Here is a 54884-nt window from a genome sequence, read left to right on the forward strand (position 1 = left end):
TCCGAACTCGGAAGTGAAACGCACCCGCGCCGATGGTAGTGTGGCATTGCCCATGCGAGAGTAGGTCATCGCCAGGGTCTTTATCCCGCAAACCCCCGACAGCTCACGCTGCCGGGGGTTTGTCTTTGGGGGATTTGGAAAGTAGTTCGACGTGCTCTGGAGAAGTGATCACGCGCGGCGGCCATCTCCTCCCAAAGCTAATCGCTGAATGTCCAAGCTAATCACGCTGCGGTCGCACCCACCTCGCTGCGGCGACGCGCCTACATACCTAGCTATAACCGCATGGCCGATAGGCCGGGTCGTTATCGGCACCGCGGGCGTAATGGCGCAAACACGTCCTCGGCCGTGACAAGCTAGCCAACGCTAGGCACCTCGGGATTGCGGTGCCGGGGCTGGAATAGACCGGCTTTGGCTTTTGCCCACTGGAGTACAAGGCGGCACGTAGTGCCGCTGACGCCGCTGCATGGCGACATACTGCCGTGGGCTAGAAGCTACCGTTGACCGCCACTACGACGTGGTGCGCGGCGTCCAAGGCCGCAGTAGCCGATTAGTGGCAGGCGTCCGCATCGCGGACGCATCCACCGTTGGTCGCGCAGTAGATGTAGCCGGCGGCGCATTCGTCGCTCGAGCGGGCGGAGGTTCGGCATAGGCCGCTGACCGGCTCGCAGCCAAAGCCGTTCTTTGCGCAGTCGTTGCTGGCGCCTGCCGTGTTGCGGCTGACGGTCGGGCTTTCGCAGTACGCCTGAACGAGGCTGCCGCCTGGACGCGTCATCTGGTTCAGACGCTCGGTTAGGGTCGCGACCTGACCCTTGAGTTCCTTGTTCTTGTCGACTTCGCGCTGATAGAGAGACTGATAGTCCAGCTGCAGCTGTCCGGCCTTCGATGGCACAACGGCCGCCGGCACCGACACGCGAGGCGGCGTCTGCGCGTGGGCGATCGACGCAGCCATCAGGCCGAGGATCAGGATTCGGGCAAATTTCATTGGGCGTGCCTCCATGCAAAGGTCGATAGACCGGAGCATAACCACGTCCTGCAGTTGCTCGACGCTGGCCCGACCGGCGGAGGTCAGAACACGCGCGGTGTCTCGCCGCCTACGATCACGATATCGGCTGCCCGCCTGGCGAAGAGTCCGACGCTGACGACCCCCGGCATCTGGTTGATCGCGGTTTCCATCGCAACCGGATCGGTAATGCGCAGGCCTTGGATGTCGAGGATCCAGTTGCCGTTGTCGGTGACCACGCCCTCACGCCAGACGGGCTGGCCACCGGTTGCCGCGACGATCTCCCGGGCGACCAGGCTGCGCGCCATCGGGATGACTTCCACCGGCAGCGGGAACCGGCCCAGAACGTCGACCTGCTTGCTCGGGTCGATGATGCAGACGAAACGCTGGCTGGCCTGCGCGATGATCTTTTCGCGCGTCAGGGCCGCGCCGCCGCCCTTGATGAGGCGTTTGGCCGTGTCGCATTCATCAGCGCCGTCGACGTAGAGCGACAACGGACCCGTCGCATTGAGGTCCAGCACTTCGATGCCGAACTTACGCAGGCGCTCCGTGCTCTGCTCGGAGCTCGACACCGCCCCTTTGATGCGGTCCGGCTCGCGGCCCAGCGCGTCGATGAAGTAGGCGACGGTCGACCCCGTGCCGACGCCAACGATCATGCCGTCCTCGACGTAGTCCATCGCCTTTTCGGCGGCCAGGCGTTTCGCTTCGGTCATGACGTCACTCGAGGGAAAGAAGAAGCTTCCACTGCGCGGCGGAGACCGGCAGGACAGAGAGGCGGCTGCCGCGACGGATCAGTTCGAATTCCTCGCCGAGTTCGTCGCGATGCTCGCGGATCTCGTCCAGCGGGATGATGCGCGACAGCTTCCGCTCGAAGGCGACGTCGACATTGAACCAGCGCGGCTCTTCTTGCGTTGCCTTCGGGTCGAAGTAATGCGACTTGCGATCGAACTGCGTCGGGTCGGGATAGGCGGGCGTCGCGACCGTCGCCGTGCCGACGATGCCGGGCGGCGTGCAATTGGAGTGGTAGAAAAGCACGCCGTCTCCGACATGCATGCCGTTGCGCATGAAGTTGCGCGCCTGGTAATTGCGGACGCCGGTCCACGGCTCGGTGCCGACGCGCGCGAGGTCGTCGATCGAGAAGGCGTCGGGCTCGGATTTCATCAGCCAGTAGCGGCGTCGGGTCGTCATGCGGCGATGTAGGTGTCGGATTCGGTGCAGACGGCGTCGAGCGGGATGTCCCATTCGGCGGGCGTGAGATTGTCGACGCGCTGGAGTTCATACGCCACGCCGACGAGCAACGGACGCTGGGCACGGTCGCGCACGCCCGCGAGGCTGCGGTCGTACCAGCCACCGCCCATGCCGACGCGATTGCACGCGGAATCGAACGCGACGAGCGGCATTGCGACCATCGACAGGGCATCGGGCTCGAGCAACGACGACGGCGCGACGTCCGGTTCGGGAATTCCGAAACGATTCTGGACGAGCGGATCGCCGGAACGCCACGGCGCGAATCGAAGCCTGCCGTCGTCGGACAGCACGGGCAGACAGTAGATGCACGCCGCGGGCAGTTGCGTCTGCCACGCGAGCAGCGGCATCTCGCCATCGACCGCCCAATAGCCCGCGACGTAGCCGTGATCCGGCGCACCCGGCAACGCGAACAGCCGCGCGGCGACCTGCTGCGCGGCGGCGATGCGATGGGCGGGCGACAGCGCGGCGCGGCGCGCACGAATATCGCGTCGGAGGCGACGCAAGTCGTCCGTGGCGAGCGTCACCGCGCGGCGCCCCGATGGGCGCGACGCGACGAGACGAAAGAAGTGTCCTCCACCATGCCGATGCGTGCGAAACGACCTTGAACCCGAGGTTCAAGTGGGAACGCTCGGCCACCTTCGGGCTTCCCGCTCGTGGGCGGGCATGCGCTCCGGGTGACGGTCACATTCCCGGTGTCGTTTTTAAGGGACAAGGCGAATGTTTGCACACGCCGTCGTACACAGCAGAGGACGTGCGCGAAGTATAGCGCGGGGTGTCGTCATGAACCCGTCGTTCGTCGTCACGGCTCGGGTGAAATTCAGTCGCGTCGTGATCGAGTGGAGCGAAGCGACGGACGGTCAACCGGCCGCCGGGTCGAGCAGATCGTCGAGGCGACGGTTCAGCATGCCGAGCGAATGCGCGATGTCGCGTTCGCGATGCGTGTCGTGCTTGGTCTGCTGCAGCTCATGCGCGAGGTTGAGCGCCGCGAGCACGGCGATGCGGTCGATCGCCGCCATCTTGTTGGTGCCGCGGACCTCGCGCATGCGGTTGTCGAGCAACTTGGCCGCGGCGAGCAGCCCTTCGCGCTGTTCCGGCGTGCAGCCTACCGTGTACTCGCGATCCAGCACGCGGATGTTGACGGGCTCGCTGTTCGTGCTCATGCCGTGACGCTCAGGTGTGCTGCTCGAGGGAACGCAGGCGCGCGATCATCGCTTCGACGCGAACGCGAGCCTGTTCGTTCTTCGCCAGCAACGCGGCGCGCTCCGTGATGAGTTCGCCCTGTTGCTGGCGCAGACTTCGATTCTCGTCCTGCAGGCGACGCAGGCGGTCGCCGAGTTCATCGATGCGCCGGGCCAGCCGGTGGATCAGCTCGAGCGTCTGGGGCCTGTCGTCCATGCCGCCACCATAGCAGCGCGACCGGCCGAATCAAGGCGCGGGCGGCACGCTCCCGTCCCAACGCCACTCGCGCATGAAGCGTTCGCACTCATCGGGGGGAAGCGGGCGCGCGAGCCAGTAGCCCTGGATCTCGTCGCAGCCGTTACGGCGCAGGAATTCGAGCTGGCCTTCCGTCTCGACACCTTCCGCGACGACGTGCAGGCCGAGCGAATGGCCCATCGCGATCACGGCGCTGGTGATCGCTTCGTCGTCCGGGTCCCGCGTGAGATCGCCGATGAATTCGCGGTCGATCTTGAGCGCGTTGATCGGCAGGCGCTTGAGGTAGGCGAACGACGAGTAGCCGGTGCCGAAATCGTCGATCGACATGTGCACGCCGAGGTCCCGAATCGACTGCAGGGCCGACCACGTTTCCTCCGCCATGATCACGCTCTCGGTCAGTTCGAGTTCGAGGCGATCCGGCGGAAGATCGGTATCGGCGAGCAGGCGTTCGATCACCTTGGCCAGATGGCCGCGACGCAGTTGCAGCGCGGACACGTTCACCGCCATCGCGATGTCGAGCCCGGACGCGCGCCACGCTTGCAATTGCGCGCAGGCCATGTGCAGCGCCCATTCGCCGATTTCGAGGATGAGGCCCGATTCCTCGGCGAGCGGGATGAACTGCGCCGGCGAGACCGCACCGAACTCGGACGAATTCCAGCGCAGCAGCGCTTCGACGCCGACGATGCGCTGCTGCGACAGCGACAGCCGCGGCTGGTACACGAGGTGCAGCTCGTCGCGATCGATGACCTTGCGCAAGGCCGCCGACAGCGTGGCGCGACGGCGAATGTCGACGTCCATCGTGCCGCTGTAGCGCATGTAGGTGCGACGGCCGTGCGCCTTCGCCTGGTACATCGCGGTGTCGGCGTGCTTGAGCAGGTCGGACGGGGTGTCGGCGTCGTCGGGATACAGCGCGACGCCGATCGACGGCGAGATGATCACGTCGCGCAGGTCGCCCGCATCGAGTGGCGCTTCGAACGCCGCGAGCAGCTGGCGCGCGACGGCTTCGGCTTCGTCGAGATCCTCGACGTGCTCCATCACCACGGTGAACTCGTCGCCGCCGAGGCGCGCGACGACATGACGACCGCCGAGCGCGTGCCGCAGGCGACCTGCCGTGGCGCGAAGGATGGCGTCGCCGGCCGCGTGGCCGAGCGAGTCGTTGATGTCCTTGAAGCGATCGAGGTCGAGGAAGAGCACGGCGATGCGCGCCTCCTGCCGGCGCGCACGTGCGATCGCGCGCGACAGGCGTTCGAGCAGCAACGCGCGATTCGGCAGGCCGGTGAGCGTGTCGTAGTTCGCGAGATAGCGCAGTTCCTGCTCGGCGCGCTTCTGGTCCGTGATGTCCGACAGCACGGCGACCCAATGGCCGCGCTGGCCCGCGTTGTCGAGCACGACGCTTGCCTGCAGCCAGCACAGGAACTCGCTGCCGTCCTTGCGGCGCTGCCACAGCTCACCCGACCAGCGCCCGTCGCGCTGCAGGTCGTCGCGCATCTGCCGGTACACGCTTTCGTCGTGCTGGCGGCTGTCGATGAGACTGGTCTGCTTGCCCGCGACTTCCGCCTCGGCGTAGCCCGTCATGCGCGTGAACGCGGGATTGACCGAAATGAAATTGAAGTTGTCGTCGAACACGGCGACGGCTTCGGCCATGCTGCGCAGCACTTCGCTGGCGACGCGGCGATCGCGTTCCGCGCGACGGGTCGAGGTGATATCGCGTGCGGTACCGGCGATGCGCCGTGCGCGGCCGTCGTCGTCGCGTTCCACCACGCGACCGCGTGCCCGGATCCACAGCCACTGGTCGTCGTCGACCGCGACGCGGTGTTGCGACTCGAACACGCCGATCTCGCCGCGCAGGTGGCGCCGCAGCTGCGACAGCACGCGTTCCATGTCGTCCGGATGGATGCGGTGCTCGCGCTCCTCGAGGGTGTCGACGTCGATGTCGGAGGAATCCGCTTCGCTCGAATGCGCCTGCATGCGATGCATGACGCCGCGCGCGAGGTCGTAGTCCCAGAACTGTTCGCCCGACGCCCAGAGCGCGAGTTTGAGGCGCTCCTCGCGCTCGCGCAGGTCGGCGAGATGCACACCTTCGCGGCGGCGGCGCTGCACCCATTGGTACGCGGCGAACACCAGCGGCGCGACGAGCAGGAGCGCGACGAACGTGATGACCACGGGGTGACGCCACAGCGGTCGTGCGACGTCGACCGGCAGCGTCAGCTCGTTCGGCGACCAGCGCCCGGTGCGGTCGGTGGCCTGCGCACGAAACCGGTAGTGGCCCGGCGGCAGGTGCGTATAGGTGATTTCGCGCTGCGTGCCGTTGTCGATCCAGTCGGCGTCGAAGCCGTCCATGCGATAGCGGTAGCGCGTTTGCGACGACGGCGCGAAGTCGAGCGCACCGATGCGCAGGCGCACCACGTCTTCTCCTGCCGCGACGCGCAGCGACGCCGGCGGCCACAGCGCTGTCTCGGTGCGCTCGCGATTGCCCACGCGCACGGAAAGCAGGCGCAGCGGCGCAGGGGAAGCGGGGGCGTCGGGGCGGCGCGGATCGACGAGGTTGATGCCGCGCACGCCGCCGAACGCGAGGCGTCCGTCGACCAGCGTGCCCGCGCTGCCGCCGTTGAATTCGAGATCCTGCAGGCCTTCGCCGAGCCCGAACAGGCGCGCGTCCTGCGTCGCCGGGCGGTAGCGCAGCAGGCCGGCGTCGGTGCCCGACCACAGCGTGCCGCGCGGGCCTTCACCGAGCGAGAAGATCGTGAGCGTGGCGCGGTCGGGCAGGGCGGTGTCGAGCGGGCGACGGAACACGAGATCGCCCGTCGTGCCGCGTGGCACCGCTTCGCTGAGTCCTGCGTGCGTGCCGATCCAGATGCGACCGTCGGCGCTCTCGTACAGCGCGCGCACGACGTTGCTCGGCAGCGAGTCGCTGCGATTCACTGCATGACGGAAGTGACGGATGCGGCCGTCCGGCGTGCGCACGTCGAGGCCGTCGCCCGTGCCGAACCACACGCGACCGGTGTGATCGACGAGCAGCGCATGCACGTTGGGATGCGAGACGTGCGCGCCCGGGCCGGTAGCGGAGTCGAGGTGGTCGAGCGTGCCGCGCGCGGGGTCGTAGCGATAGGCGCCGTCGCCCGACGTGCCGAGCCAGAGCGCCCCGTCTGCGGCGCGCGCGATGGAACGCGCGACGAGCTCGACACCGCCGGGCAGGTCGATGCGGCGCACCGCGCGCGTGGCCGGATCCAGCGCCATCAGCCCGTGCCCGGTCGCGAGGAGCAGGCTGCCGTCCGGCTGGCGCAGGAAGCCCGCGACGCGCGTCGGGCCGCCCGGCAGGCGATCCGTCAGGTCGTCGAGCGCCTGCGTGGCGAGGTCGTAGCGGACCAGGCGGTCGCCATCCGTGCTGTACCAGAGCGCACCCGGCGTGCCGATGACCGAGCGCACGCTGTCGTCGGCGGCCGCGTTGGGGCCGGGGTGATGCATCGGGTCGGTGATGAAGACGAAGCCCGCGCCGCGGGGATCGCCCACCGCCACGCCGCGGTACTGCCCGCCGAGCCACAGCAGACCGCTGCGGTCGACGTACATCGTGTTGACGCTGTTCTCCGGCAGCGCGCCGGCGATCGAGCGGTCCTCCCGCACATCGAGCACGGCCCCGGTGGCGGGATCGAAGCGGCGCAGACCGTAGGGGTAGTCGGACAGCCAGAGCTGGCCGTCGGGCGTCTGCACCAGCGAACGGATCTGCGCGGTCGTCCCGTCCTTGGGCCAGACGCGCGTTCTCGCATTCCCGGTCACCTGCTCGAGGCCATGTTCGCCGCCGAGCCAGAGGCGACCGTCGCGGCCTTCCTGCAGCGCATACGCGGGCTCGGCGGGGCCGACCTTCACGGCGCGAGAGCCGTCGACGCGGAACAGGCCCTGCGGCGTCGCGTACCAGAGATGGCCGGCGCGGTCCCGGGTCAGCGCCTGATTCGGCGCGGCGGCCCCCGTGCGCGGCGGCAGGTCGAGCACGCGCTGGCGGCGCCCGGTGGCGGGGTCGAGTCGGTCGAGCCCGCTGACGGTGCCGATCCACACGCCCTCGCGGTCGACGTGCAGCGCGAGCACCTGGCGGTCGGCGCGGCGGTCGGGCACGACGTCGAGGAAACGGCGGATCGCGCCGGTGCGCAGGTCCAACCGCGCGACGTACTGCGAGAACGTGCCGACCCACAGCGCCGACGTGTCGTCGAGCGCCAGCGCCGTGACGAAGCTGTCGGGCAGGCTGCCCGGGTCCTGCGGGTCGTGGCGGAAGACGCGGTAACGCTCGCCGTCGTAGCGATGCAGGCCGCCCTGCGTGCCGACCCAGACGAAACCGAGCGGGTCCTGCACGATCGTCGCGACGGAATTCTGCGTCAGCCCGCGGTCGCTTCCGACGGGGTCGAAATAGAACTCGCGCGTGGCGGCCGCGGGACGCCCCGGCATGGCCAGCAGCGCGGCAGCGAGCAGCGGTGCGAGGACAGCCCGGAGTCGATCGGTGACGAGGGCGCGCACGGGGCTCGCGGCCGGGAGGAGGGGGCAGTGTAGGCATCGCGAGCATGCGGCCTCAACCGGTGAACGCGATGCGGTTGGTACACTCGCGAATCCCGTCGCGTTTCCGGAAATCCGTGTCCGAATCCGAGCTGCCGTCCGTCGCCGATATCGATGCCGAAGCCGTGAGCTTCGGCCTGGCCACCTCGCCCTTCGAGTTGCATGGCGCCCTGTGCGGTTGGCTCGCAGGCGGCGGAAGCGACGACCGCGGCTGGCTCGCCTCCGCCTTCGCCGATGACGCGCTCCCGGCGCCGACCGCGGGCTCGCCGCTCGACCGCCTGCGCGAAGCGACGTCCGCCCAGCTGTCCGACCGCAGCTTCGAATTCGAGCTGCTGCTGCCGGATGCCGACGCTCCGCTCGTGGAGCGCAGCGGCGCGCTGTTCGACTGGTGCCGCGGCTTCGTCGGCGCGTTCGGGCTGGCCTCGGGCGCGAAGCCGCCGCTGTCGGACGAAAGCCAGGAGGCGCTCGCCGACCTCGCCAAGCTCGCCGCCGCGCAGCCGCAGGACGAAGGCGACGAGGAGGACGAGGAAGCGCTGGTCGAGATCGAGGAGTTCGTGCGCGTCGCCGCGCTTCTGCTGCACGGCGACTGCGTGCTCGCGCGCGAGCACCGCCAGCGCCTGAACTGACGCGTCGACGCGTAGCCGTCGACACCGCGCCGGCCTAACATCGGCGCGATGGCTCGAACCTCGACACCCAAAGCCGCGCCACGCGTGCCGGCCTCGCCGCACGCCCGTCGCCGCCGCCAGCTGATGCGCATGGCCGGCGAGGACGCGATCGTGATCGTCCCCGCCGCGGCCGAACGCGTGCGCAGCCGCGACACGCATTTCCCGTATCGCCAGGACTCGGACCTGCTCTACCTCACCGGCTTTCCCGAGCCGGATGCGGTGCTCGCGCTGAGTCCCGGGCGTCGCCACGGCGAGTCCATCCTGTTCTGCCGCGAACGCGATCCCGAGCGCGAAGGCTGGGACGGCCCGCGGTTCGGGCCGGAAGGCGCGGTGGCGACGTTCGGCGTCGACGACGCCTATCCCGTCACCGATCTCGACGACATCCTGCCCGGCCTGCTCGAAGGCCGCTCGCGCGTGTACTACCACTTCGGTCGCGACGCGGAGTTCGACCTCAAACTCATCGGCTGGCTCAATCGCGTGCGTGCGCAGGTGCGCAGCGGTGCGCAGCCGCCGCATGAGTTCCTGGAGCTCGGTCATCTGCTCGACGAGCTGCGTCTGTTCAAGGACGCGGGCGAACTGAAGCTGATGCAGAAGGCGGCCGACGTCAGCGTCGCCGCGCATCAGGCCGCGATGCGTGCCGCGAAACCGGGCGTCACCGAATACCAGCTGCAGGCCGAACTCGAATACGTGTTCCGTCGCAATGGCGCGGTGCCGGCGTACAACAGCATCGTCGGCGCCGGCAACAACGCCTGCGTGCTGCACTACAACGCGAACAACGGCGCCGCGCGCGATGGCGATCTCGTGCTGATCGATGCGGGTGCGGAAGTCGACGGTTACGCCGCGGACATCACGCGCACGTTTCCGGTCGGCGGGCGCTTCACGCCGGCGCAGCGCGCGTTGCACGACCTCGTGCGCGATGCGCAGTCCGCCGCGCTAGCGAAAGCGACCGCGGGGACGCCGTGGGATGCGATCCACGAGGCCGCAGTCGCGACGCTCAGCGAAGGCCTGCTGCGACTCGGCCTGCTCAAGGGCAAGCTCGAGAAAGTCATCGCCGATGGCACGTACAAGCGTTTCTATCGACACAAGACCGGGCACTGGCTCGGCCTCGACGTGCACGACGTCGGCGACTACCGCGTCGACGGCGAATCGCGCCTGCTCGAGCCTGGCATGGTGTTCACCATCGAGCCCGGTCTCTACATCGACGCGGACGACCCGACCGTCGACGCGAAGTGGCGTGGCATCGGCATCCGCATCGAGGACGACGTGCTAATCACGAAATCGGCACCGCGCGTTCTTACCGACGCGCTCGCGCGCTCCGCCGACGAGATCGAGGCGTTCATGGCCGATGCGCGCAAGGTCGCCTGAGCGGATGAGTGCAACGATCCGCGCGGCGACGCCCGACGACCATACGGCGATCCTCGCACTCGTGCCGCGGTTGGCCGCAACCGGCACGCCATCGCTGCGCGACCACGACCAGGTGCGAGCGGCAGACCTCGCGAGCGTCGGCGAGGCGCTGGCGTCGCAGGACGATCGCTGCGCGTTCTTCGTCGCCGATGTCGACGGTGCGATCGCGGGCTTCATCCACGTGCGCCGCGTCCTCGACTACTACACGCAGCGCGAGATCACGCACGTGTCCGACGTCGTCGTGGCGCCGGAGGCGGAAGGACGTGGCGTCGGACGCGCGTTGATGACCGCGGGCGAGGCGTGGGCGAAGCAGCAAGGCCATGCGCTCATCCAGCTCTACGTGCTGCCGGAGAACGCGCCGGCGCGCACTCTGTACGAGCGGTCGGGCTATACGCCCGAATGGATGAAGTACATCAAGCCGCTGGACTGACCGTCACCAGCTCGCGCCGTCCGCGACGAGTGCGCCAGCATGCGCCGCGGCGGATTCGGCGAGCGCCTGCAGGTCGTAGCCACCTTCGAGCATCGACACGATGCGGCCGTCGCAATGGCGACGCGAGATCTCGCGCAGCTGGCCGGTGATCCACAGGTAGTCGACCGCTTCGAGTTCGAGTTGTGCGAGTGGATCGCGCTGGTGCGCATCGAAACCGGCGGAAATCAGCAGCAATTGCGGCGCGAAGGCGTCGATCGCCGGTAGCAGCGTCTCGCTCCACGCGCGGCGGAAGCCTTCGCTGCTCGTGCCGGGCGGCAGCGGCGCGTTGTAGATGTTGCCGATGCCGCGCTCGTCCGCGTGCCCCGTCTCCGGATACAGCGGCGACTGGTGCGAACTGCAGAACACGACCCGCGGATCGCGCTCGAAGATCGCCTGCGTACCGTTGCCGTGGTGCACGTCGAAATCGACGATCGCGACGCGCTCGAGGCCGTGCGCGTCCATCGCGTGCGCGGCGGCGACGGCGATCGAATCGAAAAAGCAGAAGCCCATCGCCGTGTCGCGCGTGGCGTGGTGGCCGGGCGGTCGCACCGCGCAGAACACGCGACGCGCGTGGCCCGACATCACCGCATCGACCGCCGCGACACCCGCACCTGCAGCACGCAACGCGGCTTCCGCGGCACCGGGCGAAAGAAACGTGTCCGGATCGAGCTGCACGTTGCCGTCCGCGACCGCGGTGTCGAGCACCTGACGGATCAGCGCGTCGTCATGCACGCGCGCGAGCTGTTCCCGCGTCGCCAGCGGCGCTTCGGCCCAGGGCAGCTCGGGGTAGGTGTCACGGATGGCGTCGACCACCGCGGCGAGGCGCTCCGGGCGCTCGGCATGGCCCGGCGGCGGCGTGTGCGCGGCGCAGGCGGGGTGGGTGAGGAGCAGCAGCGGCAGCATGTCGGTCATGGCGGGATTCTCGCGCGACGCGCGCCGTGCTGCGCGCGTCGAAAGTCAGCCGGCGTCGAACTCGCGCAGCTGGAACACGTTGCCTTCGGGATCCATCACGTTGCAGGCGACGAAGCCCGGGCCGTGCCAGCGTTCGTCGAACATCTCGCCGCCTGCGGCCGCGACGGCTTCGCCCGCGATGTCCAGGCGCGGCACCGTTGCGAAGAACTTGTAGGCGGTGTCGTGGCGGCGCACCGGCGGCGTCTGGATGGCGATGTCGGCCGCGAACTCCGACGGAATCGCATGCACCAGCAGCTGCAGGTCCGGCGAGGCGAGGACGACGAGGTCGTCGCGCGCCTGCAGGCGGCGCATGCCGAGCACGCGCTCGTAGAAGGCGGCGACGCGTTCCATGTCCTTGGCGTAGACGAACATGCCGGCGCGTGCGGGACCGCTCATGACGTCGCTTCCGAAGGAATCAGGCGCTCAGCCGTGGCGCCGTTCGTGGTTCCACAGCACTTCGCCGTGGCCGCTGGCGCGCGCGAGTACGCGGGCGAGGACGAACAGCAGGTCGGACAGGCGATTGAGATAGCGGATCGCTTCCGGCCGCACCGTTTCGATGCGTGACAGGGCGACGCATTCGCGCTCGGCGCGACGCACCACGGTGCGCGCGATATGGCAGCGCGCCGCGGCCTCGCCACCGCCGGGCAGGATGAAATCCTTCAGCGGCGGCAGCGGATCGTTGAAGCGGTCCAGTTCATTCTCGAGCCGCTCGATGTCGGCAACGAAGATCGCGGCGTGGCCGGGAATGCACAGCTCGCCGCCGAGATCGAACATCTGGTGCTGGATCGACGTCAGCAGCTTTGCGACGTCGTCCGGAAGATCGCTCGCGAGGACCAACCCGATGCAGGAATTCGCCTCGTCGACCGTGCCGTAGGCATCGACGCGGGGCGAATCCTTGCCGGTGCGCGAACCGTCGCCGAGGCCGGTGGAGCCGTCGTCGCCGGTGCGCGTATAGATCTTCGAGAGGCGGTTGCCCATCAGTGCGCGGCGAGCGCGCGGCCGCGGGACAGCGACGTCGCCACGGCGTGCACCAGCGCGATGCCGCCGACGTACATCGCGGCGGTCTGCATGTACGGGAACAGCCACTGCACGTAGTTCTGCCACCAGCCTGCGAACGACGGCGACGACACCGAGGCCGACACCCAGTAGAAGCTGCCCTGCGAGATCAGCTGGCAGACGCAGGTGGCGACGACCAGCGACGCGGCGAGCAGGCCCAGCGAGCGCAGGTCGTTCGCGACATCACGACGACGCAGCCACATGCCGCCGGCCCACATCGCGAAGTACGCCGGCACCAGGCACCAGTACGCGGCCGAAACGCAGTACGCGCTCCAGAAGCTCTGGCCGCTGCGGGTGATCACGGCGTAGTCGATCAGGACCGCGAGCGCCATGAGCACCGGGAACGCCCAGCGCGTCGACTTGGAGAGATAGAAGCCGCCGGCGAAGAACACCGCCCACGAGGCATCCGGGATCGGCGCGAAGTGGTTGATGCGCGTGGCCGCCATCAGCGCGGCGAGCAGCGTGAAGATCAGGGTGCGCTGGGAAGTGGCGGTCATGGTCGCTCCGGAAAGGCGGGCCGGTGCGGGACCGGCGAGCCCCGCATTCTAACGGAGCCCGCGGGGCCGGCCGTATCATGGCCGCATGAACGACGCCGCCCCGCGCACGCACGACCTCGTCATCGTCGGAGGCGGCCTGGTCGGCGCGAGCCTAGCCCTCGCGCTGGAGCCCCTGGGTCTCGACGTCGCTTTGGTCGACGCCGCGCCCGCCGGCGAAATGCCGGCCGTGTTCGACGAGCGTTCGCTCTCCTTCGCCGAAGCCACCGTCAACGCGCTGGACGCGCTCGGCGTCATGCCGCTGCTGCGCGCCGCGGGCGGACCGATCCGCCGCATCGTGATCAATCGCGCCGGCGATTTCGGGCAGGCGCGGCTGGAGGCCGAGCGCTACGGGCGCACCGAGTTCGGTCGCGTCGTCGTCGCGCGCGATTTCGGCCACGCACTGGAGGCGCGACTGGACGCGATGCGCGGACTCACGCGCTATCGCCCGGCGCGGTTGGTGGGGACGTCGCTCGACGGAATCTCGCGCCGTGTGATGGTGCAGACGCCGGATGGCGTGGTCGAGCTCGCCGCGAAGCTGGTCGTCGGCGCCGATGGCACGACGAGCGCGCTGCGCGACGCACTGGGCATTCGCACGGACGCCACCGACTACGGCCACACGTTGTTCGTCGCGCGCCTGCGCACGGAGCGCGCGCCCGACGGCACGGCGTACGAGCGGCTCACCGACGACGGCCCGACGGCACTGCTGCCGCGCGCGGATCGTCATTACGGGCTCGTGCATGGCGTGGCCGACGACGAAGCGGATGCGGTCGATGCACTCGACGAAGGTGCGTTTCTCGCCCGCCTGCAGTTGGGATTGGGCTGGCGGCATGGCCGCCTGCTCGCCTGCGGTGCGCGCAGCCGCTATCCGGGTCGACGCGTCATCGCGAAGTCGACCACCGCGCCGCGTGCCGTGCTCGTCGGTAACGCCGCGCAGACGATCCATCCGCTCGGCGCGCAGGGTTTCAACCTCGGCCTGCGCGATGCGTTGACGCTCGCGGAGGAAGTCGCGTCGGCAATGTCGGGTGGACCCGAGGCGATCGGTAGCGACACGATGCTGGTGCGCTATGCCGAACGCCGTGTCGAGGATCGTCGACGCACGCTCGCGTTTTCCGACCGGCTTCTGCGCGTCGGCACCGCACGCGGCGCTCTGGTGCGGCCGCTGCGATCCGCCGCGCTGCTCGCGCTCGATCATCCGTCGTGGCTGCAGGCCTGGCTGGTCGGCGGCGCGAGGGGGTATCGCGGCGACGTGCCCGCGCTCTGTCGCGGCAACGACGGACGCCGAAGCGCATGAGCCGGCGCGAGACGGTCGACATCGCCATCGTCGGCGGCGGGGTGGTCGGCGCGGCCGCGGCGCTCGCGTTCGCGCGCGACGGATGGAGCGTCGCCCTGCTCGAAGCGCGCGAGCCGCCGCGTTGGCGTGACGAGGTGCCCGACCTGCGTGTTTACGCGCTGGCGCCCGACGGCATGGCGCTGTTCGACACGCTCGACGTGGGCAGCTCGATCCGCAGCGCACGCGCTTATGCCTATCGCGGCATGGAGGTCTGGGATGCCGCGGGCGGTGGCGCCTTGCGCTTCGATGCGGACCGTTTCGCACGTCGCGAGCTGGGGTGGATCGTCGAGCACACGCTGCTCGTCGATCGGCTGTGGCAGTCGCTGCAGCGCGAAGACGTTGCGCTGCACGTGCCCGCGTCGGTCGCTGGTTTCGAGCAGGACGACGGGCGCGCGACGTTGCGCCTCGACGACGGGCGTCGTCTCCATGCGCGACTGGTCGTCGCGGCCGACGGCGCCGCCTCGGCGCTGCGAACCTTCGCGGGCATCGACGCGCCGCTTCACGACTACGCGCAGGGCGGACTCGTCGCGTACGTCGACACCGAAGTCGCGCTCGACGCGACCTGCTACCAGCGCTTCCTGCCGACGGGGCCGCTGGCGTTCCTTCCGGTCGCGGCGCATCGCGCGTCGATCGTGTGGTCGGCGCCGATCGACGAGGCGAAGCGCTTGCGCGAGCTCGATGACGATGCGCTGTCGCGTGCGCTCACGGACGCGTCGGCGCTGCGGCTCGGCGTGGTTCGTCCCGCATCGCCGCGCGCCGTGTTTCCACTGCGGCGTCAGCTTGCCGAGCGCTATCGAGAAGGTCGGCTGTTGCTGATCGGCGACGCGGCGCACGTCGTGCATCCGCTCGCGGGGCAGGGCGTGAATCTGGGGCTTCGCGATGTCGCGGCATTGCGGGCGGTATTGCCGCGCCCGGGTCGGGATGCCGATCCGGCGACATCGCGTCTGAATCGTTGGGCACGCGAACGTCGAAGCGCGTGCACGCGCGCGGCGCTCGCGTTCGAAACGATCAATCGGGTGTTCTCGAACGACACGCCGGTCGCGACGATGTTGCGCGGGCCGGTGCTCGGCCTTGCCGGTCGGCTTCCGCCCCTGCAGCACGCGCTGTGGCGCGAGGCGGCGGGGTTGTAACGAAATCGCCCCGCACGGGGCGGGGCGTCGGTTTCGCGTTCGATCGATCTTACGGCTTGCGCGTGTTGGACGACGGCATCGCGTCGTATTCCGACTGCGAGATGCTGCCGTCGTGGTTCGCGTCGAGCGTGCGGAAGCGGGCCTTGAGGTTGGCCTGCACGCCGGCTTCCTTCGCGCTCAGCTTGCCGTCGCTGTTGACGTCCAGCATCTGGAACGCCGACGCGGAGCCCACGCCCTGCAGCATGTCGTGCACCGGACGCGAGTTCTTCGCGAGGCCACCCGCCGAGATCCAGCTGCGCAGCTCGTCGGTGCCGATGCGGCCGTCGCTGTTGGCGTCGACGGTGGCGAAGTCGGAGTTCAGCGTGAGGTTTGCGGCGGCTTCCTCGCGGCTCAGGTAGCCGTCGTGGTTCGCGTCGAGCAGTGCGGTGTCGATGCTGAAGCGCGTTCCAGAACGCATGTCGGCGACCGCACCCGGTGCCGAAGTGGCGACGACGGCGGTGTCGGAGGCCATCGGCGAGGCCGGCACGGCGGGCGTTGCAGGCGTCACGGCGACCGGCGGTGCGGGCGGCGTTGCGGCGTCCACGGCCGCCTTCGCGTTCGCGTCGGCCTGCACGCTGGCGGCTTCGCTCGCACGTGCGGCGACGGTCGCTTCCGCGGCGGTGTCGACCGGTGCAGCGCTCGAGCTCGCGCCGCTCGCAGTGCCGGTCGCTTCGTGCGCGGCCTGCACGGCATTGTTCTTGGCGTGCTCCGCGGCGACGGAGGCCTCATGCGCGGCCTGCGCCGACGCGGCATCACCGGTCTGCGCCGCGGTCTTCGCCGCGCGCTTGGCGTCGTTCGATGCGGCGCGCGCGGTCTTCGCGGCCTCGTTCGCGCGCTGGGTCGCGACGTCGGCCTGGACCGTCGCGGCCGCCTGGTCGACGCGCTGCGCCATCGCCGGCGCGGCAAGGCCCAACGTAGTCGCGAGCGCAACGGCGAGAGTGCTGGTGCGGAGAGTCGTCATGGTCGTGCCCTGTGGTGGGAAATCACGACGACGCTAGGAGAGTCGACATCAATCGTGCGTCGACGTTTGCTTAGTCGCGGGTTGCGCCGTCAGCGCACAGACAGGGATGTATCAGCCGCGTAGACGCGCGAACACCGTGATCTCTTCGCGGTCGTGGTACAGCTGCTTCGCGCGCCATTCGACCGGCTGACCTACCTCGCGCTCGAACAGCGACAGGCACTGCCGCGTTTCGTCCCAGCGCTTCTTCATCGGCAGCTTGAGGTTGAAGATCGTGCGCCGGCACCAGCCTTCGCGCAGCCATGTCGCCATGCGTTCGGCGACGCGACGCGGCTGTTCGACCATGTCGCAGACCATCCAGTCGAGCGTGCGCTTGGGATGCCAGACGAAGCCGTCGGCACGTAGATGTTCGACGCGTCCACTATCGATCAAGTGCGCGGCCAGCGGGCCGTTGTCGACGCTGATCACGCGCACGCCGTTGCGCATCAGCACCCAGCTCCAACCGCCGGGCGCCGCGCCCAGGTCGGCGGCGTGCATGTTCTCCTTGAACCACGCCTCGCGTTCCTTGGCATCGAGCAGCGTCAGAAACGCTTCCTCGAGCTTGAGTGCGGAGCGGCTCGGCGCCTGCGGATGCATGCGCAGGCGCGGAATGCCCATCGGCCACTCGCTGCCGTCGTGCGGATCGACGATGCCGAGATGCGCATAGTCGCCCGATTCGAGCAGCACGTGCAGGCGCGGGCGATCGGGCGAATCGATGTAGGTCAGCCAGCCGGCCTCGCGCAGTGCCGGGCGCAGTGCATTGCCGAGCGCGCGTGCGAGCGCCGCGAGCGGCTTGCCTTCGTCGGTGTCGGCGTGTTCGACGCGCACGTCGCCGAAGTGCAGCGTCGGCGTACCGAGCGTGGCCTGCATGGCGGCAACGATCGCACCGACGCGGTCCGGCTTGGCCGGGCCGACGACGCCGAGGGACGGCAGCTCCGCGAACGCCACGAGTTTCTGCCGCGCGAAGATCAGGTCGCGGAAGGGCAGTGCCTGCGACAGCGCGTCGGCGTCGTCGCAGACGAATCGCACGAAGCCGCTGCCGCGCTCGGTTCGCGCATAGCCGGCAAAGCCGAGCGCGCCGGCGCGCTCCGTGAACTCCGCTGCGAGTTCCGGCTCGAAGCCCGCGCGGCAGTAGCCGAGCAGTGCGGGTTGCGCGATCGCAGTCGTGTCGGAGGTGGGCATCGCGTCAGTAACGCGCGCCGCCGGACGTCGAGTAGTGGCGTAGGACGTCGCAGGCGGCCTCGCGCTGCACGTCGCGCACCACGGCGATGCCGCGACGTTCCAGTTCGCCCACCCAGTCCGCCGGCAGCGGACCTTCGTCGAACTCCGTCAATGCTTCGACGTCTTCGCTGCGTGCGCCGATCAGGAGGCGGTCGACGCCCGCCCACACCGTCGCGCCATAGCACTGGCAGCACGGCTGTGCGGACGTCGCGAGCGTGATTGGACCCACGCGTTCGCCGGTCGGCGATTCGTTGAGCCGCGCGCGCTGCGTGCGCTGCTGCGCGAGCATGTAGGCCATCGTTTCGGCGTGCGCGACCGAGCAGGTCTGCGGCAACACGCGATTGACGCCCACCGCGATCACGCGATCGTCGGGGCCGAAGACGGCCGCGCCGAACGGGCCGCCGCTGCGGGCATCGACGTTGCGGCGCGACAGATCGATCGCGAGCGCGACCTTCGCATCGTCGCCTTCGTAGACACGCGCGGTGTCCACCGCCTCGTGCACCCACGCCGGCAGCGTGAGGTGCACCTGCGCATACAGCATCATCGTCAGTGAGCCACCGGTGTGGAGTTGCCGCCCGCGTCCTGGCACGTGCCGGCGACGCAGCTGCAGCTATGGATGTCCTTGAAACCGCAGGTCGACGAGATGCCCTTGCGCGCGCACTCGGCCTGCACGGCCGCCGGATCGACCGGCGAGTTCTTGTTCACGCAGGCCGGCATCGCGCCGCAGCAGCTGCCGACGTTCTTGACCGCGCAGTCGGAATCGCTCGCGCAGCTCGTCACCAGCTTCGGAGCGTTCGGCGCCTCGACGCGTTGCGGCGGCAGACCATCGCTTTTTCGCGGTGGTGGGCGATCGCGGCCCGCCATCACGTCCTGGTTCGCGCTGGCGGGCGTCGAATGAGCTGCCGGCGGTGCAGCGTCGCGCATTGCCGACGACGCATCGTTCGACGTCGTCGCGGCCGGCGTGTCGGTCGTCGCCTGCGGACGCGCGCAGCCGGCGAGGAGCCCGAGTGCAAGGAGGATCGGAGCGAACATGGACATGCGCATGGCGACTCTCCGGAGGGGGAACCTCAAGCCTTGCCCGACCAGGTGTCACGCAGCGTGACGCTGCGGTTGAAAACCGGACGCGCCGCCGAATGGTCGTAACGATCGGCGACGAAGTAGCCGATGCGCTCGAACTGGAACGACGTCTCCGGCGCAGCCTGCGCAGCGGACGGCTCGACGTAGCCCGTCACCACGCGACGCGATTCCGGGTTGAGGTAGTCGCGATACGTCTTGCCGCCTTCGTCGGTGTCCGGATCCGGCACGGTGAACAGGCGGTCGTACAGACGGATCTCGGCTTCGACCGCATGCTTCGCGCTGACCCAGTGGATCGTGCCCTTGACCTTGCGGTTCGCGCCTTCCATGCCGGGCCGCGATTCGGGGTCGAGCGTGCAGCGCACCTCGACGACGCGACCGTCGGCGTCCTTGATCACTTCATCGCAATGCACGATGCCGGCACCACGCAAACGGACGTCACCACCGACGGTGAGGCGCTTGAAGCCCTTCGGCGGCACTTCCTCGAAATCCTCGCGTTCGATCCACAGCGCGCTGGAGAACGGCACCGTGCGTTCGCCCGCGGCTTCGTCCTTCGGATGGTTCGAGAACGTCAGCGATTCCTCGTGCCCGTCCGGCAGGTTGGTGATGACGAGCTTCAGCGGATCGACCACGCCCATGCGGCGCTGCGCGGCGGCGTCGAGGTCGTCGCGCAGCGCGCCTTCGAGGATCGAGATGTCCAGCAGCGAGTTCTGCTTGGAGATGCCGACGCGGTCGACCATCAGCTTCAGCGCGCCCGGCGTGTAGCCGCGACGGCGGATGCCCTGCAGCGTCGGCATGCGCGGATCGTCCCAGCCGTCGACGAGGCCGTCGCTCACCATCGCGAGCAGCTTGCGCTTGCTCATCACCAGGTAGTTGAAGTTCAGGCGCGAGAACTCGATCTGGCGCGGCTTGGCGGCCTCGCGCGGGAAGCCCTTGTCGAGCAGCGGCTTCAGCAGCTCGGGACGGTTGACGAGGTCAACCTTGTCCACGCACCAGTCGTACAGCGGGCGGTGGTCCTCGAACTCGAGCGTGCACAGCGAATGCGTGATGCCCTCGATCGCATCGCTGAGCGAATGCGCGAAGTCGTACATCGGATAGATGCACCACGCGTTGCCGGTGTTCTGGTGCTCGACGTGCTTGATGCGGTACAGCGCCGGATCGCGCAGGTTGATGTTGCCGCTGGCCATGTCGATCTTCGCGCGCAGCGTGCGCGCGCCGTCGGCGAACTCGCCCGCGCGCATGCGGCGGAACAGGTCGAGGTTCTCTTCGGCGCTGCGATCGCGGAACGGCGATGGACGGCCCGGCTCGGTCAGCGAGCCGCGGTATTCACGCACCTGCTCCGCGGTGAGGTCGTCGACGTAGGCATCCCCCTGCGCGATGAGCTTCTCCGCCGCGAGGTAGAACACCTCGAAGTAGTCCGACGCGTGACGCAGCGCATGCCACTCGAAGCCGAGCCAGCGCACGTCATCCTGGATGGCGCGCACGTACTCGGGGTCTTCCTTCGCGGGGTTGGTGTCGTCCAGGCGCAGGTTGCAGCTGCCGCCGAACTCGGCCGCGACGCCGAAATCCAGGCAGATCGCCTTCGCGTGCCCGATGTGCAGGTAGCCGTTCGGCTCCGGCGGAAAGCGCGTGCGGATCGCCTGGTGCTTCCCGGCCGCGAGGTCCTCCCGGACGATCTGGCGGATGAAGTCGTTCTTGACGCCGGTTTCAGGCGCGGCGTTCTCGGGCGATGCGGACATGCGGGCTTGCAACCACGTGGGGAAGCCCGCAGTTTAACGAAGAAGGCCGCTCCGGCCCTGCGGGAGACCGCCATGAAGCCCGTCTACGACGCCGCGAACCTCATCGACGCCCATCTCGTGCGCCATGCGCTCGAGGACGCGGGCATTCCGGTGTTCATCCGCGGCGAAGCGCTCACGGGCGCGATCGGCGAGCTGCCGCTGCAGGGCATGGTGCAGGTCTGCGTACCGGAGGTCGCGTGGCCCGAAGCCGATGCGATCGTCCGCGAACTCGATTTCGGCGAACCGATCGTCGCCGACGACGAAGCTGACTGGGATCCCGGCCTCGCGCCGATCTGACGCATCCGTCGTCACCACCGCGGCGTAACCCTCCACGAGGTCGCATTCGCGTCGCGAATGCTGCGCTCACCGTCATCGCCGGCCCGGCCGGCAGGAGACCTTCATGCTCGACAAACTGCTCGGAATCGGCGCCTACAAGCAGCGCATGCCGCGTGCCGGGGAGGCGCTGCCCGGTCGCGACGCCGCCATGCCCGTCCACAACGCGCACCACGTGCACGGCCGACCGATCCAGGGCGAGTTTCCGGGCATGGAGCAGGTGCAATTCGGGCTCGGCTGCTTCTGGGGCGCCGAGCGGCTGTTCTGGAAGATTCCGGGCGTCTACACGACGGCTGTCGGCTATTCGGGCGGCGAAACACCGAACGCGACGTATCGCGAGGTCTGCAGCGGCATGACCGGCCACACCGAAGCCGTGCTCGTCGTTTACGACCCGAACGAGGTGACGTTCGACGCGCTGCTCAAGGCGTTCTGGGAAGGCCACGACCCGACGCAGGGCATGCGCCAGGGCAACGACGTCGGCACGCAGTACCGCTCGGCGATCTACTGCACGACGCAGGCGCAGTACGACGCCGCGATCGCGAGCCGCGATGCCTACCAGCAGCGCCTGCGCGAAGCCGGCCTCGGCGAGATCACCACGGAAATTCGCTATCCCGCACCGACGTTCTATTACGCGGAAGACGACCACCAGCAATACCTGTCCAAGATCCCGAACGGGTATTGCGGGCTGGGCGGCACCGGCGTGAGTTGCCCGATCGGCGTGGGCGTCGGCGCGACCTGATCGCGCCGGGGTTCACGCGACGGCGTCAGCGCGCGACCGTGCGCAGCGAACAGACGTAGATCACCTCGCAGGCGCCGTCGCCGCTGTCGTCGCGCGACATCGAACTGCGCCACGTCCAGCCATCGGGTGCATCGGCTTCGACGAGCCAGCCGTCGACGCGCACGCGGTCGCCTTCGCGGACGTCCGCGAGTGCGCTCGCCGCCGCCGCGTTCGCCGGGATCATGTGCATGTTCGCGCTGGAGCGAACGATTTCGTCGGGCGGGATCGGCGCGTCGCCCGACCAGCGATACGTGTACCAGCGCCCGGACTGCGAAATGTCGAGACGATCGAGCACCGCGTCATCGCGCATGCGGCCCCAGCCGAGCGCGAGATCGGTGGGCGACAGGTCGGATTCGCGGCCGCTCGAATAGTCGTGGCGCGACAGCACGCGCGCATCGACGCTGAAACCGGCGAGCGGTTGAAGCGTGGCCGCGCGCAGGCGGAACGGGCCGACGCCGGACGGCAAGCGGCTCTGCAGCGGCTCGGCGAACGCCGACACCGCTGGCGGCATCGGACAGCTCACCGAGCCGACCGCTTCCGCTGCACGCGCGCGATGTCGACTCGGGCCGACCGGCGAGAACCACCAGCCGACCGCCGCGATCACCAGTGCGATGGCGACGCCGCGACGCATCGATCAGCCCGCACGCCGCGCGCGTTTGGCCGCGGGCTTCGACGACGGTGGCATGAGCAGTTCGCCCGGCAGGCTGCGGAATTCTTCGGCGAGGCGTTCCAGGAACTCGCCCATCGCCGAGCTGCGACGCCAGACCATCGCGATGCGCCGATGCGGGATGTCGCCCGAGAACGGCAGCAGCGCGACGTCCGGCGACGGCGGCACCGGCGGCTGCACGGCGAGCATCGGGAGCAACGTCATGCCGACGCCCGCGGCGACCATCTGTCGCAGTGTCTCCAGCGACGTCGCGCGGAAACCTTCGCGCTCGCCGGCGCCGGCGAGGCGGCAGACGTCGAGCGCCTGGTCGCGCAGGCAATGGCCTTCCTCGAGCAGCAGCAGGTCGGCATCGCGCAGGTCGTCGCTGTGCAGCGATCCGTTCGACGCGATGGGATGCGTGCGCGGCGCGGCGAGCACGAAGGGTTCGTCGAACAGCGGCTCGATGCGCAGCTGGTCGTCGTGCACGGGAAGCGCGAGGATGCCCGCGTCGAGTCGCCCGTCGCGCAGGCGCTGCAGGATCTGGTCGGTCTTTTCCTCGACGAGCAGCAGCTCGAGCCGCGGGAACCGCGTACGCACCGCGGGCAGCACGTGCGGCAGGAGGTACGGGCCGAGCGTCGGGAACAGGCCGAGGCGGACGCTGCCGGCTTCCGGATCGCGGCTGCGGCGTGCGACCTCGATCATCTGGTCGACTTCCGCGATCACGCTGCGCGCGCGCTCGGCCACGTCGCGGCCGACCGGCGTCAGCATCACGCGTCGCGGCGCACGTTCGACGAGCGCCACCCCCAGCTCCTCTTCCAACTTCTTGATCTGCGTCGACAGCGTCGGCTGGCTGACGAAACTCGCCTGCGCCGCACGCCCGAAATGGCGGTGGTCGGCGAGGGCGACGAGGTACTTGAGGTCACGCAGGTTCATGCGTCGATGGTAGGGCCGCTTCGGGCGCTTTTCCATCGAACATGCGGTTTCGATTCACGAGATCGATGAACGGCGAAGCCCGGATGCGCAGGCACCCGGGCTTCGTTTGCGGCTGCGATCGAGCGCGACAGCGCGCGCTTAGGCAGCCTGCGCCTGCTCGGCCGGCGCCGAGGTGCGGATCAGGTGGTCGAACGCGCTGAGCGCGGCCGTCGCACCGGCACCCATCGCGATCACGATCTGCTTGTACGGCACGGTCGTGGCGTCGCCGGCGGCGAACACGCCGGGAACGCTGGTCGCACCGCGATCGTCGATCACGATCTCGCCGCGCGGCGTGAGCTCTACCGCGCCCTTCAGCCATTCGGTGTTGGGCAGCAGGCCGATCTGCACGAACACGCCCTCGAGCTCGATCGTGCGGGATTCACCCGAAGCGCGATCCTTCACGACGAGACCGGTCACCTTCGCGCCGTCGCCGAGCACTTCGGTCGTCTGCCCGCTGGTGATCACGTCGACGTTCGACAGGCTGCGCAGCTTGCGCTGGAGCACGTCGTCCGCGCGCAGCTTGGAATCGAATTCGATCAACGTGACGTGCGCGACGATGCCGGCGAGGTCGATCGCGGCCTCCACGCCCGAGTTGCCGCCGCCGATCACCGCGACGCGCTTGCCCTTGAACAGCGGGCCGTCGCAGTGCGGGCAATAGGCCACGCCTTTGTTGCGGTACTGCTCTTCACCGGGCACGCCCATCTGCCGCCAGCGCGCACCGGTGGTCACGATGACGGACTTCGCCTTCAGCGACGCACCGTTCTCGAGATCCACCGTAATCAGGCCGTCGTTGCCGGCCGGGTGCAGCTTGCTCGCGCGTTGCAGGTTCATCACGTCGACTTCGTAGTCGCGCACGTGCTGCTCCAGCGCGGTCGCGAGCTTCGGGCCTTCCGTGTACGACATCGAGACGAAGTTCTCGATGGCCATGGTGTCGAGCACCTGGCCGCCGAAACGTTCGGCCGCGACGCCCGTGCGGATGCCCTTGCGCGCCGCGTAGATCGCCGCCGCCGCGCCCGCCGGGCCGCCGCCGACGACGAGCACGTCGAATGCGTCCTTCTTCGCGATCGATTCGGCCGCGCGCGACGCCGCGCCGGTGTCGAGCTTGGCGAGGATCTGCTCGATCGTCAGACGACCCTGATCGAACGGCTGACCGTTGAGATAGATCGTCGGCACCGACATGATGCCGCGCGCTTCGACTTCGGCCTGGTAGAGCGCGCCATCGATCGCGACGTGCTTGATGTTCGGGTTCAGCACGCTCATCAGGCTCAGCGCCTGCACCGTGTCCGGGCAGCTCTGGCACGACAGCGACATGTAGGTCTCGAAGCGGAACTCGCCTTCGAGTTCGCGCACCTGGTGCGCGACGTCGTCCTCGATCTTCGGCGGATGGCCGCCGACCCACAGCAGCGCGAGCACCAGCGAGGTGAACTCGTGGCCGAGCGGAATGCCGGCGAAGCGCACGTCGATATCGGTGCCGGCGCGCACGATCGCGAACGACGGCTTGCGCGCGTCGTCGTCGGTGCGGACGTACTCGACCTTGTCGGACAGCGTGGCGATGTCGCGCAGCAGTGCTTCGAGTTCGCGCGCGGCGTCGGATTCGTCGAGCGACGCTTCCAGCCGTATCGGCTGCTGCAGGCGTTCGAGGTAGGCGGCGAGCTGGGACTTCAGGCTTTCGTCGAGCATGGCGGGTTCCATGGCTAACGGAATGGCGGGCACGCACGGGCCGCAAGCGGTCGATGACTGCGCTTGCGAACGGCGGGTTCGGATGCTGTCGACAGCATCATCGCGATCGCACTGCGATGCCGCTGTCGACAACCTCCGGAGAACGCCGCGCGACGTGCGCGCGGCGCTCCGGTATCACTTAGATCTTGCCGACGAGGTCGAGCGACGGCGCGATGGTCTTGGCGCCTTCGTTCCACTTGGCCGGGCAGACCTCGCCCGGATGCTCGGCGACGTACTTGGCGGCCTTGAGCTTGCGCAGCGCTTCCTTCATGTCGCGCGCGATCGCGTTGTCGTGCACTTCATAGGCCTTGATCACGCCTTCCGGGTTGACGATGAACGTGCCGCGCAGGGCGAGGCCTTCCTCGTCGATGTGCACGTCGAACGCCTTGGTCAGCGCGTGGGTCGGGTCGCCCACCAGCGGGAACTTCGCCTTGCCCACGGCCGGCGAGATCTGGTGCCAGACCTTGTGCGAGAAGTGGGTGTCGGTCGTGACGATGTAGACCTCGGCGTTGTTCTTCTGGAACTCGGCGTAGTTCTCGGCCGCGTCCTCGACTTCGGTGGGGCAGTTGAAGGTGAAGGCCGCCGGCATGAACACGATGACCGACCACTTGCCCTGCAGGCTCTTGTCGGAGACTTCGACGAACTTGCCGTCGTGGAACGCCTGGGCGGTGAACGCCGGCACCTTCTTGTTGATCAGGGACATGCGGTTTCCTTGGAGGGGAGGGGTTGACTGAACAGGGGCATCCTACCGGCCGACGAAAGGTAGATCAAATCGATCTATACAATTCGGTCGATAGGCAGCATCAATGAACGGATGAGCAGCGTTTGCGACGGCCGCCTCCCGACCGGGACTTTCGACCTACGCGGCCGTCCACCGTGGCCGCTTACGCTCGGTGGTTCACTCCCGGGGAGCTTCACCGATGCACCGACCGCGCCGCCGTGCCCTCGCACTCGCCCTAGCGCTCGCCATCTGCGGCGCCGCACAGGCGGCCGACACGAGCGTCCCCACCGGCCCGCTGCCGCGCACCGTCGTGCCTACGCTGGTGCAGCTCGAGCTGAAGATCGATCCGAAGCAGACCGGCATGAGCGGCACGACGCACATCGATGCGGACGTCGCCGAAGCCACCGACACGATCTGGATGCACGGCCGTGGCCTCAAGATCTCCAGCGCGACGGCGCACGTCGGCAAGAAGGCGTTCCCGCTGACGGTGAGCGAAGTCGATCCGTCGGGCGTGCTGAAGCTGGTGTCGAAGACGCCGATTCCCGCGGGCAAGGCAACGATCGACCTCGCGTTCGATGCGCCGTACGGCGAGCTGCAGGGCGCCTACAAGGTCAAGCCCGACGGCCGCGACTACGTCATGACGCAGATGGAACCGCTCGGTGCACGCACCGCGTTTCCGTCGTTCGACGAGCCGAGCTTCAAGCAGCCCTGGGACATGACGCTGATCGTTCCGCAGGGCGACACGGCCGTTGCAAACGGTCCGGAAACGAAGACCGAGAACCTCGCGGGCGGCTGGAAGAAGGTGACGTTCAAGCGCACGCAGGCGCTGCCGAGCTACCTCGTCGCGTTCGCAGTCGGCCCGTGGCAAGTGGTGCAGGGCCCCGACATCGCGCCGAACGGCGAGCGCACGACGCCGATCAAGCTGCGCGGCGTCGCCGCGAACGGGCAGGGCGGCAAGATGACGTACACGCTGGCGCATACGCCGGAAATCGTCACCGCGCTCGAGAACTATTTCGGCATCCCGTATCCGTTCGACAAGCTCGACAACCTCGCCGCGCCGGACTTCTGGGCGGGCGCGATGGAGAACGCCGGCCTGATCGTGTATCGCGACTCGCTGATGTTCCCCGACGAAACCTCGTCGGTCGGCCGTCGCCAGTCGTTCTACGGCACCAGCGCGCACGAACTCGCGCACCAGTGGTTCGGCGATCTCGTCACCACGCGCTGGTGGGACGACATCTGGCTCAACGAAGGATTCGCGACGTGGATGGGCAACAAGATCCACGGCCAGGTGCAGCCGCAGGCGCATACCGACCGCGGCCTGCTCGAAGGCGCGATCGGCGCGATGGGCGCGGACAGCCTCGCGTCGACGCGTCGCGTGCACGAGCCGATCCGCGACTACCGCGACATCGAGTCCGCGTTCGACGGCATCACCTACCAGAAGGGCGGCGCGACGCTCGCGATGTTCGAGCGCTACATCGGCGAGGACAAGTTCCGCGACGGCATCCGCAACTACCTGAAGGCGCATGCGCGCGGCAACGCGACGAGCGCGGATCTCATCAACGCCGTCGCCGCGCAGAGCGACGATCCGGCGGCGGTGTCGAAGGCATTCTTCGGCTTCATCGACCAGCCGGGCGTGCCGTATGTGAAGGTCGATCTCGACTGCTCGGGTGCGAAGCCCGCGCTGTCGATCACGCAGCAGCGCTACCTGCCGATCGGTTCCACCGCGAGCGCGACCGGCGAGTGGGGCATCCCGATGACGATCCGCTATGCGGACGGCACGACGGTGCGCGAGCAGAAGTCGCTGGTGACCGGCGCGCAGTCGCGCGTCGAACTCGCCCAGGCGACGAGCTGCCCGAAGTGGGTGATGCCGAACGGTTACGGTGCGGGCTACTACCGCTTCGCGCTGTCGCCGAAGTTGCAGACCGCGCTCAACGGCGCGTTCGCGTCGCTCGACGAACGCGAGCAGCGCATGGTCGCCGACTCCGCGGTCGCCGCGTACGGCGCGGGCACACTCACGCCGTCGCAGCTGCTCGCGGCGCTTCCGCGTTTCGCGAGCGCGAACGTGCGCCAGACCGCCACCGCCGGCATGGGCGCGACGGGTTGGATGAGCGAGCACCTGCTGTCGGACGAGAAGGCGCGCGACGCGTTCCATTCGAAGGTCGCGGCGATCTATCGTCCGCGCCTCGACTCGCTCGGCCTCGCGCCGAAGGCCGGCGAATCGGATGACGACGCGCTGCTGCGCAGCTCGCTTGTCGAGTTCTTCGCGACCGATCTGAAGGATCCGGCCGTGCGCAAGGAAATGAACCGCCTCGGCCGCCAGGTGCTGGGCCTCGACAGCGACGGCCAGCTGCACGCCGACGCCGTGGCCAAGGACCTTCGCGACACCGCGCTCGTCGTCGCGCTGCAGGAAGGCGGCACCGCCGCGTTCGATGCCGCCGAGAAGCAGTTCCGCGCGAGCCAGGACGCCATCCTGCGCAGCGAGCTGCTGACTGCGATGAGCGCCACGCACAACCCGGCGCTCGACGAGCGTTCGCGTGCACTGGTGTTCGAGAAGGGCCTGCTGCGCCGCAACGAGATCTTCCCGGCGGTGAGCGGCCAGCTCGACAACCCCGCAGGCCGCACTGCGCTGCGCGACTGGACCGACGCCCACTTCGCCGAGCTCGAGGCGCGCCTCGCCCCGGCCGGTGCGTCGCTGGTCCGTCTCTACGCGGCCGGCATGTGCAGCGATGCCGAGGCCAACGCCCTGCAGGCGAAGTTCACGCCGCGCATGGAGAAGGTCGAGGGCGGCCCGCGCGAGCTGGAGCAGACGGTCGAAGGCATCCGCCTGTGCGCCGCGCAGCAGAAGGCGCGCACCGGCATGCCGCTGGACTTCGCTGCGCGCTGACCGAGTCACCCGCGGTTCCTGCGACGGGCGGCCTCCGGGTCGCCCGTCGTCGTTTGCGCGGCCGGTCACAGATCGGGTCTCCAGCGCCGCGTCGGTAGGTGCGGCAACGTACCGGCGGTACGGAACTTGCAAGTCCATGCCTGAGCTTTCGGACGCGCAATGGACCTGATCGGCCAACTCGATACCGCGACCCTCGCATTCGTCACCGGCCTGGCGGGTCTCCTGCTGGCCGGCACGATGGCGGGCATCCGCCTGGCCGGCATGCGCAGCGGGGCGCTGGTGTACTGGGGCATCGCGGGCCTTGCGGCGGGCGTCGCCCACCTGCTGGCGCACCTGACCTACGGCTTCCACCTCGACCTGCCGCGTCGCGAATCGGTGGCGCTGGCGAACGCGCTGGTGACGCTGGTGCACGTGTCGCTGCTTGCCGGCGTGCGCGTCTTCCTCGGTCGACGCCCGTTCTTCGCGCCACTCGCCCTTCTCGCGATCGCGACGGGCGCCGGCGGTTACGTCGCCCCCGAGGCATGGCAGCACCTCGCCACGCGAGTGATCGTGCTCGGCTCCATCTATCTCGTCCTGGACGGCAGCGCGGGCCTCGCGCTCTGGCGCGCGGGTACGACGCGACACGAGCGCTTCCAGAACCTCGCCGCCGCGGCGTTCCTGTTCAACAGCGTCGTGCTGGTGATGCGCATCGTCCATGCGCTGTGGTTTGCCACGCCCGACAGCCCCTTCGCACGCGATCCGTTCCAGACGCTCGTCTTCGTGCTCGGCCTGGTCTTCATCTCCGTGCTGACCATGGGCCTGGCGCTGCTCATGTTCCGCTCGAAGGAGCTCGAACTTCAGCGCCTCGTGCATTCCGATCCGCTCACCGGCCTGTTCAACCGCCGCTCGCTGTTCGAATACGCGCAGCGCGAACAGGCGCGCAGCGAACGCTTCGGCACGCCGCTCGCGCTGGTGATGGTCGATATCGACGCCTTCAAGACGGTCAACGACACCTACGGTCACGCCGCCGGCGACGACGTCATCTGCGACACCGCGCTGCGCGTCGCCTGCTCGCTGCGCGACGTCGATACCGCCTTCCGGCTCGGCGGCGAGGAATTCCTGTTGCTGCTGCCGTGCACGACCCTCGCCGACGCCACGGCCGTCGCCGAGCGCCTACGCACGGCCATCTGCGAGGCGCCCATCCCCGCGATCGGCCGATCGGTGACCGCGAGCTTCGGCGTGTCGGAACTGCTGCGCGGCCGCGAAGACTGGGAGAGCGCGATGCGCCGCGCGGACGTTGCGCTCTATCGCGCCAAGGACGAAGGCCGCAACCGCGTGGTGGCGATTGCCGCCGGCTCGGGCAGCCTCGACCGCACTGCAACGAACGACGCGGTCGCCGACGTACCCTAATCGCCCGTTCCCCGGAGCCGAGCCATGCGGATCGATGCGCTGCTGCGCGATGCCCGCACCCGCCTGCCGCCCGGCGAGGCGGAGCTGCTGCTCGCGCACGCGCTTGGTCATTCGCCGTCGTGGCTCTTCGCGCACGGCGACGACACGCTCGATGCCGCCACGCTCGAAGGCGCGCTGCGCCTGATCGACCGCCGCGTCGCCGGTGAGCCGGTCGCCTACCTGCTCGGCCGTCGCGGGTTCTGGACGCTCGATCTCGACGTCACCCCGGCGACGTTGATTCCGCGTCCGGAAACCGAACGCCTGGTCGAACTGGCAATGAAGCGCATTCCAGCCGGCGACGCGCATGTCGCCGACCTCGGCACGGGCACGGGCGCCATTGCGCTCGCACTCGCCAGCGAACGTCCGGGTGCGCGCGTGATCGCGACCGACGCCAGCGCCGAGGCGCTCGACGTCGCGCGTCGAAACGCCAAGCGCCTCGGTCTGCCGCGCGTCGAGTTCCGCCGTGGCGACTGGTATGCGCCGCTCGCGGGCGAACGGCTCGACGTGATCGTCAGCAACCCGCCGTACATCGCCGACGGCGATCCGCACCTCGTTCAGGGCGACCTGCGGCACGAGCCCGCGTCGGCGCTGGCGTCGGGCGCGGACGGACTCGATGCGATCCGCGTCATCGCCGCGGGGGCGCGCGCGCACCTCGTCGACGGCGGGTGGCTGCTCGTCGAACACGGCTACGACCAGGGCGAGGCGGTGCGTCGACTCTTCAGCGACGCGGGCCTCGTCGACGTATCGACCGCGCAGGACCTCGAACATCGCGATCGCGTCACGCTGGGCCGCGCACCGTAGCCCGGACGGCACATGCGGCAGTTCGCGGGCGACACCTAGACTGCCGACTTACCCCGAGATCAACCCACGATGCGCAGCCTCTATCCCGAGATCGAGCCGTTCGACAGCGGCATGCTCCAGGTCGACGATCGCCACACGCTCTACTACGAGCAGTGCGGCAATCCGCAGGGCAAGCCCGTCGTCATCCTGCACGGCGGCCCGGGTGGCGGCTGCAGCCCGAAGATGCGCCAGTTCCACGATCCGTCGAAGTACCGGATCGTGCTGTTCGACCAGCGCGGCGCCGGGCGTTCGAGGCCGCACGCGGATCTCGTCGACAACACCACGTGGCATCTCGTCGCCGACATCGAAACGCTGCGCGAGCATCTCGGCATTGAGAAATTGCAGGTGTTCGGCGGCTCGTGGGGTTCCACGCTCGCACTCGCCTATGCGCAGACGCATCCGCACCGCGCGACCGAACTCGTGCTGCGCGGCATCTTCATGCTGCGCCGCTGGGAGCTCGAATGGTTCTACCAGGAAGGCGCGTCGCGCCTGTTCCCGGAAGCGTGGCAGCACTACGTCGCCGCGATTCCGCCGGTCGAACGCCACGATCTCATCAGCGCGTTCCATCGTCGCCTCACCAGTGACGACCCGGCGACGCGCCTCGCCGCCGCGCGCGCGTGGAGCGGGTGGGAAGGCGCGACCTCGTTCCTGCACATCGACCCGGATTTCGCAGCGTCGCATGACGAAGCGGAATTCGCGCTCGCGTTCGCGCGCATCGAGAATCACTACTTCGTGCACAGCGGCTTCTTCGATGCAGACGACCAGCTGCTGCGCGACGCCCCGCGCATCGCGCACATTCCCGGCGTCATCGTGCACGGCCGTTATGACGTGGTCTGCCCGGTGCAGAACGCGTGGGACCTGCACCAGGTCTGGCCGCGGGCGGAGCTGGTGATCACGCCGGCGTCCGGGCATTCCGCGTTCGAAGCGGAGAACATCGATGCGCTGGTGACCGCGACGGACAAGTTCGCCGGTTGACGCTGCGTCCAACGCGGACCAAAAAAGGGCGAGCCGCGGCTCGCCTTTGTCGTTTCAGTAGGCCGGCGATTTATGCCAGGCCCACGCCGTTTCGATGATCGGCTCGATGCGATCGAACTTCGGCGTCCACCCCAGCTTCTCGCGCGCCTGCGCACTCGACGCCACCAACACCGGCGGATCACCTGCGCGACGCGCGCCGATCTCGTAGGGGATGTCGCGCCCCGACACCTTGCGCGCGGCTTCGATCACTTCCAGCACGGAAACTCCGTTGCCGTTGCCGAGATTGAAGCGGTGCGCGCCCGGTTCGCGGTCCATCCAGTCGAGCGCGCGCAGGTGCGCGTCGGCGAGATCGAGCACGTGCACGTAGTCGCGCACGCAGGTGCCGTCGGGCGTCGGGTAGTCGTTGCCGAACACCTTGAGGCCCGCGCCTTCGCCGTTCGCCGCCTTCAGCGCATTGGGGATCAGGTGCGTTTCGGGCTCGTGCGATTCGCCGATGCCTTCGTCCGCCGCCGCGCCCGCGGCATTGAAGTAGCGCAGCGCGACGGAGCGCAGGCCGTACGCATTGGCGGCGTCGGCAAGGATGCGTTCGACCATCAGCTTCGACGCGCCGTACGGATTGATCGGGTTCGTCGGATGCGTCTCGTCGATGACGTCGGTAACGGGATTTCCGAACACCGCGGCGGTCGACGAGAACACGAGCCGGTCGACGCCGTGGCGCTTCATCGCCTCCAGCATGTTGACCGTGCCGGTCACGTTGTTCTGGTAGTACGCGTACGGATCGGTGACCGACTCGCCGACCAGCGAGCGCGCGCAGAAGTGCATGACCGCGTCGACTTTGCGATCGAACGCGGCGTCGAGCGTTTCGGGTTTCAGGATATCGGCGTCGACGAGCCGGCCCCAGCGCACCGCGTCGCGATGGCCGGTCAGCATGTTGTCGAGGACGGTGACATCGAAGCCGGCGCGCGAGAGCGCGAGGCAGGCGTGCGAGCCGACGTAACCGGCGCCGCCGCAGACGAGGATGTGCATGGTCGCTTCCGTGTGAGGCGCGGCGATTCTAGGCGGCGGTGTCGTCAGCGGCCCGCGAAGGCGCGAGCGGCGTGCCATCGGGTTCGCGTTCGAGCATCCACAGGCCGCCCCAGAGCTTGAGGTCGACTTCAAAGCCTTCGGCGTGCTTGCGCATGAGCCAGGCCGGTGCGTCGCGACGCGGAATCTGGTGCACGACGATGCCTTCGTCGCCCACGCCGCCGCCTTCGCCGACGCGGGTCAGGTCGCGCGCGCGCACGAACGCGATGCGCTCGCTGCTCATGCCGGCCGTGGTCGGTCCGACGAGCAGCACTTCGAGATGCGCCGCGTCCCAGCCCGTTTCCTCGATGAGCTCGCGACGCGCGGCGCCGAGCAGCGTGTCGTCATCGTCGACATCACCGACGAGGCCGGCCGGCATTTCGATCGTCGACTTGCCCAGCGGCACGCGGTACTGCTCCACAAACAGCACCTCGTCGTCGGGCGTCGCGGCCACGATGATCACCGCCATGCCGTGGCCGTGCACGCGCTCGGCATAGTCCCAGCGCCCGCGCTTGACCAGCCGCAGCCAGCGGCCTTCGTACAGCGTTTCGAGCGGGGCGTCGTGATCGGGCGTCATGGTCGGCAAGCGAGGAATCGTGCCGACGATGCTAGGCGGTTGCCGATGCGGTGGGAATGAAGTCGATGCCGCACGCGGCGTGGATGCGACGGCGCGTGAGGGGGCCGAAGCGCAGGCGGTCGCAGAGATCCAGCAGCATCTCGCGCTGCGGCTCGCCACGACGGAACTGCGCGTCGGCGCCTTCGCAGGGCGCATCGAGCGCGATCGTCGTCAGGTGGCGGCACAGAAGCGCCTGCTCGCGATGCGTACGCAATTGCTGAGCGCAACGCGCCGCACCGCGCAGCGACGACAGATACGGCACTTCGTCGACGCGCCGCAGCAGTTCGTCGAGCGTGCCGAAGTGCGACAGCAGCGTCGCCGCCGATTTCGCGCCGATGCCGGGCACGCCAGGAATGTTGTCGATGGCGTCGCCGGTGAGCGCGAGGTAGTCCGCGATCTGGTCCGCGCGTACGCCGTGTCGCGCCGGCACGCCCGCCGCGCCCCAGCGCTGGCCGCGCGCGAAGTCCCACTGTTCATCGTGATCGCCGAGCAGCTGCGACAGGTCCTTGTCTGCCGACACGATCACCCCGCGGAAGCCGTGCGCACGCGCCGCATGCAGCGCGCTGCCGATGAGGTCGTCCGCTTCGTAATCGGTGTGGGCGAGGATGGTGAGGCCCATCGCGACGCACAGCTCCTTGCACGCCGCGAACTGGCGCTTGAGCTCGTCGGGCGCGGGGTCGCGGTTCGCCTTGTACGCGGGATATGCGCGATTGCGGAAACAGCTGTCGAGCGCCTCGTCGAACGCGACGACGACGTGCTCCGGCCGGGCCCGCTCGAGCAGCTCCAGCAGGAAGCGGGCGAAACCGTGGACCGCGTTGGTCGGCCAGCCCTCCGCGTCGGTGAACTCGTTCGGCATCGAATGCCAGGCGCGGAACACGTAGACGCTCGCATCGACGAGGTGCAGCGTGCGGGGCGTCGTCGACGCGTCGGTCATCAGGGCGTCCAGTCGGTAAGCAGAAGCGCGGGGTCGGGGCGGTCGCGCTCGGGCGCGTGCTGGCGGACCGATCCGATGTGGATGAAGCCGGCAACGACTTCATGGTCGGCGACGCCGAGCACGCGACGGATGACCGGATCGTACGCGGCCCAGCCCGTCAGCCAGACCGCTCCGAACCCGAATGCCTGCGCGGCCTGGAGGAGCGCAAAGCATACGGAGCCTCCGCTGAGCAGGCGCTCACTGGCCGGAATCTTCGGATCGTCGCCCTGGTCGACCACGACCGTGACGATCACCGGGGCGTGGAGGAAGCGCTGGCGATCCTTCTCGATCACCGCGTCGCTGGCCTGCGGATCGCGCTCGCGACTGCGTGTCGCCAGGCGCTCGCCGAGCGCCTCGCGCGCCGCGCCCTCGATGCGGACGAAGCGCCACGGCACCCGCTTTCCGTGATCGGGGACACGCACTGCCGACCTCAGCATGCGCATCACCTGCGCGTGATCGGGACCGGGGTCACATAACTGCATCGCGGGTACGGACCGTCGCGCGTCGAGCACGCTCAGCGCCTCGGAATCACCGCCCGTCGGCATGGTTTCAGTCGCTTGGGACATGGCGCACAGATCGATATATCGAGTCAGGAAGTGACGCAGATTGCCACTATCCTGCAGTTGCAGTCGAACCCGTGTCAGTTGCGACATCCGCTGGAGTAAGTCCCGTGACCAGCCCGTTTTTCGATCAAGGAATCGACACGCGCCATGATCCGGCGCGCGTGCTCGAAGCGTTGAAGCGGCTGAGCGTCGAGCGTCTCGGAACCTTTCCGACCGCGCTTTACGTCACCGCAGAGAAGGAACTCGCCGAGGCCGGCCCCGACGCCTACCACGAGCTCGCGGGGCTCAACGTGCTGCGCACGCGCAGCGCGTCGGACACGATGAATTTCCGCCAGCAGATCGCGCAGGCGTTCGACGAGTTCCGCAATCCCTTCATCCGGTCCGGCATCACGCTGGGGCTGATAGAGGAAGAGGTGATCGACCTGCACCTGCAGGCGCAGGCGCTCACCGAGATCCTCGACAAGCGCTATCAGCAGCAGCTTCTGTCCCTGCGCACGCAGATGGAAGAGCTCGCGCTCGCCATGCGTGTCCCGGCCGGCCCGAATCCCATCTCGCCCGGCAAGCTCTGCTCGACGCTGATCAGCGCGATCGGCAACGCGGGTGTGTCCGAACCGCTCGGCCGCGTGCTGTTCCGTCAGTTCCAGCAGCAGCTCGTGCCGCTGCTCGATGCGCTGTATCCGAATCTCGGTGCGGTGCTGACCCGCGCGGGCTACGGCATCTCTGCGTGGTCGCCGTCGGCGATCGCGAAGTACGACCGGGACGAGGTCGAAGCGACGCCCACCCCGGCGCTCCCGGAGCCCGAACCGGAAGTCGCGCGCGCCCCGCAGGCGCCTGCGCCGTACTACGGTGCTCCCGCACAGGCCCCGCAGTACGCGCCGCAACCGCAGTCGTATCCGCAGGCGCCGCTCGCGCGTTCGCTCGGCGACGGCATGGGCGGTCATCGTCATGCCACCGAACTCGAGCCGCTGCGTGAGCAACTGCGCATCTGGCGCATGGAGCGTCAGCACGGCGGCGTGCGCACGCTGGCACAGGCGCCGGTCGGTCTTTCGTTCGGCGTGCCGGGCTTTTCGCCGGCCGCGAGCGGCGGCGCGGGTATGGGCGCTGGCGGTGGCGGTTACGGCAGCGCGCCTGCGCTGCGCGAATTCCAGCCCCGCGAAATCAGCAGCATCGCTTCGGTGCTGCAGGCCGAGCCGCCGGACATCTTCGCGCGCGCACTCGGCACCACCGGCAAGCTGTCCGATGCGATCCGCGGCTACCTCGCCGAGGGCGCGCGTCGCATGGGCCTGCATCCGGAGTACACCGCGCTGTCCGCCGACGACGAAGACGCCGTCGACATGGTCGCGCTGCTGTTCGAGTCGCTGTTCCGCACCCATGCGCTGCAGGACCGCGCGCGCCGCGTGTATGCGCGACTGGTGCTGCCGTATCTCAAGGTCGCGATCAACGACGACTCGATGTTCGTCGAGCGCCAGCATCCGGCGCGTCGCCTGCTCGATGCGTTGACCGAAGCCTGCGAGGACAACACCGGCTCGACGCCGCAGGAGCGTGAGCTGCTGGAGCGCGCATCGGCCGTCTCGCAGCGCATCGTCGCCGAGTTCAACGAAGACCTGTCCGTGTTCGAGATGGCATATGCCGAGCTCGAAGACCTGCTGTCGCAGCAGCGTCGTCGCGTCGAGCTGCAGGAGCAGCGCGCCGCGAAGGCCAGCTACGGTCGCGAGCGTCTCGGCCAGGCCCGCATGCGCGCCGACACCGTGCTGCAGCGTCGCCTGGCGCAGACGCCGCTCACGCAGGCGGTCGGCGATTTCCTGGTCACTCCGTGGCGCCACCACCTCGTGCAGACGCTGTTGCGCGACGGCGAGGACAGCGTGCGCTTCCGCGAGGCGATCGCGATGGGCGACGCGCTCGCGCATGCCGACGTGCTCGCTTCGCGCGCCGATGGCGATGCGCTGGTGCGCCAGCTGCTCGAACTTGAAGAGCCGCTGACCGAATGCCTTGCGTCCTCCGGCCTCGACGCCACGGCCGCGAGCCATGGCCTCGCGGGCATCGTGCGCGGTCTCGCCGACCCGGATGCGGCGCGCCGGGTGCGTCCGATGCCGGCCCCGGTGCGCGACGAGCCCGAGCAGGAAACGCGCCTGTGGCTGGCCGGCGGCACCGACACCATGCGCGTCGATCCGCAGTGGGTCGCGAAGGTGCGCAAGCTGGAAGTCGGTTCGTGGGTGCGTCTGTCCGACGCGCAGGGCGAACCGATCTCGGCCAAGGTCGCCTGGGTCAGCCCGCTGACCTCGCGCCTGCTGCTCGTGAACCGTCGCGGCATGCGCGTGCTGGCGGCGAGCGTCGAGGAACTGGCGGTGCTGGGCGCAGAAGGCCGCCTCGCGATCGCCACCGGCCAGTCGCCGTTCGAAGCCGCGATGGAACAGCTGCAACAGCAGCTTCGCGCGGTCGGCGCGAACTGATCGAACCGGGGTGGTGACGACAGGGCGGCTTCGGCCGCCCTTTTCGTTTGCGTGAACTGCCGCCCGCCACGATTCGTCGTTAGGATGCGTCGACGCCCCGACGGAGCATGCGCATGACGGCAGTGACGGTAGGCATCCTGCGCGAACGCGCACCCGGCGAGCGCCGCGTGGCCGCGACGCCCGAGACGGTGCGCAAACTCGTCGCGCGCGGCGCGCAGGTGCGCATCGAGTCGGGCGCCGGCGCGAGCGCGGGGTTCGTCGACGATGCTTACGTCCAGGCTGGTGCGGCCACGGCCGATGCGGCCTCCATCGTCCGCGACTCCGACGTGCTGCTCGCCGTGCAGGCGCCCGCCGACGACGTCCTCGCCGCGCTGAAACCGGGCGCGACGGTGGTCGGCCTGCTCGCGCCGCAGGCCACCGAATCACGACAGGCGGTGATCCGCGATCGCAACCTGCACGCGTTTCCGCTCGAGCGCCTGCCGCGCACCACCCGCGCGCAGGCGATGGACGTCCTGAGTTCGCAAGCCGGCATGGCGGGCTACAAGGCCGTGCTGATCGCGGCGACGCTCGCGCCGCGCTTCTTCCCGATGCTGACGACCGCGGCGGGCACGATCCGGCCGGCGAAGGTGCTCGTGATCGGCGCCGGCGTCGCCGGCCTGCAGGCGATCGCGACGGCGAAGCGCCTCGGTGCGCAGGTCGAAGGTTTCGACGTCCGCCCCGAAACGCGCGAGCAGATCGAATCGCTCGGCGGCAAGTTCCTCGATCTCGGCGTCAGCGCAGCGGGTGAGGGTGGCTACGCGCGCGCGCTCACCGACGAGGAACGTGCGGAGCAACAGAAGCGACTCGGCGCGCACCTGGGTTCCGTCGACGTCGTCGTCTGCACCGCTGCGGTGCCGGGGCGTCCCGCGCCGAAGATCGTGACCTCGACGATGGTCGCGGGCATGAAGCCGGGCAGCGTGATCGTCGACCTCGCCGCGGAGAGCGGTGGCAACTGCGAGGCGACGGTGCCAGGTGAAACCATCGATGCGAACGGCGTGACCGTCGCCGGCCCGCTCGGCCTCGCCAGCATGGGTGCGGTGCACGCGAGCGAGATGTACGCGCGCAACGTGCTGAACTTCGTCAGCCTGTTCATCGACGGCGGTGCGCTCAACTTCGACTGGAGCGACGAACTGCTCGCGAAGACGGTGTGGCCGGAGCGTGCGGTGGAAGCGACGACAGCTGCCGCCTGAGGGTCGTTCCAGCGACCTGACATTGATTTGACGTTCGTTCGCAGCACCGCGCCTGCGTTGCCGTGTCGGATCGCTGGGTCTTTCGAAGCTGCGCACTGCGACTGACAGGTGGGTGCGTCTGAATGCGAGATCTCTTGAATTCGCTTTGCGCGACCGCGGCGCGTCATGGCACAGCCAACGCACGCAATCCGCAATCGACGTAGAAGACGGGCGCTGGACGAAGGTTCGTCAGCGCCCGTGATTGGTCGACGGTGAGCGGCGTCTCACCGCACATTTCGTCTCAACGTTGCGCCGGCTGCGCCTGTGACTTCAGCCACGCCTTGCGCTGTTCCGGCGTCATCGTGCGCAGCTTCTCGCGCATCGCCTTCTTGTCCTGGGGCGACATCTGGCGGAAACGCTCGAACGCGGCGCGCGCCTGCTCGCGTTCTTCCGGCGACATGTCCTGGAACTTAGCGACGCCGCGACGCGCCTGCGCACGCTGCTCCGGTGTCATCGTCTTCCAGCGTTGCGCGTGGTTGAACATGCGCTCGCGGGTCTGCGGGCTGGAATTCCAGCGGTCGCGGATCGGTGCGATCAGCATCTCGCGCTGCGCAGGCGTGAGGTGGTCCCAATCGGGCAGCGACGCCGGCGCGGTCTGCGCCTGCGAAGGCAGCGCGACAGCGAGCGCGAATGCGGCGAGCGCGGAAAGAACGAAACGCTTCATGGCTTACTCCGGTTGTGCCGGGCGTTCGTCGCCCAGCCACAGGTAGAAGTCGGGGTCTTCCGAGAGGTCGGGTGCGACCGCGTCGGCATCGTTGGCGACCGGCAAGCGCGAGGCCGGCCGCGGCGTCAGCGCGGCGAGGCGCGGCTGCGTCGCCGGCACGCCGCGCGGCGTCGACGGCGTGGCGGACGTCGTCGACGCCACCTCATGACCCGTCCGCTGCGGGCCCGCGCCCGGCGGACGCAGCTGCACCACCAGTGCGAGCGCGAGACCCGCCGTCGCGACACCCGCCCACGGCAGCAATCCGCGCGACGCGCGCGGCGCATCGCCCTTTAGTGCCGCGCGTCGCCGCTGCGCGAGTTGCGCGTTGACGCGCGCGGACAGGTGGTCGAGCGACGCGCCGTGGACGCTTCGCGCGCGCGCGTCGAATCCGTCGTCGTGCATGCTCATCGGAAATCCTCCAGTTGCTTTTGCAGGGCGTCTCGCGCGCGGGACAGGTGTGTCTTGACCGAGCCTTCGCTGCAGCCCATCACCCGCGCCGTCGTTTCGACGTCCAGTTCTTCCAGCACCCGCAGGGTGAACGCCTCGCGCTGGCGCGCGGGGAGCTTCTGCAGGGCTTCGGCGAGACGCGCATACGCCTCGCGCGAATCGTTCGCCCGCGACGGATCCGGTCCCGGATCCGCCCAGTCGATCGGTCCTTCGTCGTCCGCCGGCGCTGGCGCGAGCCACGTCAGGCGGAACGTGCGGCGGCGCTGCACATCGATGATCCGGCTGCGCAGCACGCTCCAGAACAGCGGCGTCCATTCCGCGGCGGGCCGGTGCGCGTAGGCGAGCATCTTCACCATCGCGTCCTGCACCGCATCCAGCGCGTCGTCGCGATGGCGCAGGCCGAGTTCGGCGAAGCGGAACGCGCGGGCAGAGATCGATGCGAGGAATGCATCGAGCGTCTGCGGCGTCGCGTCACCGCTCGGGGCCTCCACGGCCTGCGCCATCGCCAGCGTCATCCGTGGCGACGATCCCAGCGTCGATCGAAGCGTTCGCCCTTGCGATCCAGTCGCGCATCCACGCGGTTGCCGCGGGCGTCCAGACGGTGCTCGATGCGGTCACCCTTGCGGTCGAAGCGCTGGTCGGCGCGGTCACCTTCGCGTTCCAGACGCGCGGCGCGCTGCTCGTGACCGGCGGCCTCGGCCTTGTCGGCGCGGGCGTCGAAACGGTTCTCGATGCGGTCGCCCCTGGCGTCGAGGCGGTGGTCGATGCGGTCACCGCGCTGGTCCAGGCGGTTCTCGATGCGGTCACCCTTGCGGTCGAGGCGCTGTTCGACGCGGTCGCCGCGGTCTTGGGCGTGGGCGGCCGGTAGCACGGCGAGCAGAAGCGCGGGCAGGGCGTAAGCGACGATCTTGTTCATGGCGTGATCTTTCCTTGTCGTGTCGTGGCCCGGCGTCCCGGAATGATGCTGCACAGCACATCCGGAAACGCCTGGCCCCGGCCCCGGTTGACCGTTGCCCGGAAGAATTCAGCCGTCGTTATGATGGACCCCAACTCGGGGAGGGGCGCATGACGGACGGCTTCGTGGCGCTGTACATCTTCATGCTCGCGGCGATCGCGGGCCACGTGATCATCTCGCGGGTGCCGGTGATCCTTCATACCCCGCTGATGTCGGGGTCGAACTTCATCCACGGCATCGTGCTGATTGGCGCGATCGTGGTGCTGGGCGAGGCCGATACGACGCTCGAGAAGGCGATCGGTTTCCTCGCCGTGCTGCTCGGCGCGGCCAATGCGGCCGGCGGCTACGTGGTCACCGAGCGGATGCTCGAGATGTTCAAGGCGTCGAAGAAGCCGGGAGCGCGCGCATGAGCGCGGCCATGGATCCGCGCACGCTGCTCGCCGCCGCCAGCTATTTCGTCGCCGCCACGCTGTTCCTGCTCGGCCTGCAACGCATGGCCTCGCCGGTGACCGCGCGCAGCGGCATCCGCTGGGCGGGCGCCGGCATGCTCATCGCGACGGCGGCCACGTTCCTGCTGCCGGGCCTGCACAACCTGCCGCTGATCGTGCTGGCGCTGGTCATCGGCACGGTGGCCGCCTGGGTGTCGGGCAAGAAGGTGGCGATCACCGACATGCCGCAGATGGTGGCGCTCTACAACGGCATGGGCGGTGGTTCGGCCGCGGCGATCGGCGCAGTCGAACTGTTGAGGCTGTCGGGCGGCCCGCGCGATACGTCGACGACGTCGCTCGTGCTCGCCGTCATCGGCGCGCTGATCGGCGCGGTGTCGCTCTCGGGTTCGATCATCGCCTGGGCCAAGCTCGACGGGCGCATGGACAAGCGCTACACGTTCCCGGGGCAGCAGGCCTTCAACGCGATCGTGTTCCTCGCGGCGCTCGCACTCGGCGCTGCGGCCGTGTGGATGATCGCGATCGCGCCGACCTCGACGCCGAACGACGTGCGCATGATCGTGCTTGGCTTCTTCGTCGCCGCGCTCGCCGTCGGCGTGCTGATGACGTTGCCGATCGGCGGCGCGGACATGCCCGTCGTCATCTCGCTCTACAACGCCTTTACCGGCCTCGCCGTCGCGTTCGAAGGCTACGTGCTGCACAACGAGGCGCTGATCATCGCCGGCACCAGGGTGGGTGCGGCCGGCATGCTGCTCACGCGCCTGATGGCGAAGGCGATGAATCGCCCGATCAGCGGCGTGCTGTTCGGTTCGTTCGGTGGCGGTGGCGAAGCGAAGGAAATCACCGGCAGCCAGAAGCCGATCGAAGCCGGCGACGTCGCCGCGTTGATGGGCTATGCCGAACGCGTGGTGATCGTGCCGGGCTACGGCATGGCCGTCGCGCAGGCGCAGCACAAGATCTGGGAGTTGACGCAGAAGCTCATGGATCGCGGCGTCAAGGTGAAGTTCGCGATCCATCCCGTCGCGGGCCGCATGCCGGGCCACATGAACGTGCTGCTAGCGGAAGCCGGCGTGCCGTACGACCTCATCGCGGACATGGACGACATCAACCCGGAGTTCAAGAACACCGACGTCGCGCTCGTCATCGGTGCGAACGACGTGGTGAATCCGGTGGCGAAGACGGATCCGGCGAGCCCGATCTACGGCATGCCGATCCTCGACGTCGTCGACGCGAAGAACGTGGTGGTGATCAAGCGAGGCCGCGGCACCGGCTTCGCCGGCATCGAGAACGCACTCTTCTATGCCGACAACACGCGGATGCTGTTCGGCGACGGCGCGGAGATGGCGGCGGCGCTCGTCAGTGAGCTGAAGGGGCTGGACGGCGGCGGGCACTGACCAGCGGCCAGCCGCCGGCGACGGCGAGCGCCAGCACGACCCAGACCGCGTCGCGCCAGTCGTTCGCGAGGCCCGCCAGCGTCCATGCGTGGTGCGGGCCGAGCTTGCCGAGCGCTTCGATCGTGCCGCTGCCCAGCGGCACGCCGACGTTGATCGCGATGATCGACCAGTTCGCGAGGGCGACGAGCACGGTCGTCGATGCCAGCGCGACGACCGCGCGCAGGCCGGGACGCAGGGACGGGGCGAGTCCAAGCACCCAGAGCACGTCGACCGCCCCGACGATCGCCATGAAGCTGCACTGCCGCTCCGAATAGAGCGCCGCCAGCGTCCACAGCGCGGCGAAGCCGAAAATCACCAGCGGCAGCAGGAACCCGGCGAGCCAGGCGGAACGGGTCGAAGGCATCGGAACGGAACGCTGTAGCGGCTGCACAGGATAGCCGGCGGACAGGGAAGGGCCGGGAAACTGGACTAAAATGGTCGGAGTTGAGAGGTGCTCCGTCCGATGTATTCCCGATCCAGTGAACCCGTCCGCTTTGAGCGCGACTGCGCGGCCGTGCTCGTCCCCCAGGGCGAGGCGGTGACGCTGCCTGCTGGCAGCGTCGGCTACATCACGCAGGCGCTGGGCGGCAGCTTCACGGTGTTCGTCGAAGGCAACTTGTTCCGCATCGCCGGCCGCGACGCCGATGCGATCGGCAAAGAGCCGCCGGCACCGCTGGAGCTGCAGGAGGGTGCGGACGACGCGGCGGTCGAGAAGCTGGTCTGGCAGCAGCTGCGGACCTGCTTCGACCCGGAGATCCCGATCAACGTGGTCGATCTCGGGCTGGTCTACAGCGTCGACGTGCTCGCGCACGAGGAAAAGCCGGGCGCGCGCCTGGTCCGCGTCGAGATGACGCTGACCGCGCCGGGCTGTGGCATGGGCGACGTGCTGGTCGCCGACGTGCGCGACAAGATCGAGCTGATCCCGACCGTCGCCGAAGCGGATGTCGACCTCGTGTTCGACCCGCCGTGGAACCGCTCGATGATGTCCGAAGCGGCGCGCCTCGAGACCGGAATGCTCTGACGCGCGGATTGCGCGTTCTCGTTGCGGCGTCCGCTTTCGGTCGGGTGGCGGATTCCAAAAGATCACGGTGTCGTCGGGCCTTGCCGCACGGGCGAACGCCCGACGCGGCCTTCGGCCCGTGAACGGCTCTCGAACTACATAGCCTGGCCGAGCCGCGGCCGGACGTCGGGTCATGCTTGGCGGGTCGCAGTCTGCGCGCCTGTTTCGTGGTGTCCTGCAGCCGAACGGTCCAAGGGATGCGGGTTACCGCTTTTCCCCGTCCCTACCGTCCGTCAGCTCATCGGCGGGCCCGGATACGCGGTCGCACGAAATGCTATGCCAACGGCAAAATTTGTGGACAGCGGACACGCTCCTGTCGCAATTCCATGCTGCGCCGCGCCATAGATGGTGACCGCGCGACATGACGCACGCGACGTCCCTGATGCCGACTCCAAGCAAAATCATCGACTTACGCGTTTTAACGTAAACCGCTCATCGGACCGGCCAAAAAATTTCAAAATTTTTTGCGTGAAGGGCCCGACAGGGTTCCACCTTGCGTGACTGGACGCAGACGGATCGCGTCCAACCGTGCCCCAGTCGCTTCGCAAGCTGTGACCCCGGGGCTTCGCCGTCCAACTCTCCGGCGTTCCCACGTCAAGGAATTCTCGATGTCGCACTCGACCTCCCGTTTGTGTTTCATGGCGCTGTCCCCGCTCGTCCTCGCGCTCGCCGCCGGCAGCGCCGGCGCCGCGACCCGCGTCGACCTGCAGAAGATGTCGCTCAACAAGGCGCAGGGCCAGTACAAGGCCGCGGTCGCCACGCTCGGCGCGGCTTCGGTCGCGAAGGATCGTCACGCCGAACTGATCGGCATGGATTCGCTGTCGGCGCTGAACCAGATCGGCTACGCCCAGGATCGCGACGGCACCAAGCACTACCGCTACCAGCAGACGTTCCGTGGCATTCCGGTGTTCGGTGAAAGCATCGCCGTCGCCGAGAACAGCAACGGGGTCAAGACGATGTTCGGCCGCAAGGTCGATGGCCTCGCCGCCGAGATCCCGGCCGGCGCCGTGAAGCTCACCAGCGCGCAGGCGCTCGACGTCGGCAAGCGCGTCGGCCTCGGCCAGGGCATCGCCAAGGCGGCGACTCGCAACGAGAAGTCCGACCTCATGATCTACGTCGACGACGCCGGCCACGCGCATCGCGCGTACGTCGTGTCGTACTTTGCGGACGGCAACGGCGTCGCGGCGACGCGTCCGTTCGTCATCGTCGATGCCAACAGCGGCACGGTGCTGAAGCGCTGGGAAGGCCTGACGAGCGCAGCCGTCGGCACGGGCCCGGGCGGCAACGCCAAGACGGGTCAGTACGAGTGGGGTTCGGGCGGCCGCTACGGCTACCTCGACGTCACCCAGTCGGGTACGACGTGCACGATGAACAACACCAACGTGAAGTCGGTGAACCTCAACGGCGGCACGACGGGCACGACGGCGTACTCGTACACCTGCCCGCGCAACACGTACAAGGCCATCAACGGCGCGTACTCGCCGATCAACGACGCCCACTACTTCGGCGGCGTGATCACCAACATGTACCCGGCGTACACCGGCTACAACGCGCTGAGCTTCCAGCTCGTCATGCGCGTGCACTACAAGACGAGCTACGAGAACGCGTTCTGGGACGGCTCGACCATGTCGTTCGGTGACGGCGCGACCACGTTCTATCCGCTGGTCTCGGCCGACGTCGCGGGCCACGAGGTGTCGCACGGCTTCACCGAGCAGCACTCGAACCTGACGTACTCCGGCCAGTCGGGCGGCATGAACGAAGCCTTCTCCGACATGGGCGGCGAAGCGACCGAGTACTACTGGAAGGGTTCGTCCGACTTCAACGTCGGCACCGAGATCTTCAAGAACTCGGGCGCGCTGCGTTACATGTGCAACCCGACCGCCGACGGCGCGTCGATCGACAACGCCGCGAACTACACGTCGAGCCTCGACGTGCACTACAGCTCGGGCGTCTACAACAAGGCGTTCTGCACCCTGGCCAAGACCACGGGCTGGAGCGTGCCGACGGCGTTCAAGGTGTTCGCCCGTGCGAATGCCCTGTACTGGACGGCGAGCAGCACGTTCAACTCCGGCGCCTGCGGCGTGCAGACGGCGGCCCAGGATCTCGGCCTGAACGTCGCCGACGTCACCGCGGCGTTCAACGTCGTCGGCGTCAGCTGCGCGGGCGGTGGCGGTGGCGGCGGTACGGCCACGGCGATCAGCAACGGCGTGCCGGTCACCGGCATCTCCGGTGCGTCGGGCAGCGACAAGTACTACAAGCTCGATGTCCCGGCCGGCGCCACGAACCTCAAGTTCGTGACCTCGGGCGGCACGGGTGACGTGGACGTCTACGCCAAGCTCGGCTCCAACCCGACCACGACCAGCTACACCTGCAAGTCCGAAGGCAGCAGCACCGCCGAGACCTGCACGGTGGCGACGGCGTCGGCCGGCACCTACTACGTCCTGCTGCACGGCTATGCCGCGTACTCGGGCGTGACGCTGACCGGTAGCTACACGACCGGTGGTGGCGGTGGCGGTGGCACGGTGCTGACGAGCGGCGTGCCGGTGACCCTGCCGAGCGTCGCGACGGGTGGCGTATCGTCGAACTACACGCTGACGGTTCCGGCCGGCAAGACCAGTGTCGTGTTCACGATCTCCGGTGGTACCGGTGACGCCGACATGTACGTCCGCATCGGCGCCGCGCCGACGACGACCACGTACAACTGCCGTCCGTACCTGTCCGGCAATGCCGAGACCTGCACGTTCAACGCGCCGGCCGCCGGTACGTACTACGTGAACGTCCGCGCCTACGCGGCGTACTCGGGTGTCTCGCTGAAGGGCACCATCAACTGATGGTGATGCGCGCCGGGTTCGCCCGGCGCGTTTTCCGCACGGATGCAGAAACGAAAGACCCCGGCTTCGGCCGGGGTTTTTTTTATTGCGTGACGCGTAGGGAGGTCGACGTCAGTCGATCGGTTCGAAGCGGTTGGCCTCGACGTTCTTGCGCACCTTGAGCGGATCCCAGATGCGGCCGTTCATCGCGATGTACACGCCCGGCGGCAATGCCTGCACCGCGCCGACGGCGGTGCCGATGTTGAACTCGGCATCCGAGCCGCGGAAGCGTGCGGGATTGAGCGCCCCGGTCAGCACGATCGTCTTGTCGGTCAGCGACGCCAGCACCTGCGCCGTCTGCACCATGCTGTCGGTGCCATGCGTCACCAGGATGTGGCGCGCCGGCTGCGCGGCGATGGTCGCGCGCACGAGCTCGCGATCGGCGTCGGTGATATGCAGCGAATCCTTGCGCAGGATCGGGATGACGTTGAAGCGGAACGCGACGCCGAGTTCTTCGAGGATGCGGCCGATCTGCGGCTCGCCGACCTGGAAATCCGACTTGTCGTCGAAGTAGATCTTGTCGATCGTGCCGCCGGTGGTGACGATGCAGAGCTGGTCCATGCCGCTATTTTGCGCGAAATCGCGCCGGCCGCGGGCTCAGTCGGCCGCGAGCGCCCGGCGCAGCGGGTCCAGCAGCGCGCCGTAAGCGGCGGCGCGCGCGGTATCGGCCCGCAGCGGTTGGCGGACCTGCGCAGCGCTGGCCGTTCGCACGCTGCGCGTGGCGGCATGGAAGTCGAGGCAGCGTTCGTCGAACGGGAGGCCGCAGGCGTCGAGCAGGGCGCGGATACGTTCTTCGGGTGCGGCGACGAGATCCTCGTAGCGCTGCAGCAGGATGTGCTGCGGATCGCGCGCGCGCCAGGCGTCCATCGCTTGCCCACAGATCCGCAGGTAGGCGCCGATGTCAGCGAGGTCGCAGGAGAAGTGCGGGAGCTGGAAGAACTGCTGGCGGAAGCACGACCAGCCCGTTTCCAGCGGATCGCGACGCACCTCGAGCACCGTCGCGCCGGGAAGCATCGCGCGCAGGATGCCGGCGTGTTTCCAGTTCTCCGGCATCTTGTCGGTGAAGCGTGGCCGCTTGGCGCGCCACCGCGCGGTACGTGCAAGGTAGTCGCGCCCCAAACGCAGCCAGTCCTCGGCCGTCGCCTGCGCCACCCACTGCGGGTACGGCTGGCCGCGGCGCGACGATTCCTCCTGCACGATCTGGCCTAGATCCGGCAACTCGCTCGCGCCTTCGACCTCGGGATGCGCCGCGAGGATCTGTTCGAACAGCGTCGAGCCCGAACGCGGCAGGCCGACTATGAAGATCACTTCGTGGCCGAGCGAGGGGTCGAGCGGTGCGGGCAGGTCGGCGGTCGCGACGAGGGCGGCGTCGACGTAACCGCGCAACGCCTCTGCACTCCAAGGGGCGCGAGCACGCAATGCCGCGTTCGCAGCCGACAAGGCGGCGAACGCCTGCGGATGGCGGCCGCGATCTTCTTCGAGTCGGCCCAGCGCGTAGCCCATCGCGATTCGATCAGTGTCGACGATGTCGCGCCGGCGCAGCAGCGTTTCGAGTTGCACCGCGTCCGCGTCGGTCAATGCGCGCGTGCGGATGCTGGACAGGCCACGCCAGGCGTCGCCGCAGGCCGGGTACTGACGCAACACGTCGCGGTAGTGCGCAATCGCCTCGTCGAATCGACCGAGGTGCACGAGTGCGTCCGCGAGCAGGATCCGCGCAGGCACCATCGCGGGTGCGAGTTCGGCAGCGCGGTGCAGGATGCCGACGGCCTCTTCGCTGTCGCCACGCTGCTGCAGGCTGCGGCCGAGGTTGAACCACGGCATCGGTTCCTGCGGGGCTAGTTCCGCCGCGCGACGCCAGCTCGCGATCGCGGCATCCGTGTCGCCCGATGCCGCCTGCGCGCTGCCGAGATCGCAGATCAGCAGGGCATCGTCCGGATGCAACTCGACGGCGTGCCGGAATACGTCGAGTGCCTTCGCGCGCTCGCCGCGTCGACCGTGCAGCAGGCCTGACAGCCGCAGCGCCTCCGCGTGGCCCGGCACCGCCGCCAGAACGCCATCGATACGACGTCGCGCTTCGTCCGGGCGGTTGTCACGAATGGCCCGCGCCGCAGCGTGAAGCTCCGCGACCTGCGCGGCGTCGAGCCCCGCCATCCGCGGTTCGGCGTTCGTCACGACCGCTGCGCCTTGCGCGCTCCGAAGCGGGCACGCAGCCCCGGGAGGCTCGCGGAGAAGATCACGACCAGCGCGAGTGCGACTTCCGCCAACGCCCAACCGCGTTCGCCCGGCCGCGTCCACGCGACCATGACCCCGTGCGAGAACCACAGCAGCGCGAGCATGCCCGACCACAGCCCCGCGGCCCGGCGACGTGCGACGACGCCGGCAAGGCATGCAACCACCGGCAGCGCGAACACGAACACGGCGACCCACTCGCCGCGCATGCCGAACCACGCCACGAACACCAGCGCGAGCGCGGCCAATGCCAGCGTGAGCAGCGAGCGCGCGCTCATGCGAGCTTCGCCGCGAGCGTGGCGATGCGCCGACCGAGCGCACGTGCGAGATGCGCTTCGTCGTCATCGACGGGCTGGTCGTCGCGTACGCCCGCGACATGGCTCGCGCCGTACGGCGTGCCGCCCGTGCGCGTCGAGCTCAGGCGCGGTTCGGTGTATGGAATGCCGGCGACCACGCAGCCGTGGTGCAGCAGCGGCAACATCATCGAGATGAGCGTCGATTCCTGGCCGCCGTGCATCGTGGACGACGAGGTGAACGCGCCCGCAGGCTTGCCGACCAGCGTGCCGCTCGCCCAGTCGCCGCCGAGGCCATCGATCCAGTGCTTGAGTGGCGCGGCCATGTTGCCGAAGCGCGTCGGGCTGCCGATCAGGAGGCCTGCGCATTCCTGCAGATCGCGCGATTCGACGTAGGGTGCGCCGTCGTCCGGCACGGGCGGCGCGGCGGTCGTCGTGACCGGGGCCACCGGCGGCACCGTGCGCAGGCGCGCCTGCATCCCTGCGACTTCCTCGACGCCGCGCGCGACCTGCCGGGCCAGGCGCGCCACTGCGCCGTTGCGGCTGTAGTACACGATCAGGACGTCAGGCATCGGAAGTCGCACGCAGTGATGGACGCCGAGAATAACGCGTCCGCATGCGGGCTCCGCGCCTCGCGACGCCACCGCGGCGCCCGTTCGGTTAGGCTGCGCCGCGATGGAGCTGCCCTATCTCTTGAGCCTCGTGAGCCCGCGCCTGCGCGACCGCGCGCGGGCGCTGGCGTTCTTCCGTTTCCTCGGCCGGCGATTCCTCGACGACGAACTGTTCCAGGCTGCCGGCGCGCTGTCGTTCACGACGCTGTTCGCGCTCGTCCCGCTGTCGATGGTGGTGTTCGGCGCGCTGTCGGCCTTCGAATCGCTGCGCCCGTTGTCGCGCCAACTCGCGGACTACGTGTTCTCCAACTATGTTCCCGGCGTCGCACGGTCGGCGCAGAACTACCTGCTGCAGATCGCGGCATCGAACACCGGCAAGCTGACGTCCACGGGCGTGGTCGCGCTGGTGATCTCGGTGCTCGTCACGCTCACCAGCGTCGAGACGACGTTCAACAACATCTGGCGCGTCAAGGCGGCGCGCCCCAAGTTCGGGCGCTTCCTCGTCTACTGGACGGTGCTGACGCTGGGCGCCGTGTTTGCTGCGGCGAGTCTCGCCATCTCGGCGCGCTTCTTTGCGATGGCCATGTTCGCGACGCGTGCCGGCCACGTGCTCGAGTCCTTCATGCTCAGCCTGACGCCGCTGCTGATCGAAGTGGCGGCGTTCGCGACGATGTACCGCGTCGTGCCGCATCGCACGGTCAAGTGGCGGCATGCGCTGTCGGGTGCCGCGCTCGCGACGCTCGGCTTCGAGCTCGCGAAGTGGGGCATGGGCGCCTACCTCACCAGCTTCAACAGCTACGCGAAGATCTACCAGCAGCTCGCGATCATTCCGATCTTCCTGCTGTGGGTGTACGTCGGATGGGTCGCGATTCTTCTCGGCGCGTCGTTCGCGGCATCGGTGTCGGCCTTCCGTTATCAACCGGCGAGCCAGCGCCTGCCGCCGGGTTACGAGATCTACGGCCTGCTGCGCATGCTCGCGCGCTTCGACGAAGCGCGTCATACCGGCAAGGGCCTGCACGCCGACGCGATCCAGCGCATGGAGCCCATGCTCACCGACGCGATGATCCAGCAGTTCATCGCGCAACTCAGTTCGATCCACGTCCTGCAGCGCGCCGAAACGGGCGAGTGGCTGCTGACGCGCGATCTCGACACGCTCACGCTCGCCGAACTGTACGAAGCCTGCCACCTGCGCATTCCCATCGCCGAGGCGCATCTGCCGTGTCGCGACGACGCCCTCGGCGCACAGGTCACGCGCACGATCGACGACCTGCGCATTCCACTCCGCGACTTGCTCAAGCGTCGCGTCAACACCGTCTGGTCCGGAGATTCCGCATGACCCGCCGCATCCTTCCGCTGCTGCTCGCGCTCGGGCTGACCGCCTGCGGCGACCACGCGGCGCAGCCGTCGACTACCGCGACGACGCCCGCAAAGCCCGCAGCGCCCGCCGACAAGGCCGATCGCGAGCATCCGAAGCTGCAGGTCGAACTCGTCGACGGCGGCAAGTACGACCTCGAGCAGCATCGCGGCAAGTGGGTCGTCGTGAACTTCTGGGCGACGTGGTGCGGCCCGTGCCTGAAGGAGATGCCGGAGCTCTCGACGCTCGCGCAGCGCGGGGACGTCGATGTGATCGGGCTGGCCTACGAGGACATCACCAAGGCCGACATGCAGGCGTTCCTCAAGACGCACTCTCCGTCGTATCCGATCGCGATCCTCGACACGTTCAACCCGCCGCGCGATTTCGATGCGCCGCAGGGCCTGCCGATGACGGTGATCGTCGCGCCGGACGGGCATGTCGCGAAGAAGGTGCTGGGGCCGATCACGCTCGCCGCCATCGACGAGGTGGTGAAGGCGCCGAAGGGATGAGCGCGGCGCGTTTCCTCGTCGAAGGCCGCGTGCAGGGCGTCGCGTTCCGCGCGCATGCGCGGCATGAGGCAGAGAACCTCGGCCTGACGGGGCATGCACGCAACCTGCCGGACGGCCGCGTTGAAGTCGTTGCGCATGGCGATGTCGCCGCGATCGAGGCGCTCGCAGAATGGCTCGCGCTTGGCCCGCCGCATGCCCGCGTCGACGCCGTGCATCGCGAAGCACTCGACGCCACGTCCGCGCCCCGCGGCTTCTCGATCGGCTGAGCGCTTCACCGCGTTCCGACGCGCGAGCCGCGACGCTCGCGGCATGCGAACCATTCGACGTCATCCATGAATGCGGCCGACTTCATCGGCTGGGGCGCATCGGCCGTGCTCATCGCCACGCTCGCGCGTCAGGTCTACACGCAGTGGCGCGAACGCACGACCGAGGGTGTCTCGCGCTGGCTGTTCATCGGACAGATGTGCGCGAGCGTCGGCTTCGTGATCTACAGCTGGATGCTCGGCAACGGCGTGTTCGTGTTCACCAACGCCGTGTTGCTGCTCACGGGTGTCGTCGGACAGCTGATCTACCGGCGCAACCGGCGGCTCGCCGAACGCGAAGGCGCGACCTAGTCGACGATCGCGTGCGGCGGCTGGCCGTTGCGCCAGCGCGTCGCCATCTGCGTCGCGATCGAGGCGAACGCCGCCGCGAAGCGCGGCATGTCGAATAGCGGCGACGTGCGACGCGCGGCGTCGAGACGCGCACACAGTGCGGCGCGTGCATCGGCATCGCGGCCGAGGCGGATCGCCGTGGCGACGAAGGCGGCGTCGTCCGCGGCGATCAGTTCGTCGAGGCCCAGCGTGCGCACGAGGCTCGCGGCGACGCGTGAGGCGAACGTTGCGCCGGGCCGCGTGAGCACCGGGCAGCCGGCCCACAGCGCATCCGACGCAGTGGTGTGCGCGTTGTAGGGCAGGGTGTCGAGGAACAGATCCGCCATGCCGAGGCGGGCGAGATATTTCGGTTGCGGCTGCTTGCTCATGAAGACGAGCCGCGCCGGGTCGACGCCCGCAGCGCGTGCGGCGTCGCGCAGTCGATCGTCCGCGCGGCCGGGTCCGCGCAACAGCCACAGCACGCTGCCGTCGACCTCGCGCAGTACGTCGAACATCCGTCGCATGCTGGCCGCGTTGAGCTTGTAGCTGTTGTTGAAGCAGCAGTAGACGACGCCCTCGTCGGGGAGGCCGCAGTCCGCGCGCGTCGGCGCAGGTTCGGGCTCGCGCGTCGTGTCGGACGGCTGGAATGCATGCGGCAGCCACGCGACGTGCTCGCTGAAATGCGGCGCGAGCGCGGCGGGCAGCACGGTGCGATCGGCGAGCACGTAATCCATCCAGGACGCGCCCGACGTACCCGGATACGCGAGCCAGTTCACCTGCACGGGTGCAGGGCGCATCGCGAAGACTTCCGGCACGCCGCCGCCGCCCCAGCCGCGCAGGTCGTACAGCACGTCGATGCGCGCATCGCGGATCGCGCGGGCCACGTCCGCATGCGCGCGATGCGTGACGTCGTGGAGCGTGGTCGCTGCCGCGAGGCGTCGACGGATCGGGCTGCCGTCGTCGGGCGTCAGCGCGAACGTGTGTGCCTGCACGCCGTCGATCGACGCCAGCGCTTCGAAGAACGCGACCGTGAGCAATCCCGTCGGATGCGCACCGAACCCGTTGGAGATGAATCCGAGACGGACCGGCTCGCCGATACGCGATGCGCGTTCGACCGCGGGCAGCGGTCGAACCGAGGCGGCGATGATCTCGGCGCGAAGTCGCGCGCACTGCAGCTGCTCGGCGGGCGTCGCGTCCTCACTGAGGAACGCGAACGGTTCGACCGGCGCCTGCCGACGCCGCACTGCGTCGCGCACCTTCGTCGATAGCGCTTCGACATCGCGCCAATCGCAGAGGCGTCGTCGTGCAGCGAGGAGATAGGCCGCGACCATCGGCTCGTCCGGCATCACCCGATACGCATGCGCGAACGCGTCGGCCGCTTCCTCGACACGGTGCACGTCTTCGAGCGCATGACCGAGCCACACGGCGATGCCCGGATGGCCCGGCGCGGCCTGCGCGGCTTTCATCAACGTTTCGGCGGCGGCTTCCGCCTGCCCGAGCATCGACTGCGCGCGGCCGAGGCGCGCGAGCGCTTCGGGATGGCCGGGCCGCAACTGCAAGGCATGGCGCGCGGCGAGTTCACCCGCGATGGGATCACCGGCGTCCAGTTCCGCTTCGGCGAGCATCACCCACGCGATCGCATCCTGCGGCGTGCGCTGGACCTGCTGGCGTGCGAGCTGGCGTTCATCGATCGACACGTCAGGCGGTCGCCGCGGCAAGGCCGAGCGCGTACCACTGCGTGGTCTCTTCGCTCCAGCCGGCTGCACGGTACAGCGCACGCGCAGCGTGGTTGTCCTGCGCGGTCTCGAGCACGATTCGCGCGGCGCCGGCATCGCGTGCCGCATCAGCCGCCGCATCGAGCAATGCGCGGGCGACGCCGCTTCGGCGCGCGCTCGCGTCGACATAGAGATCGTTGAGCACGCGGATGGGCCTCATGCGCACCGACGAGAACATCGGGTAGCACTGCACGAACCCGACGGCGTCATCGCCGCGCCACGCGAGGTGGATCGTCGATTCGCCACGGGCCATGCGTTCGGCGAGGAACGCGCGCGCGGCGGCGACGTCGGACGGCTGGCCGTAGAACCGTCGGTACGCATCGAACAACGCGGCGGCGGCGTCGAGGTCGTCGGGCGTGGCGAGGCGGATGCGGAAGTCCATGGCGCGGCGTCCAGTCGGGCGTTCCCGATTGTCGCCGCTCGCCGCGCGGCGCGACACCCCGTCAGCTCGCGGAGGTCAGTCGCGCG

At 68.8% G+C, this 54884-nt stretch carries 57 protein-coding genes, 1 rRNA gene and 1 other RNA gene (1 of these 59 running past the window's edge); 22 read left to right on the forward strand and 37 right to left on the reverse strand.

Annotated elements, in window-relative coordinates; translation table 11 throughout:
• A 5S ribosomal RNA gene (rrf, locus tag EVS83_RS16260) occupies positions 1–77 on the forward strand; the annotation flags it as partial.
• Between the two features lie 470 nt (positions 78–547).
• Here the strand turns inward: rrf and EVS83_RS11215 are convergent.
• From EVS83_RS11215 to EVS83_RS11250, 8 genes are all read right to left on the reverse strand, one after another.
• Complete coding sequence (locus tag EVS83_RS11215; RefSeq protein ID WP_133501137.1) at positions 548–997, reverse strand: hypothetical protein; 450 nt, start codon at positions 995–997, stop codon at positions 548–550.
• A 68-nt stretch (positions 998–1065) separates the two neighbouring features.
• Complete coding sequence (gene rpiA, locus EVS83_RS11220; protein ID WP_133501138.1) at positions 1066–1713, reverse strand: ribose-5-phosphate isomerase RpiA; 648 nt, start codon at positions 1711–1713, stop codon at positions 1066–1068.
• A gap of 4 nt (positions 1714–1717) precedes the next feature.
• Positions 1718–2188: an EVE domain-containing protein gene (locus EVS83_RS11225; protein ID WP_133501139.1), complete on the reverse strand. Its 471-nt coding sequence runs from the start codon at positions 2186–2188 to the stop codon at positions 1718–1720.
• Positions 2185–2772, reverse strand: coding sequence for a 5-formyltetrahydrofolate cyclo-ligase (locus EVS83_RS11230; protein WP_133501140.1), 588 nt, complete (start codon positions 2770–2772; stop codon positions 2185–2187). Before EVS83_RS11230 ends, EVS83_RS11225 begins: the two co-directional genes overlap by 4 nt.
• 42 nt (positions 2773–2814) lie before the next feature.
• Positions 2815–3000: non-coding RNA, 6S RNA (ssrS, locus tag EVS83_RS11235), on the reverse strand.
• A gap of 105 nt (positions 3001–3105) precedes the next feature.
• A complete protein-coding gene (locus EVS83_RS11240; RefSeq protein WP_133501141.1) occupies positions 3106–3408 on the reverse strand; it encodes a cell division protein ZapA in 303 nt (100 codons plus the stop codon).
• Positions 3409–3418: 10 nt separating this feature from the next.
• Positions 3419–3643 (reverse strand): TIGR02449 family protein, encoded by a 225-nt coding sequence (locus EVS83_RS11245; RefSeq protein WP_133501142.1) that lies wholly within the window; start codon positions 3641–3643, stop codon positions 3419–3421.
• A 30-nt stretch (positions 3644–3673) separates the two neighbouring features.
• A complete protein-coding gene (locus tag EVS83_RS11250; RefSeq protein WP_133501143.1) occupies positions 3674–8185 on the reverse strand; it encodes an EAL domain-containing protein in 4512 nt (1503 codons plus the stop codon).
• A 113-nt stretch (positions 8186–8298) separates the two neighbouring features.
• Between EVS83_RS11250 and EVS83_RS11255 the strand changes: the two genes are divergently transcribed.
• From EVS83_RS11255 to EVS83_RS11265, 3 genes are read left to right on the forward strand one after another with little or no spacing between them, the layout of a single operon-like run.
• Positions 8299–8847, forward strand: a complete 549-nt coding sequence (locus EVS83_RS11255) for a UPF0149 family protein (protein WP_425456100.1) — start codon at positions 8299–8301, stop codon at positions 8845–8847.
• Between the two features lie 48 nt (positions 8848–8895).
• Positions 8896–10251, forward strand: coding sequence for an aminopeptidase P N-terminal domain-containing protein (locus tag EVS83_RS11260; protein ID WP_133501145.1), 1356 nt, complete (start codon positions 8896–8898; stop codon positions 10249–10251).
• Between the two features lie 4 nt (positions 10252–10255).
• The gene (locus EVS83_RS11265; protein ID WP_166636888.1) at positions 10256–10720 is read left to right on the forward strand and encodes a GNAT family N-acetyltransferase; all 465 of its coding nucleotides are present in this window, start codon (positions 10256–10258) and stop codon (positions 10718–10720) included.
• A gap of 3 nt (positions 10721–10723) precedes the next feature.
• On the opposite strand, the gene EVS83_RS11270 is transcribed toward EVS83_RS11265, so the two are convergent.
• The 4 genes from EVS83_RS11270 to EVS83_RS11285 all read right to left on the reverse strand — a co-directional run bounded on the left by EVS83_RS11270 (position 10724) and on the right by EVS83_RS11285 (position 13263).
• Positions 10724–11653 carry a histone deacetylase family protein gene (locus tag EVS83_RS11270; protein WP_133501198.1) on the reverse strand — a complete coding sequence of 310 codons (930 nt, stop codon included), beginning with the start codon at positions 11651–11653 and terminating at the stop codon, positions 10724–10726.
• A gap of 63 nt (positions 11654–11716) precedes the next feature.
• The gene (locus tag EVS83_RS11275) at positions 11717–12106 is read right to left on the reverse strand and encodes a VOC family protein (protein WP_133501147.1); all 390 of its coding nucleotides are present in this window, start codon (positions 12104–12106) and stop codon (positions 11717–11719) included.
• Between the two features lie 27 nt (positions 12107–12133).
• Entirely contained in the window at positions 12134–12688 is a 555-nt protein-coding gene (locus tag EVS83_RS11280) for a cob(I)yrinic acid a,c-diamide adenosyltransferase (RefSeq protein ID WP_133501148.1), read from the reverse strand.
• On the reverse strand, positions 12688–13263 hold the full coding sequence (locus tag EVS83_RS11285) for a hypothetical protein (protein WP_133501149.1): 576 nt from the start codon (positions 13261–13263) through the stop codon (positions 12688–12690). The genes EVS83_RS11280 and EVS83_RS11285 overlap by 1 nt, the downstream gene beginning before the upstream one ends.
• A gap of 85 nt (positions 13264–13348) precedes the next feature.
• Here EVS83_RS11285 and ubiH point away from each other — a divergent pair, with 85 nt between their 5' ends.
• Entirely contained in the window at positions 13349–14593 is a 1245-nt protein-coding gene (gene ubiH / locus EVS83_RS11290; protein ID WP_133501150.1) for a 2-octaprenyl-6-methoxyphenyl hydroxylase, read from the forward strand.
• A complete protein-coding gene (locus tag EVS83_RS11295; RefSeq protein ID WP_133501151.1) occupies positions 14590–15762 on the forward strand; it encodes an FAD-dependent oxidoreductase in 1173 nt (390 codons plus the stop codon). Before ubiH ends, EVS83_RS11295 begins: the two co-directional genes overlap by 4 nt.
• A gap of 49 nt (positions 15763–15811) precedes the next feature.
• Here the strand turns inward: EVS83_RS11295 and EVS83_RS11300 are convergent, their stop codons facing one another.
• The 5 genes from EVS83_RS11300 to EVS83_RS11320 all read right to left on the reverse strand — a co-directional run bounded on the left by EVS83_RS11300 (position 15812) and on the right by EVS83_RS11320 (position 20832).
• Complete coding sequence (locus tag EVS83_RS11300) at positions 15812–16762, reverse strand: EF-hand domain-containing protein (protein ID WP_133501152.1); 951 nt, start codon at positions 16760–16762, stop codon at positions 15812–15814.
• 111 nt (positions 16763–16873) lie between these two features.
• On the reverse strand, positions 16874–17980 hold the full coding sequence (rlmM, locus tag EVS83_RS11305; protein ID WP_133501153.1) for a 23S rRNA (cytidine(2498)-2'-O)-methyltransferase RlmM: 1107 nt from the start codon (positions 17978–17980) through the stop codon (positions 16874–16876).
• 4 nt (positions 17981–17984) lie between these two features.
• On the reverse strand, positions 17985–18560 hold the full coding sequence (locus EVS83_RS11310) for a nucleoside deaminase (RefSeq protein ID WP_133501199.1): 576 nt from the start codon (positions 18558–18560) through the stop codon (positions 17985–17987).
• A 5-nt stretch (positions 18561–18565) separates the two neighbouring features.
• A complete protein-coding gene (locus EVS83_RS11315) occupies positions 18566–19063 on the reverse strand; it encodes a hypothetical protein (RefSeq protein ID WP_133501154.1) in 498 nt (165 codons plus the stop codon).
• A 23-nt stretch (positions 19064–19086) separates the two neighbouring features.
• Positions 19087–20832 (reverse strand): glutamine--tRNA ligase/YqeY domain fusion protein, encoded by a 1746-nt coding sequence (locus tag EVS83_RS11320; RefSeq protein ID WP_133501155.1) that lies wholly within the window; start codon positions 20830–20832, stop codon positions 19087–19089.
• A 72-nt stretch (positions 20833–20904) separates the two neighbouring features.
• Here EVS83_RS11320 and EVS83_RS11325 point away from each other — a divergent pair, with 72 nt between their 5' ends.
• Together EVS83_RS11325 and msrA are read left to right on the forward strand one after the other, a co-directional pair.
• The gene (locus tag EVS83_RS11325) at positions 20905–21168 is read left to right on the forward strand and encodes a putative signal transducing protein (RefSeq protein ID WP_133501156.1); all 264 of its coding nucleotides are present in this window, start codon (positions 20905–20907) and stop codon (positions 21166–21168) included.
• 115 nt (positions 21169–21283) lie between these two features.
• A complete protein-coding gene (gene msrA / locus EVS83_RS11330) occupies positions 21284–21943 on the forward strand; it encodes a peptide-methionine (S)-S-oxide reductase MsrA (RefSeq protein ID WP_133501200.1) in 660 nt (219 codons plus the stop codon).
• A gap of 25 nt (positions 21944–21968) precedes the next feature.
• Here msrA and EVS83_RS11335 read toward each other — a convergent pair whose 3' ends face one another.
• From EVS83_RS11335 to ahpC, 4 genes are all read right to left on the reverse strand, one after another.
• Positions 21969–22613, reverse strand: a complete 645-nt coding sequence (locus EVS83_RS11335; protein WP_133501157.1) for a hypothetical protein — start codon at positions 22611–22613, stop codon at positions 21969–21971.
• Between the two features lie 3 nt (positions 22614–22616).
• Positions 22617–23561, reverse strand: a complete 945-nt coding sequence (locus EVS83_RS11340; RefSeq protein ID WP_133501158.1) for a LysR substrate-binding domain-containing protein — start codon at positions 23559–23561, stop codon at positions 22617–22619.
• A 138-nt stretch (positions 23562–23699) separates the two neighbouring features.
• The gene (gene ahpF / locus EVS83_RS11345) at positions 23700–25280 is read right to left on the reverse strand and encodes an alkyl hydroperoxide reductase subunit F (RefSeq protein ID WP_133501159.1); all 1581 of its coding nucleotides are present in this window, start codon (positions 25278–25280) and stop codon (positions 23700–23702) included.
• A gap of 178 nt (positions 25281–25458) precedes the next feature.
• Positions 25459–26022, reverse strand: coding sequence for an alkyl hydroperoxide reductase subunit C (gene ahpC / locus EVS83_RS11350; RefSeq protein WP_115647074.1), 564 nt, complete (start codon positions 26020–26022; stop codon positions 25459–25461).
• A 217-nt stretch (positions 26023–26239) separates the two neighbouring features.
• Between ahpC and EVS83_RS11355 the strand changes: the two genes are divergently transcribed.
• The 4 genes from EVS83_RS11355 to pip all read left to right on the forward strand — a co-directional run bounded on the left by EVS83_RS11355 (position 26240) and on the right by pip (position 32167).
• Entirely contained in the window at positions 26240–28924 is a 2685-nt protein-coding gene (locus EVS83_RS11355; RefSeq protein ID WP_133501160.1) for a M1 family metallopeptidase, read from the forward strand.
• 159 nt (positions 28925–29083) lie between these two features.
• The gene (locus tag EVS83_RS11360) at positions 29084–30313 is read left to right on the forward strand and encodes a GGDEF domain-containing protein (protein ID WP_133501161.1); all 1230 of its coding nucleotides are present in this window, start codon (positions 29084–29086) and stop codon (positions 30311–30313) included.
• Positions 30314–30337: 24 nt separating this feature from the next.
• Positions 30338–31153, forward strand: coding sequence for a peptide chain release factor N(5)-glutamine methyltransferase (prmC, locus tag EVS83_RS11365; RefSeq protein WP_133501162.1), 816 nt, complete (start codon positions 30338–30340; stop codon positions 31151–31153).
• A 69-nt stretch (positions 31154–31222) separates the two neighbouring features.
• Positions 31223–32167 (forward strand): prolyl aminopeptidase, encoded by a 945-nt coding sequence (gene pip / locus EVS83_RS11370; RefSeq protein WP_133501163.1) that lies wholly within the window; start codon positions 31223–31225, stop codon positions 32165–32167.
• A 54-nt stretch (positions 32168–32221) separates the two neighbouring features.
• On the opposite strand, the gene galE is transcribed toward pip, so the two are convergent.
• The 4 genes from galE to EVS83_RS11390 are packed head-to-tail and all read right to left on the reverse strand — an operon-like array spanning position 32222 to position 35384.
• Complete coding sequence (galE, locus tag EVS83_RS11375) at positions 32222–33193, reverse strand: UDP-glucose 4-epimerase GalE (RefSeq protein ID WP_133501164.1); 972 nt, start codon at positions 33191–33193, stop codon at positions 32222–32224.
• 28 nt (positions 33194–33221) lie between these two features.
• A complete protein-coding gene (locus EVS83_RS11380; protein WP_133501165.1) occupies positions 33222–33806 on the reverse strand; it encodes an NUDIX hydrolase in 585 nt (194 codons plus the stop codon).
• 31 nt (positions 33807–33837) lie between these two features.
• Positions 33838–34779, reverse strand: coding sequence for a 5'-3' exonuclease (locus EVS83_RS11385; protein ID WP_133501166.1), 942 nt, complete (start codon positions 34777–34779; stop codon positions 33838–33840).
• The gene (locus tag EVS83_RS11390) at positions 34779–35384 is read right to left on the reverse strand and encodes a nitroreductase family protein (RefSeq protein ID WP_425456101.1); all 606 of its coding nucleotides are present in this window, start codon (positions 35382–35384) and stop codon (positions 34779–34781) included. Before EVS83_RS11390 ends, EVS83_RS11385 begins: the two co-directional genes overlap by 1 nt.
• 104 nt (positions 35385–35488) lie before the next feature.
• Between EVS83_RS11390 and EVS83_RS11395 the strand changes: the two genes are divergently transcribed.
• Both EVS83_RS11395 and EVS83_RS11400 read left to right on the forward strand, forming a co-directional pair.
• On the forward strand, positions 35489–37831 hold the full coding sequence (locus EVS83_RS11395; protein WP_166636889.1) for a DUF1631 family protein: 2343 nt from the start codon (positions 35489–35491) through the stop codon (positions 37829–37831).
• 113 nt (positions 37832–37944) lie between these two features.
• Positions 37945–39060: an NAD(P) transhydrogenase subunit alpha gene (locus EVS83_RS11400; protein ID WP_133501169.1), complete on the forward strand. Its 1116-nt coding sequence runs from the start codon at positions 37945–37947 to the stop codon at positions 39058–39060.
• A 280-nt stretch (positions 39061–39340) separates the two neighbouring features.
• Here the strand turns inward: EVS83_RS11400 and EVS83_RS11405 are convergent, their stop codons facing one another.
• The 4 genes from EVS83_RS11405 to EVS83_RS11420 are packed head-to-tail and all read right to left on the reverse strand — an operon-like array spanning position 39341 to position 41165.
• Positions 39341–39763: a DUF3106 domain-containing protein gene (locus EVS83_RS11405; protein ID WP_133501170.1), complete on the reverse strand. Its 423-nt coding sequence runs from the start codon at positions 39761–39763 to the stop codon at positions 39341–39343.
• A 3-nt stretch (positions 39764–39766) separates the two neighbouring features.
• Positions 39767–40210, reverse strand: a complete 444-nt coding sequence (locus tag EVS83_RS11410; protein WP_133501171.1) for a hypothetical protein — start codon at positions 40208–40210, stop codon at positions 39767–39769.
• On the reverse strand, positions 40207–40764 hold the full coding sequence (locus EVS83_RS11415; protein ID WP_133501172.1) for an RNA polymerase sigma factor: 558 nt from the start codon (positions 40762–40764) through the stop codon (positions 40207–40209). Before EVS83_RS11415 ends, EVS83_RS11410 begins: the two co-directional genes overlap by 4 nt.
• The gene (locus EVS83_RS11420) at positions 40761–41165 is read right to left on the reverse strand and encodes a hypothetical protein (RefSeq protein ID WP_133501173.1); all 405 of its coding nucleotides are present in this window, start codon (positions 41163–41165) and stop codon (positions 40761–40763) included. The genes EVS83_RS11415 and EVS83_RS11420 overlap by 4 nt, the downstream gene beginning before the upstream one ends.
• Before the next feature lie 149 nt (positions 41166–41314).
• On the opposite strand from EVS83_RS11420, the gene EVS83_RS11425 reads away from it, so the two are divergent.
• Together EVS83_RS11425 and EVS83_RS11430 are read left to right on the forward strand one after the other, a co-directional pair.
• Positions 41315–41614 carry an NAD(P) transhydrogenase subunit alpha part 2 gene (locus EVS83_RS11425; protein ID WP_133501174.1) on the forward strand — a complete coding sequence of 100 codons (300 nt, stop codon included), beginning with the start codon at positions 41315–41317 and terminating at the stop codon, positions 41612–41614.
• Complete coding sequence (locus tag EVS83_RS11430; protein ID WP_133501175.1) at positions 41611–43044, forward strand: NAD(P)(+) transhydrogenase (Re/Si-specific) subunit beta; 1434 nt, start codon at positions 41611–41613, stop codon at positions 43042–43044. The genes EVS83_RS11425 and EVS83_RS11430 overlap by 4 nt, the downstream gene beginning before the upstream one ends.
• On the opposite strand, the gene EVS83_RS11435 is transcribed toward EVS83_RS11430, so the two are convergent.
• Positions 43007–43447 carry a hypothetical protein gene (locus EVS83_RS11435; protein WP_133501176.1) on the reverse strand — a complete coding sequence of 147 codons (441 nt, stop codon included), beginning with the start codon at positions 43445–43447 and terminating at the stop codon, positions 43007–43009. The genes EVS83_RS11430 and EVS83_RS11435 overlap by 38 nt on opposite strands.
• A 99-nt stretch (positions 43448–43546) precedes the next feature.
• Between EVS83_RS11435 and sufT the strand changes: the two genes are divergently transcribed.
• Positions 43547–44104, forward strand: coding sequence for a putative Fe-S cluster assembly protein SufT (gene sufT / locus EVS83_RS11440; RefSeq protein ID WP_133501177.1), 558 nt, complete (start codon positions 43547–43549; stop codon positions 44102–44104).
• Positions 44105–44781: 677 nt separating this feature from the next.
• Positions 44782–46974 carry a M4 family metallopeptidase gene (locus EVS83_RS11445; protein ID WP_133501178.1) on the forward strand — a complete coding sequence of 731 codons (2193 nt, stop codon included), beginning with the start codon at positions 44782–44784 and terminating at the stop codon, positions 46972–46974.
• Between the two features lie 111 nt (positions 46975–47085).
• On the opposite strand, the gene EVS83_RS11450 is transcribed toward EVS83_RS11445, so the two are convergent.
• The 4 genes from EVS83_RS11450 to wrbA are packed head-to-tail and all read right to left on the reverse strand — an operon-like array spanning position 47086 to position 50107.
• Entirely contained in the window at positions 47086–47574 is a 489-nt protein-coding gene (locus EVS83_RS11450) for an asparaginase domain-containing protein (RefSeq protein ID WP_133501179.1), read from the reverse strand.
• 36 nt (positions 47575–47610) lie between these two features.
• Complete coding sequence (locus EVS83_RS11455; RefSeq protein ID WP_246022897.1) at positions 47611–49185, reverse strand: tetratricopeptide repeat-containing sulfotransferase family protein; 1575 nt, start codon at positions 49183–49185, stop codon at positions 47611–47613.
• On the reverse strand, positions 49182–49520 hold the full coding sequence (locus EVS83_RS11460) for a DUF2069 domain-containing protein (protein WP_133501180.1): 339 nt from the start codon (positions 49518–49520) through the stop codon (positions 49182–49184). Before EVS83_RS11460 ends, EVS83_RS11455 begins: the two co-directional genes overlap by 4 nt.
• Positions 49517–50107 (reverse strand): NAD(P)H:quinone oxidoreductase, encoded by a 591-nt coding sequence (gene wrbA / locus EVS83_RS11465; RefSeq protein ID WP_133501181.1) that lies wholly within the window; start codon positions 50105–50107, stop codon positions 49517–49519. Before wrbA ends, EVS83_RS11460 begins: the two co-directional genes overlap by 4 nt.
• Positions 50108–50210: 103 nt before the next feature.
• Here wrbA and EVS83_RS11470 point away from each other — a divergent pair, with 103 nt between their 5' ends.
• From EVS83_RS11470 to EVS83_RS11485, 4 genes are all read left to right on the forward strand, one after another.
• Positions 50211–51482 (forward strand): YihY family inner membrane protein, encoded by a 1272-nt coding sequence (locus EVS83_RS11470; RefSeq protein ID WP_133501182.1) that lies wholly within the window; start codon positions 50211–50213, stop codon positions 51480–51482.
• Positions 51479–52009 (forward strand): TlpA family protein disulfide reductase, encoded by a 531-nt coding sequence (locus EVS83_RS11475; protein WP_133501183.1) that lies wholly within the window; start codon positions 51479–51481, stop codon positions 52007–52009. Before EVS83_RS11470 ends, EVS83_RS11475 begins: the two co-directional genes overlap by 4 nt.
• Entirely contained in the window at positions 52006–52275 is a 270-nt protein-coding gene (gene yccX / locus EVS83_RS11480) for an acylphosphatase (RefSeq protein ID WP_133501184.1), read from the forward strand. The genes EVS83_RS11475 and yccX overlap by 4 nt, the downstream gene beginning before the upstream one ends.
• 66 nt (positions 52276–52341) lie before the next feature.
• The gene (locus EVS83_RS11485; RefSeq protein ID WP_133501185.1) at positions 52342–52623 is read left to right on the forward strand and encodes a SemiSWEET family transporter; all 282 of its coding nucleotides are present in this window, start codon (positions 52342–52344) and stop codon (positions 52621–52623) included.
• Here EVS83_RS11485 and EVS83_RS11490 read toward each other — a convergent pair.
• The 3 genes from EVS83_RS11490 to prfA form a co-directional block, all read right to left on the reverse strand.
• Positions 52620–54338 (reverse strand): O-linked N-acetylglucosamine transferase, SPINDLY family protein, encoded by a 1719-nt coding sequence (locus tag EVS83_RS11490; RefSeq protein ID WP_166636887.1) that lies wholly within the window; start codon positions 54336–54338, stop codon positions 52620–52622. The two genes, EVS83_RS11485 and EVS83_RS11490, sit on opposite strands and share 4 nt — an antisense overlap.
• 1 nt (position 54339) lies before the next feature.
• Positions 54340–54798 carry a GNAT family N-acetyltransferase gene (locus EVS83_RS11495; protein WP_133501187.1) on the reverse strand — a complete coding sequence of 153 codons (459 nt, stop codon included), beginning with the start codon at positions 54796–54798 and terminating at the stop codon, positions 54340–54342.
• Positions 54799–54859: 61 nt separating this feature from the next.
• Positions 54860–54884 carry the 3' portion of a peptide chain release factor 1 gene (prfA, locus tag EVS83_RS11500; RefSeq protein ID WP_133501188.1) on the reverse strand. It continues 1061 nt past the right edge of the window, so only the last 25 of its 1086 coding nucleotides appear in the window; its start codon lies beyond the right edge, outside the window — the gene reads right to left on this strand; its stop codon occupies positions 54860–54862.

The sequence above is a fragment of the Cognatilysobacter terrigena genome, from assembly GCF_004361065.1.
GTDB classification, from domain to species: Bacteria; Pseudomonadota; Gammaproteobacteria; order Xanthomonadales; family Xanthomonadaceae; genus Cognatilysobacter; species Cognatilysobacter terrigena.

Bases quoted from the DNA above. Each gene is read 5' to 3' on its own strand.
- EVS83_RS11215 (WP_133501137.1), bottom strand. From the start codon at position 997: ATGGAGGCACGCCCAATGAAATTTGCCCGAATCCTGATCCTCGGCCTG.
- rpiA (WP_133501138.1), bottom strand. From the start codon at position 1,713: ATGACCGAAGCGAAACGCCTGGCCGCCGAAAAGGCGATGGACTACGTC.
- EVS83_RS11225 (WP_133501139.1), bottom strand. From the start codon at position 2,188: ATGACGACCCGACGCCGCTACTGGCTGATGAAATCCGAGCCCGACGCC.
- EVS83_RS11240 (WP_133501141.1), bottom strand. From the start codon at position 3,408: ATGAGCACGAACAGCGAGCCCGTCAACATCCGCGTGCTGGATCGCGAG.
- EVS83_RS11245 (WP_133501142.1), bottom strand. From the start codon at position 3,643: ATGGACGACAGGCCCCAGACGCTCGAGCTGATCCACCGGCTGGCCCGG.
- EVS83_RS11260 (WP_133501145.1), top strand. From the start codon at position 8,896: ATGGCTCGAACCTCGACACCCAAAGCCGCGCCACGCGTGCCGGCCTCG.
- EVS83_RS11265 (WP_166636888.1), top strand. From the start codon at position 10,256: ATGAGTGCAACGATCCGCGCGGCGACGCCCGACGACCATACGGCGATC.
- EVS83_RS11275 (WP_133501147.1), bottom strand. From the start codon at position 12,106: ATGAGCGGTCCCGCACGCGCCGGCATGTTCGTCTACGCCAAGGACATG.
- EVS83_RS11280 (WP_133501148.1), bottom strand. From the start codon at position 12,688: ATGGGCAACCGCCTCTCGAAGATCTATACGCGCACCGGCGACGACGGC.
- EVS83_RS11285 (WP_133501149.1), bottom strand. From the start codon at position 13,263: ATGACCGCCACTTCCCAGCGCACCCTGATCTTCACGCTGCTCGCCGCG.
- ubiH (WP_133501150.1), top strand. From the start codon at position 13,349: ATGAACGACGCCGCCCCGCGCACGCACGACCTCGTCATCGTCGGAGGC.
- EVS83_RS11295 (WP_133501151.1), top strand. From the start codon at position 14,590: ATGAGCCGGCGCGAGACGGTCGACATCGCCATCGTCGGCGGCGGGGTG.
- EVS83_RS11300 (WP_133501152.1), bottom strand. From the start codon at position 16,762: ATGACGACTCTCCGCACCAGCACTCTCGCCGTTGCGCTCGCGACTACG.
- rlmM (WP_133501153.1), bottom strand. From the start codon at position 17,980: ATGCCCACCTCCGACACGACTGCGATCGCGCAACCCGCACTGCTCGGC.
- EVS83_RS11310 (WP_133501199.1), bottom strand. From the start codon at position 18,560: ATGCTGTATGCGCAGGTGCACCTCACGCTGCCGGCGTGGGTGCACGAG.
- EVS83_RS11315 (WP_133501154.1), bottom strand. From the start codon at position 19,063: ATGCGCATGTCCATGTTCGCTCCGATCCTCCTTGCACTCGGGCTCCTC.
- EVS83_RS11320 (WP_133501155.1), bottom strand. From the start codon at position 20,832: ATGTCCGCATCGCCCGAGAACGCCGCGCCTGAAACCGGCGTCAAGAAC.
- EVS83_RS11325 (WP_133501156.1), top strand. From the start codon at position 20,905: ATGAAGCCCGTCTACGACGCCGCGAACCTCATCGACGCCCATCTCGTG.
- EVS83_RS11335 (WP_133501157.1), bottom strand. From the start codon at position 22,613: ATGCGTCGCGGCGTCGCCATCGCACTGGTGATCGCGGCGGTCGGCTGG.
- EVS83_RS11340 (WP_133501158.1), bottom strand. From the start codon at position 23,561: ATGAACCTGCGTGACCTCAAGTACCTCGTCGCCCTCGCCGACCACCGC.
- ahpF (WP_133501159.1), bottom strand. From the start codon at position 25,280: ATGCTCGACGAAAGCCTGAAGTCCCAGCTCGCCGCCTACCTCGAACGC.
- ahpC (WP_115647074.1), bottom strand. From the start codon at position 26,022: ATGTCCCTGATCAACAAGAAGGTGCCGGCGTTCACCGCCCAGGCGTTC.
- EVS83_RS11355 (WP_133501160.1), top strand. From the start codon at position 26,240: ATGCACCGACCGCGCCGCCGTGCCCTCGCACTCGCCCTAGCGCTCGCC.
- EVS83_RS11360 (WP_133501161.1), top strand. From the start codon at position 29,084: ATGGACCTGATCGGCCAACTCGATACCGCGACCCTCGCATTCGTCACC.
- prmC (WP_133501162.1), top strand. From the start codon at position 30,338: ATGCGGATCGATGCGCTGCTGCGCGATGCCCGCACCCGCCTGCCGCCC.
- pip (WP_133501163.1), top strand. From the start codon at position 31,223: ATGCGCAGCCTCTATCCCGAGATCGAGCCGTTCGACAGCGGCATGCTC.
- galE (WP_133501164.1), bottom strand. From the start codon at position 33,193: ATGCACATCCTCGTCTGCGGCGGCGCCGGTTACGTCGGCTCGCACGCC.
- EVS83_RS11380 (WP_133501165.1), bottom strand. From the start codon at position 33,806: ATGACGCCCGATCACGACGCCCCGCTCGAAACGCTGTACGAAGGCCGC.
- EVS83_RS11385 (WP_133501166.1), bottom strand. From the start codon at position 34,779: ATGACCGACGCGTCGACGACGCCCCGCACGCTGCACCTCGTCGATGCG.
- EVS83_RS11390 (WP_425456101.1), bottom strand. From the start codon at position 35,384: ATGTCCCAAGCGACTGAAACCATGCCGACGGGCGGTGATTCCGAGGCG.
- EVS83_RS11400 (WP_133501169.1), top strand. From the start codon at position 37,945: ATGACGGCAGTGACGGTAGGCATCCTGCGCGAACGCGCACCCGGCGAG.
- EVS83_RS11405 (WP_133501170.1), bottom strand. From the start codon at position 39,763: ATGAAGCGTTTCGTTCTTTCCGCGCTCGCCGCATTCGCGCTCGCTGTC.
- EVS83_RS11410 (WP_133501171.1), bottom strand. From the start codon at position 40,210: ATGAGCATGCACGACGACGGATTCGACGCGCGCGCGCGAAGCGTCCAC.
- EVS83_RS11415 (WP_133501172.1), bottom strand. From the start codon at position 40,764: ATGACGCTGGCGATGGCGCAGGCCGTGGAGGCCCCGAGCGGTGACGCG.
- EVS83_RS11420 (WP_133501173.1), bottom strand. From the start codon at position 41,165: ATGAACAAGATCGTCGCTTACGCCCTGCCCGCGCTTCTGCTCGCCGTG.
- EVS83_RS11425 (WP_133501174.1), top strand. From the start codon at position 41,315: ATGACGGACGGCTTCGTGGCGCTGTACATCTTCATGCTCGCGGCGATC.
- EVS83_RS11430 (WP_133501175.1), top strand. From the start codon at position 41,611: ATGAGCGCGGCCATGGATCCGCGCACGCTGCTCGCCGCCGCCAGCTAT.
- EVS83_RS11435 (WP_133501176.1), bottom strand. From the start codon at position 43,447: ATGCCTTCGACCCGTTCCGCCTGGCTCGCCGGGTTCCTGCTGCCGCTG.
- sufT (WP_133501177.1), top strand. From the start codon at position 43,547: ATGTATTCCCGATCCAGTGAACCCGTCCGCTTTGAGCGCGACTGCGCG.
- EVS83_RS11445 (WP_133501178.1), top strand. From the start codon at position 44,782: ATGGCGCTGTCCCCGCTCGTCCTCGCGCTCGCCGCCGGCAGCGCCGGC.
- EVS83_RS11450 (WP_133501179.1), bottom strand. From the start codon at position 47,574: ATGGACCAGCTCTGCATCGTCACCACCGGCGGCACGATCGACAAGATC.
- EVS83_RS11460 (WP_133501180.1), bottom strand. From the start codon at position 49,520: ATGAGCGCGCGCTCGCTGCTCACGCTGGCATTGGCCGCGCTCGCGCTG.
- wrbA (WP_133501181.1), bottom strand. From the start codon at position 50,107: ATGCCTGACGTCCTGATCGTGTACTACAGCCGCAACGGCGCAGTGGCG.
- EVS83_RS11470 (WP_133501182.1), top strand. From the start codon at position 50,211: ATGGAGCTGCCCTATCTCTTGAGCCTCGTGAGCCCGCGCCTGCGCGAC.
- EVS83_RS11475 (WP_133501183.1), top strand. From the start codon at position 51,479: ATGACCCGCCGCATCCTTCCGCTGCTGCTCGCGCTCGGGCTGACCGCC.
- yccX (WP_133501184.1), top strand. From the start codon at position 52,006: ATGAGCGCGGCGCGTTTCCTCGTCGAAGGCCGCGTGCAGGGCGTCGCG.
- EVS83_RS11485 (WP_133501185.1), top strand. From the start codon at position 52,342: ATGAATGCGGCCGACTTCATCGGCTGGGGCGCATCGGCCGTGCTCATC.
- EVS83_RS11495 (WP_133501187.1), bottom strand. From the start codon at position 54,798: ATGGACTTCCGCATCCGCCTCGCCACGCCCGACGACCTCGACGCCGCC.